The 49,218-nt window shown below is 45.2% G+C and carries 39 protein-coding genes; 14 read left to right on the top strand and 25 right to left on the bottom strand.

Annotated elements, in window-relative coordinates:
• Nucleotides 1-143 precede the first annotated feature (143 nt).
• Nucleotides 144-977 carry a helix-turn-helix domain-containing protein gene (locus tag RTV33_RS02860; RefSeq protein WP_312641345.1) on the top strand — a complete coding sequence of 278 codons (834 nt, stop codon included), beginning with the start codon at nucleotides 144-146 and terminating at the stop codon, nucleotides 975-977.
• 110 nt (nucleotides 978-1,087) lie between these two features.
• Nucleotides 1,088-2,125, top strand: a complete 1,038-nt coding sequence (locus RTV33_RS02855; protein ID WP_312641343.1) for a dihydrodipicolinate reductase — start codon at nucleotides 1,088-1,090, stop codon at nucleotides 2,123-2,125.
• 157 nt (nucleotides 2,126-2,282) lie between these two features.
• On the opposite strand, the gene RTV33_RS02850 is transcribed toward RTV33_RS02855, so the two are convergent.
• The 9 genes from RTV33_RS02850 to RTV33_RS02810 all read right to left on the bottom strand — a co-directional run bounded on the left by RTV33_RS02850 (nucleotide 2,283) and on the right by RTV33_RS02810 (nucleotide 10,744).
• Nucleotides 2,283-3,725 (bottom strand): four-carbon acid sugar kinase family protein, encoded by a 1,443-nt coding sequence (locus RTV33_RS02850; protein WP_312641341.1) that lies wholly within the window; start codon nucleotides 3,723-3,725, stop codon nucleotides 2,283-2,285.
• Nucleotides 3,726-3,737: 12 nt separating this feature from the next.
• Nucleotides 3,738-4,538: a 3-keto-5-aminohexanoate cleavage protein gene (locus RTV33_RS02845; protein WP_312641339.1), complete on the bottom strand. Its 801-nt coding sequence runs from the start codon at nucleotides 4,536-4,538 to the stop codon at nucleotides 3,738-3,740.
• Nucleotides 4,539-4,595: 57 nt separating this feature from the next.
• Complete coding sequence (locus RTV33_RS02840; protein WP_312641337.1) at nucleotides 4,596-4,949, bottom strand: cupin domain-containing protein; 354 nt, start codon at nucleotides 4,947-4,949, stop codon at nucleotides 4,596-4,598.
• 13 nt (nucleotides 4,950-4,962) lie between these two features.
• Nucleotides 4,963-5,706: a FadR/GntR family transcriptional regulator gene (locus tag RTV33_RS02835; protein ID WP_312641335.1), complete on the bottom strand. Its 744-nt coding sequence runs from the start codon at nucleotides 5,704-5,706 to the stop codon at nucleotides 4,963-4,965.
• A 105-nt stretch (nucleotides 5,707-5,811) separates the two neighbouring features.
• The gene (locus RTV33_RS02830; RefSeq protein ID WP_312641333.1) at nucleotides 5,812-7,083 is read right to left on the bottom strand and encodes a TRAP transporter large permease; all 1,272 of its coding nucleotides are present in this window, start codon (nucleotides 7,081-7,083) and stop codon (nucleotides 5,812-5,814) included.
• Nucleotides 7,083-7,565, bottom strand: coding sequence for a TRAP transporter small permease subunit (locus RTV33_RS02825; protein ID WP_312641331.1), 483 nt, complete (start codon nucleotides 7,563-7,565; stop codon nucleotides 7,083-7,085). Before RTV33_RS02825 ends, RTV33_RS02830 begins: the two co-directional genes overlap by 1 nt.
• 77 nt (nucleotides 7,566-7,642) lie before the next feature.
• The gene (locus tag RTV33_RS02820; protein WP_312641329.1) at nucleotides 7,643-8,683 is read right to left on the bottom strand and encodes a DctP family TRAP transporter solute-binding subunit; all 1,041 of its coding nucleotides are present in this window, start codon (nucleotides 8,681-8,683) and stop codon (nucleotides 7,643-7,645) included.
• A 39-nt stretch (nucleotides 8,684-8,722) separates the two neighbouring features.
• Nucleotides 8,723-9,394 carry an aspartate/glutamate racemase family protein gene (locus RTV33_RS02815; protein WP_312641327.1) on the bottom strand — a complete coding sequence of 224 codons (672 nt, stop codon included), beginning with the start codon at nucleotides 9,392-9,394 and terminating at the stop codon, nucleotides 8,723-8,725.
• A gap of 510 nt (nucleotides 9,395-9,904) precedes the next feature.
• Nucleotides 9,905-10,744 (bottom strand): PocR ligand-binding domain-containing protein, encoded by an 840-nt coding sequence (locus RTV33_RS02810; protein WP_312641325.1) that lies wholly within the window; start codon nucleotides 10,742-10,744, stop codon nucleotides 9,905-9,907.
• A gap of 139 nt (nucleotides 10,745-10,883) precedes the next feature.
• Between RTV33_RS02810 and RTV33_RS02805 the strand changes: the two genes are divergently transcribed.
• Entirely contained in the window at nucleotides 10,884-11,903 is a 1,020-nt protein-coding gene (locus RTV33_RS02805; protein WP_312641323.1) for a uroporphyrinogen decarboxylase family protein, read from the top strand.
• A 220-nt stretch (nucleotides 11,904-12,123) separates the two neighbouring features.
• On the opposite strand, the gene RTV33_RS02800 is transcribed toward RTV33_RS02805, so the two are convergent.
• From RTV33_RS02800 to RTV33_RS02790, 3 genes are all read right to left on the bottom strand, one after another.
• A complete protein-coding gene (locus RTV33_RS02800) occupies nucleotides 12,124-13,209 on the bottom strand; it encodes a substrate-binding domain-containing protein (protein ID WP_312641321.1) in 1,086 nt (361 codons plus the stop codon).
• A gap of 69 nt (nucleotides 13,210-13,278) precedes the next feature.
• Nucleotides 13,279-14,277: an ABC transporter permease gene (locus RTV33_RS02795; RefSeq protein ID WP_312641319.1), complete on the bottom strand. Its 999-nt coding sequence runs from the start codon at nucleotides 14,275-14,277 to the stop codon at nucleotides 13,279-13,281.
• A complete protein-coding gene (locus RTV33_RS02790; RefSeq protein WP_312641317.1) occupies nucleotides 14,274-15,782 on the bottom strand; it encodes a sugar ABC transporter ATP-binding protein in 1,509 nt (502 codons plus the stop codon). The genes RTV33_RS02795 and RTV33_RS02790 overlap by 4 nt, the downstream gene beginning before the upstream one ends.
• A gap of 413 nt (nucleotides 15,783-16,195) precedes the next feature.
• On the opposite strand from RTV33_RS02790, the gene RTV33_RS02785 reads away from it, so the two are divergent.
• The 3 genes from RTV33_RS02785 (at nucleotide 16,196) to RTV33_RS02775 (ending at nucleotide 20,500) form a co-directional block, all read left to right on the top strand.
• Nucleotides 16,196-18,001, top strand: coding sequence for a histidine kinase (locus RTV33_RS02785; protein WP_312641315.1), 1,806 nt, complete (start codon nucleotides 16,196-16,198; stop codon nucleotides 17,999-18,001).
• 112 nt (nucleotides 18,002-18,113) lie between these two features.
• Entirely contained in the window at nucleotides 18,114-18,902 is a 789-nt protein-coding gene (locus tag RTV33_RS02780; RefSeq protein ID WP_312641312.1) for an alpha/beta hydrolase family protein, read from the top strand.
• A gap of 23 nt (nucleotides 18,903-18,925) precedes the next feature.
• Nucleotides 18,926-20,500, top strand: a complete 1,575-nt coding sequence (locus RTV33_RS02775; protein ID WP_312641311.1) for a response regulator — start codon at nucleotides 18,926-18,928, stop codon at nucleotides 20,498-20,500.
• A gap of 88 nt (nucleotides 20,501-20,588) precedes the next feature.
• Here RTV33_RS02775 and RTV33_RS02770 read toward each other — a convergent pair whose 3' ends face one another.
• Entirely contained in the window at nucleotides 20,589-21,848 is a 1,260-nt protein-coding gene (locus tag RTV33_RS02770) for a uroporphyrinogen decarboxylase family protein (protein WP_312641309.1), read from the bottom strand.
• Nucleotides 21,849-22,382: 534 nt separating this feature from the next.
• The gene (glp, locus tag RTV33_RS02765; protein ID WP_312641307.1) at nucleotides 22,383-23,654 is read right to left on the bottom strand and encodes a gephyrin-like molybdotransferase Glp; all 1,272 of its coding nucleotides are present in this window, start codon (nucleotides 23,652-23,654) and stop codon (nucleotides 22,383-22,385) included.
• 301 nt (nucleotides 23,655-23,955) lie between these two features.
• Between glp and RTV33_RS02760 the strand changes: the two genes are divergently transcribed.
• Entirely contained in the window at nucleotides 23,956-25,698 is a 1,743-nt protein-coding gene (locus RTV33_RS02760; protein WP_312641304.1) for a phospho-sugar mutase, read from the top strand.
• Between the two features lie 14 nt (nucleotides 25,699-25,712).
• Here the strand turns inward: RTV33_RS02760 and RTV33_RS02755 are convergent, their stop codons facing one another.
• Complete coding sequence (locus tag RTV33_RS02755; RefSeq protein ID WP_312641302.1) at nucleotides 25,713-27,128, bottom strand: phosphoglucomutase/phosphomannomutase family protein; 1,416 nt, start codon at nucleotides 27,126-27,128, stop codon at nucleotides 25,713-25,715.
• Between the two features lie 255 nt (nucleotides 27,129-27,383).
• Here RTV33_RS02755 and RTV33_RS02750 point away from each other — a divergent pair, with 255 nt between their 5' ends.
• The 6 genes from RTV33_RS02750 (at nucleotide 27,384) to RTV33_RS02725 (ending at nucleotide 34,711) form a co-directional block, all read left to right on the top strand.
• Nucleotides 27,384-28,445 (top strand): ABC transporter substrate-binding protein, encoded by a 1,062-nt coding sequence (locus RTV33_RS02750; protein WP_312641300.1) that lies wholly within the window; start codon nucleotides 27,384-27,386, stop codon nucleotides 28,443-28,445.
• Nucleotides 28,446-28,614: 169 nt separating this feature from the next.
• Nucleotides 28,615-29,700, top strand: a complete 1,086-nt coding sequence (locus RTV33_RS02745; RefSeq protein ID WP_312641298.1) for an ABC transporter ATP-binding protein — start codon at nucleotides 28,615-28,617, stop codon at nucleotides 29,698-29,700.
• Nucleotides 29,697-31,367, top strand: coding sequence for an iron ABC transporter permease (locus RTV33_RS02740; RefSeq protein ID WP_312641296.1), 1,671 nt, complete (start codon nucleotides 29,697-29,699; stop codon nucleotides 31,365-31,367). Before RTV33_RS02745 ends, RTV33_RS02740 begins: the two co-directional genes overlap by 4 nt.
• Nucleotides 31,368-31,487: 120 nt before the next feature.
• Entirely contained in the window at nucleotides 31,488-33,293 is a 1,806-nt protein-coding gene (locus RTV33_RS02735; protein WP_312641294.1) for a sensor histidine kinase, read from the top strand.
• Nucleotides 33,271-34,062 (top strand): response regulator, encoded by a 792-nt coding sequence (locus tag RTV33_RS02730; protein ID WP_312641292.1) that lies wholly within the window; start codon nucleotides 33,271-33,273, stop codon nucleotides 34,060-34,062. Before RTV33_RS02735 ends, RTV33_RS02730 begins: the two co-directional genes overlap by 23 nt.
• Before the next feature lie 49 nt (nucleotides 34,063-34,111).
• The gene (locus tag RTV33_RS02725; protein WP_312641290.1) at nucleotides 34,112-34,711 is read left to right on the top strand and encodes an HAD family phosphatase; all 600 of its coding nucleotides are present in this window, start codon (nucleotides 34,112-34,114) and stop codon (nucleotides 34,709-34,711) included.
• 193 nt (nucleotides 34,712-34,904) lie between these two features.
• Here RTV33_RS02725 and rsmH read toward each other — a convergent pair whose 3' ends face one another.
• From rsmH to RTV33_RS02685, 8 genes are all read right to left on the bottom strand, one after another.
• On the bottom strand, nucleotides 34,905-35,954 hold the full coding sequence (gene rsmH / locus RTV33_RS02720; protein ID WP_312641288.1) for a 16S rRNA (cytosine(1402)-N(4))-methyltransferase RsmH: 1,050 nt from the start codon (nucleotides 35,952-35,954) through the stop codon (nucleotides 34,905-34,907).
• Nucleotides 35,955-36,107: 153 nt separating this feature from the next.
• On the bottom strand, nucleotides 36,108-36,938 hold the full coding sequence (locus RTV33_RS02715) for a prenyltransferase (RefSeq protein ID WP_312641286.1): 831 nt from the start codon (nucleotides 36,936-36,938) through the stop codon (nucleotides 36,108-36,110).
• A gap of 264 nt (nucleotides 36,939-37,202) precedes the next feature.
• Entirely contained in the window at nucleotides 37,203-41,288 is a 4,086-nt protein-coding gene (locus RTV33_RS02710; RefSeq protein ID WP_312641284.1) for a beta-L-arabinofuranosidase domain-containing protein, read from the bottom strand.
• On the bottom strand, nucleotides 41,222-42,181 hold the full coding sequence (locus RTV33_RS02705) for a TRAP transporter fused permease subunit (RefSeq protein ID WP_312641283.1): 960 nt from the start codon (nucleotides 42,179-42,181) through the stop codon (nucleotides 41,222-41,224). Before RTV33_RS02705 ends, RTV33_RS02710 begins: the two co-directional genes overlap by 67 nt.
• Nucleotides 42,182-42,208: 27 nt before the next feature.
• A complete protein-coding gene (locus tag RTV33_RS02700; protein WP_312641281.1) occupies nucleotides 42,209-43,237 on the bottom strand; it encodes a TAXI family TRAP transporter solute-binding subunit in 1,029 nt (342 codons plus the stop codon).
• Nucleotides 43,238-43,299: 62 nt separating this feature from the next.
• Nucleotides 43,300-43,701, bottom strand: coding sequence for a DNA-binding protein (locus RTV33_RS02695; RefSeq protein ID WP_312641279.1), 402 nt, complete (start codon nucleotides 43,699-43,701; stop codon nucleotides 43,300-43,302).
• Nucleotides 43,702-43,715: 14 nt separating this feature from the next.
• Complete coding sequence (locus tag RTV33_RS02690; RefSeq protein ID WP_312641277.1) at nucleotides 43,716-45,074, bottom strand: FAD-dependent oxidoreductase; 1,359 nt, start codon at nucleotides 45,072-45,074, stop codon at nucleotides 43,716-43,718.
• 33 nt (nucleotides 45,075-45,107) lie between these two features.
• On the bottom strand, nucleotides 45,108-46,019 hold the full coding sequence (locus tag RTV33_RS02685) for a dihydrodipicolinate synthase family protein (protein WP_312641275.1): 912 nt from the start codon (nucleotides 46,017-46,019) through the stop codon (nucleotides 45,108-45,110).
• A 397-nt stretch (nucleotides 46,020-46,416) separates the two neighbouring features.
• Between RTV33_RS02685 and RTV33_RS02680 the strand changes: the two genes are divergently transcribed.
• Nucleotides 46,417-47,109 (top strand): Crp/Fnr family transcriptional regulator, encoded by a 693-nt coding sequence (locus RTV33_RS02680; RefSeq protein ID WP_312641273.1) that lies wholly within the window; start codon nucleotides 46,417-46,419, stop codon nucleotides 47,107-47,109.
• 379 nt (nucleotides 47,110-47,488) lie between these two features.
• Here the strand turns inward: RTV33_RS02680 and RTV33_RS02675 are convergent, their stop codons facing one another.
• Together RTV33_RS02675 and RTV33_RS02670 are read right to left on the bottom strand one after the other, a co-directional pair.
• Nucleotides 47,489-48,757, bottom strand: coding sequence for a zinc-binding dehydrogenase (locus RTV33_RS02675; protein ID WP_312641271.1), 1,269 nt, complete (start codon nucleotides 48,755-48,757; stop codon nucleotides 47,489-47,491).
• A gap of 16 nt (nucleotides 48,758-48,773) precedes the next feature.
• On the bottom strand, nucleotides 48,774-49,218 hold a 445-nt coding region (locus RTV33_RS02670; protein WP_312641269.1), incomplete at its 5' end, for a PfkB family carbohydrate kinase.

Below are 49,218 nucleotides of genomic sequence, written 5' to 3'. Positions count from 1 at the left end.
TGATTTTATTGGGTGATGGCGTAGTAGCCAACGTTTGTTTGAACAAATCGGGCATACAAGTTAACCTCTAACGTAGATACTATAAACCTTATTGCAAGAGTAAGGTTCATCAGATATACTTGTACTTAAGAGGAGGCGGTGATTTGGAGTACTTAACGATTGGAAAAATGGCAAAGCTAAATCATATTTCTGAACAAACATTGCGGCTTTATGACAAAATGGGTCTGTTATCCCCCTGTGAAATAGGCGAGCAAAACGGTTATCGCTACTATAATATCAAACAAAGCGCTAGGCTGGATATGATTCAATATATGAAGTCGTTAGGTATGGGCTTAAAAGATATCAAAAAGCAAATCGACAGCAAAGAAATGCTTCTAATTGCAAGTATTCTACGCCAGAAAAGCGCTCAAATCGATGACCAAATCCGTGAACTGAAATATCAGAAGCGCGCGATTGAGCGCACCATCGAAAGCTTTGAACAGTATGAAAACGCACCTGCGGACGGGACCGTTTTGGTTGAATACATCGGTAAAAGAAGGATGTACTGCATTGACTCTAAGATAAACTTCTACGATTATGGAATTGAAGTATACGAAAAAATTTTACGTGATTTGAAAGAAAATTTAGTGGCACATTGTCTCCCGCAGATTTATTTTTGCAATGCCGGCTCTATCTTGCGGCAGCACAACCTTGAACAGCGCCGATTTATTTCTACAGAGGTTTTTGTTTTTGTAGATAAAGAATTTGTTGCAGAGAATCTTATTACGGTAATCCCAGCCAGCACCTATCTTTGCATTTACTGCGACCGTTTTGAAAAAGAAAAAGAGTATGCCCTGCGCTTGTTGGACGCGATTGATGAACGTGGATACACCATATGCGGTGACTATATTTGTGAGGCCATTTCGGATCTTCCGGTGCCCAGCGACAACGAACGCGGCATGTTTTTACGGTTACAAATACCAATAAAATTTCGTTAAATTTATATCAATTTGCTATTGACCTTATACTTGAAATAACCTTTATACTGATATTAACAATTGAATGCGCACATAATAAGCTTAAATTGAAACAGAAAGAGGTTGTTGGTATGTACAATGAAATAATCAGAGTAGTCCAGTATGGTTGCGGAAAAATGGCCAAGTACATTCTGCGCTATCTATATGAAAAGGGTGCAGAAATTGTTGGAGCAATTGATGTAAACCCCAGTGTGGTGGGCATGGATGTCGGTGATTTCGCAGAGCTGGGCGTTAAACTGGGGGTTAAAATCCGCAGCGACGCTGATGCAGTACTGGATGAATGCGATGCTAATATGGCAATTGTCACTTTGTTCAGCTTTATGGACGATGTTTATTCACATTTCGAAAAGTGTGTCAGCCGTGGAATCAATATAGTTACCACCTGTGAGGAAGCAATTTACCCTTGGACAACCGCATCATCCATCACCAATAAACTCGACAAGCTGGCGAAAGAAAACAACTGCACGATTGTCGGCGCCGGTATGCAGGATATTTACTGGATTAATATGATCGGCTGTGTAGCAGGCGGTGTTCACCGCATTGACAAAATTGAAGGAGCCGTCAGTTACAACGTTGAGGATTACGGCCTTGCTCTGGCACAGGCGCATGGCGCAGGCCTCACCCCTGAGGAATTCGAAGCTCAAATTGCACACCCTGAAACACTTGAACCCGCTTACGTGTGGAACTCCAATGAGGCTCTTTGCTCTAAAATGGGCTGGACGATTAAATCTCAGACACAGAAATGCGTGCCTTACTTTTACGATACCGACCTTTATTCCGAAACACTGGGCAAAACCATTCCTAAGGGAAATTGCATTGGTATGAGCGCAGTGGTTACAACCGAGACTTTCCAAGGGCCTGTGATTGAAACACAGTGCATTGGCAAAGTGTACGGACCGGATGACGGTGACATGTGCGATTGGAAAATTGTTGGAGAACCCGACACCACATTCTTTGTAAAAAAGCCTGCAACGGTTGAGCACACCTGCGCCACCGTTGTAAACAGAATCCCCACTATCCTCAATGCACCTGCCGGTTACATCACGGTTGAGAAGCTTGACAATGTGGAATACCTCTCTTACCCGATGCAAATGTATTTGATGGACTAACATCTCATATAAGCCTCTTTTAAGGTGCTTTTATGCAAGCACTGAGCAGAAAACCGCTAAAATATCAGCGAATTAAACAGCAAACAGGCGGCACATAAGTGCCGCCTGTTTGCTGTTTAAAATAATAATTGTTAAATCGATACATGTCCGGTATGCTTTATTCCATCAGAAGTTCTACTGCTTTGCGCAGCGTATCTGTTTCGCCTACATTGCCCGGAAAGATAATGTAGGGCATATTGGGGAACTTGCTTTCAGAGCCGGTCATCCAAACGGGAATTCCGGGCTGAATCTGCCCCATCACAATTGCGCGCTTTACCTGCAGAGCCTTGGTTCCCACATCACTTGATGTGATACCGCCCTTGGCAATGATAAAATTTGGGCGTACTGTCAGTTTCCCGACAATACTGGTTACCGCGTCTGATATTTCTACCGATACACGAAGTTGTGCGTCCTTATCACTCGTGGGCAGGTCAAATCGGTCTCTTCGGGTATAAACCGCAACGGTCTTCCCTGTTTTTATCTTTTCTTCTGCGAGGGCAACCACGCGTTTCACCTCTTGTGCAAGCCCGCCTTCCCCTAAAACAAGGTGCTGGTTAAACTCGATAAACTCAATTGGGTATTTGCTTTTATGCAGTTCTTCCATTTGCTGAGTCGTCTTGCTGACATGTGAACCGACAAGCACAATTCCACCGTTCTTATTGCCCGGCTCCACCAGCTCAGCCTTGGTGAGCAGCGGCTTATCCGGCACGCCGCCCAATACTTTTGTAACAGCAGCGGCACTGCGAAAAAGATATTCCTTACCGCCAAGCATGGCCTGAATAAACGCGATTGCAAATATCTCCACATCACAGTAATCTACCGCATTTACAACTACTTTATGGAACCCTGCTACAGATTTTAGCTGCGCGGCAATCTTATCAATCTCAAAATTCCGAATATCTTTGAGCGAAATGCACGTTACATCTTCTGCTTTATAAAAAGCCTGTGTCTTTTCCTCACACCACTCGGGGAGGCTCGATGATTTGTAGCCAAAGGACTTATCGCGCGCAAACTCGGTTTGCCCCGCAGGAATTAGGAAATCGCCTTCTTTAACATAGTGAATATTATCAATTGTAAAGCGGCCACCCTCTTGAAAGAAAGGAAAAATAATTTCACCATCATACCGCTTATCGGTTTGCGCTTCCAGCCCCTCACGCAGTATTTCGGTTTCGAGCGGATAATGTCCTCTTAACGTGGAATCACCACGGCTGATAACCAGGAAGTCCTTACCCGTTTTACTGGCTGCAGCGGCAATGTTTCGCGCAATTTCACGATGAGCAGCAGCAGTTTGATCGACTGTAAATCCACGTGAGTTGGTCAAGATAAAAAACATGGCGTTTTCTTCCCGAAATCCGGCTTCCACAGTCTCTTCCTTCCAGTCGGTATAGACTGACACTCCGTGAACTGTTTGAATTCCGGTTGGGTCATCATCCAATACAACAATCTTACGGTTTAGTTTAGATCGTTCCTCCGCAAGAAGGTTCTTGACCTTTTCTCTATCCGGTTTCGGAAATTGGGATAACACTGTAATCGGTAGTGCGTCAAGCTGATTATAATTCATAACGTCCTCCGTTCATCGTCCAATACGGAAAACATTTCGTGCCTCATCCGCTGTCATTGGCGCTTTGCCCATGCTTTCTAACAATTTGGTAACGTGCGCTACGATTGGTGCATTTGTATCAGACTGACGGGTTTCATCAATATAGTTACTGTCTTCAAAGCCGACACGCACAGTTCGCGCACCCATACCAATAGCGGCACTGAAAATATCGTTTTTGGTGCGGCGCGAATGGGTAATTCCCCACAGCATATTGTCTGGTATAAAGCTCCGCAGCGCAATGAGCGCTTCGACTGTGGCCGGTGCTGCACCCTCATGCCCAAGCACAATACTGAAAAGCAAAGGATCTTGAAACTTAAATTCATGATAGAGCTGCAAAGTAGTGTGGATCATACCGATCTCAAAGACCTCGACCTCTGGCGTCTTTCCGCTTTTTAGAATTTCCTGCACGCAATAGCGAACGTCATCGATTGGGTTTTGATAAACAGCTTTACCCAAGTTAACCGAGCCAACGTTGAGCGAAGCGCACTCAACTTTGTCATAATAGAGCGGAGCACAGCGCTCCTGAATGGTAAGATTGGACACGCCGCCCGTCGATGCTTCTATAACAATATTTGATTTTTCACGAATCCGCTCGACTGTCTCCTTAAAAACATCAAGATTTGGGGTGAGCTTTCCACTCAGGTCGCGCACATGCAGGTGCACCATTCCCGCACCTGCTTTTTCACATTCCAATACATCTTCTGCAATCTTCTTAGGGTCAATATGGGTATCTGTCGCCGCAACCGGGGCAACAGATATCAAAACTTTTTCCATTGAGCAGAGCTCCTTCCTATAAAACCTATGTTATACATCCTATCTAATAGGGTAAAATTATTGATAGAGCACCTGCGCAATCAGCACCAAAGGCTCTTTTCCCTCACAGGCGATGCCGTGGACATCACCCGGCATTGCGGCGATGATATCTCCCGCGGTAAGGTGCTGAACTTCGCCGTTAATGGTATGGACGGCTGCTCCGGATAGAATCACCATTGATTCCATCTCACCCTCATGCTTATGCTGCCCAATGCTGACGCCCGGATTTAAGGTGTGCCGCACATAGGCCCTTCCCTTTCCAAGCATCTCATCGGGTGCCAAAAGCAGCTTTTCCATCATGACCGTACCCACACCGCCCATAACATTTTGCAGAGGGGTGGGTACAATCTCATTAAACTTTCTATAAATCATATTGCAAGTCTCCTTACGTTTCCAGCTGTTGCTCGGGGATATTTTCTACCTTCCAGAATTGGTAATGGTCCTTTACCGTTTGCGCAATGTGGTCTGTCCGGCCGTTTTCAATAACATCTACGATTCGCTTGTGCAGTTCAATAAAATCTGCCTGCTTACCGTTTGTAAGAATCTTATCCATTGTACGGACACGCGACGGGATGGTTATTCGGTCGATATATCCGGCAATATTCGCAATCAGCACGTTATTTGCAGCTTCAATCACAGCATTGTGAAACATAATATCAGCGTCAAGTGTTTGCTGGGGCGAAGCATCACTGCGCAGAATCTCCTTTTCCAAAACTGTAAAGGCAGCCTTAATTTGTTTAAGCGCAGCGGGAGTGACTTTTTCAGCAACTACCTGAATAATTCCGGTGTCAAACACCTGCCTAAGCTCCATGATTTCAGTAGCGGAATCCTTTTGCAAAATCAACCCATAGAGCATAGGTTCCAGCATACGGTGATTAAATTTTTCGCTTACATAAGTTCCTTCTGACCGCTTAATATATACCACACCGAACGAGGCCAAAACTTTGATTGCCTCTCGCACAGAATTCCGTCCCACTTGAAAAGATTCACACAGCTCCACTTCTGTCGGAATTTTATCTCCCGGCTTCAGTTCGCCGCTGATGATTGCCGCCGTAATTTGATCCACTACGCGGTCCACCACCGATTTGTTCGCCAGTGAGGCGGTTAAGAGGCTATTACTTTGTGCCACATTCATCCATCCTTTGATTACAATCTATTGGGATTTACCCTTCTATCGCTAAGTATACAGCACCCTGTAACTCTTTTACAAGGTCTCTTACACACTATGTCATAATTATTTAATCAGTGCCAGAGAGAACCAAGGTACATAAGTGATAATGAACAGAGCGATTAAGGACATAACCAGAAGCGGTACCATCTTACGGCAGATATTCTCAAATTTCACGCGCCCGATATCTGCGGCGACATAAAGGTTGGGACCAACAGGTGGCGTTACTTGGCCAATTGAAAGGTTAAGTACAATAATGGTTCCGAGGTGAATCATATTAATTCCCAGCGCCTGTGCAATTGGCATAATAATAGGTACAAGAATATACATTGCACTGGTGTTGTCCATCAGACAGCCTGCGATCAGGAAGATGATGTTAATGACCAGAAGCATTACATATTTGTTTGTGGTTAGCGAAAGAGCCATTTCGGTGAGCTGTGCCGCGATACCCTGCTGTGTCAGCAACCATGAGAATACACCCGCATTCATGATGATCAGCAAGATAATACCGGTTGTTTTTCCGGTTTCGAACAGGGTTTCCAGCAGTCTCTTAAAACTAAGCTCTTTATAGATGAATACACCTACAATAAAGCTGTAAATTACCGCAACAGCGGCAGCCTCGGTGGGAGTAAAAATACCTGAATAGATACCGCCCAAAACAATGACCGGGCTCATCAATCCCCAAATAGCATCTTTGATCGTTACCAAAAATTCTTTCAACGTGGCACGTGGCTCGGAGCTTTTCCAACCATTTTGGCGTGCCTTAATGAATACAGATACACAGAGGCATGCGGCAAATACAAACCCGGGAATGATTCCTGAAAGGAACAAATCACTGATTGATTCTCCGGTAATCATGCCATAAATCAAGAACGTGATAGACGGAGGGATAACGGTACCCAGCGAGCCGGAAATTGCAGAAAGTGCGCTGGTATAACCGGGGTCGTAACCCTGCTTAATCATCGAAGGAATTAGAATAGAGCCAATAGCCGCAACCGTCGCAGTACCTGAACCAGAGATTGCTGCAAAGAACATAGCAGTAATAACCGATACATAGCCCAGGCCGCCATGAATAGGCCCAATCATACTGTTTGCCATGTTGATGAGACGTTTGGAAATACCGCCTTTATCCATAATAACACCCGCCAGCACAAACAGCGGAATCGTCAGCAGCGAGAACTTTTGTACCGTCGCCTGTAGAATAGAAGGCAAGGCAGTAACAGGCATCCCGACATACAGCAGGGTTATCGCACTAGAAAGGCCCAAAGAAACGGAAATAGGAATATTGATCAGGATAAAAACTGCAAGAGATGCAAATAGAACAACTGTTGGATTCATTATTGAAGCTCCTCCTTTTCTTTCTGCCCGAAGCGGTATCCCAGCTCATATTGTAGAATACGTACCACAGTAAGGATAGCGGAGAAAGGAACAGCAAGACCGATAAGCCAGCCGGGGGTTGCCATAACCGGCGTAACCAAGCCGCTGCTGATTTGACCTATCACCATTCTCGAACCATAAACAATCCAAAGTGCATAATTTGCGAAAATAATAACTACGCGTAGCCATTTGTAAATAAGCTGCGGTACTCCTTTGAGTTTGTCGGTAAGAAAAGAAAAACCCATATGCGAATTGCTTTTGAATGCAGCTGACGAAGCCAGTGCGCAAACCCACACGAACATGGTTGTTACCAGCTCCATAGTCCAAGACAGGTTCACCTGTGGCAGCTTACGGGAAATAACACCCAAAAAGGTGAAGATAGTCATAATGACAAGCCCGATTGCGCACATATATTCTTCGAAATTATCTATAAATTTCTTCATTTTTCTACCCTTTCCTAAAGTGCGGGTAACAGAGCCGCCTTGAAACACAGCAAGGCGGCTCGCTTCCACGCAGTTGATCAGCCGTTCGCTACTTTCTGGAACAGATCAATAACATCTTTGCCAATGATATCAGCGTATTTTTCATAGAGCGGTGCGCAAACATCAGAAAATGCTTTCTGCTCATCGGCAGTCAGCTTGGTAATGATTACGCCTTCACCCTCAAGCTTTTTAACAATTTCGGTTTCATTGTCGGTTACGTAAGTATTCGCCCAGCTCAGTGCTTCTTTCGAGCATTCAGTAACCATGGTCTGCTGCTCGGCAGAAAGCTTCTGCATTGTTTTGTTACTCATAAACCATGCAGTGGTGTCGCGAACATAGTCCCACTGGGTGATGTACTGCTGAACCTCATTAAATTTAGAGGAATCAAACACGCTAACTGGGTTTTCCTGTCCATCAATCGTTTTCTGCTGCAAAGCGGTATAAACCTCGGAAAAATCCATCGCTGTTGGGTTTGCACCAAAGCTGTCGCGATAGCAGTCGATGAATAGCTGTGCACCGGGAACGCGGACATTCATACCTTTGAGATCTTCAGGGGTACGGATTTCTTTTTTGCTGTTGGAAAGCTGGCGGGCACCTGCATTGTGGAACCCAAGCATCTTCATATCCATCTCAGCACACCAGCTGTCAACCTCTTTGTAAATCTCTTCACTGTCGCAAACTTTAAGCAGCGAATCTATTGTGGGGAACAAAAAGGGCATCCAGAAGATGTAAAAGCGTGCATCAAAGTTCGCTGCATTCGTCGGAGCACAAGCATGAATATCGATATCTCCCGCAGTGGTCATTTCAAGTGCCTTGGTCAAGTCGCCACCGGAAAGCCCGCAGTTGGTAACGATGTTTACTTTAATGCTGCCACCGCTCTTTTCCTCTATTAATTCTTTAAACTTTTTAGCCGCCATATCGCTTACAGAGTTTGGTGCCTGTGTGTGGCTAAAATTAAGAGAGACAGCCTTACCGCCGGATGCGCCGGGCGCCTTCTCCCCGCCGGGTGCACTACCACAGGCCGCCAAAGAAAGTGTCATAGATGCTGCCAGAACAAGCGCGATTAGTTTCTTAAACATTTTTACTCCTCCAAAAAATTATTTTATTTTTTAGTTTTATCAGAGCAAACCCTTTGCTTCAAGTGCTTTTTTCACCTCGCAAGCTCCAAAACGCGGGCTGGAAACAACCAGTTTACCGCAGCAATCGTGAATGTATTCTTCACAATATGCCATCGAACCCTGAGCAAACAGAATAACATCTACATTATCCGCTATTTCTTGCGCTTTCACAAGCATTCTTGCTTTAAAATCATCCTGAGATAGTCCAAACGCACCGTCTAGCAGAGCATCCACCAAAACTACCTGCTTGTTCATTTCACGTGCAACACGCAGAATAGTGTTCTTGGTTGGGTTTAGCGTGGAGGTCAATGTAGCCATAACGCCGATGCGTGTACCCTGCCGAACTGCTTCGCGGCACATCTCCTCATCAATGCGCACAATGGGAATTCCGGTGAATTTCCCCATATCTTGTACACTATCCGCAACCTCGCCCACCGAAGAGCAGCAGTTAAGGACAATGTCCGCTCCCGCGTTGATAGCATCGGTGTAAAGACCAACCAGCCTTGCCGTAGCCGTGGCGGTAACATAACCACTGTCCCGTACTTCAGCGAGAATCGAGGGATCCTGAAAGCTAATAAATTGCGCCTCATCACCAACGTTATTTTTTAGTTCCCTTTCGACAAGCTCGATCAGTTCAGGTGTGGTGCTTGTGTAAACAACTCCGACTTTCATTGTATTCGCTCCTTTACTTTCTGTAAGTTTGAATGACACGCTATGAATATTGGGCATACGTTCAACGTAGGATGTATGCTGTTTGTATTTATTCTATCACATTTATAAATATTGTATATCCGCTTTTACAACAAACTTTATTGCAAAAACATGTCATAATGTCTAATTATTTTACTATTTGCGACAAAGCTTAGAAGCATTTTAAAATAAGTTTAACAAATATATTGCTTACGATATAACAATCACCTCGAAACCTCTGGTGCAAACCCAGCCCAATTTAATATCAGAATCATGCGGTTCCATTCACAACAGCTACCAAACAATATGCTCCGTTTAAGGGTTTGCTTTTATGATACCGCTGCTATTTCTGCTGATGCAAAAAACATCATGGCAGGTGTATTGGCGGGCGCAGTAAAGGCGTAACAAAAAATTGATCGGTGAAAAAAGAAATAATCTCATACAAGCGGTAACGACAATTTCAGCTAAGCCAAAATATAAAGATCTTCTTTGCTATGTAGCTTTGGGGTTTCTACGGTAAGCACTGGGCGAAAAACCTGTTTTCGCTCGAAACAGCTTAGAAAAATAATTGTAATCGCTAATTCCCACCTGCTCTGCAACCGATGCGATACTATTGCTGGTGGTGCGCAGCAATTCTTTTGCGCGCGCAATCCGTTTTTCGCACAAAAGTGCGCCCACAGTGGAATTAAACTCTTCCCGCGTACAGCGGCACAAGGTCGTTTTACTAATACCAAGTGCCTCCGCAATGGCTGGTAGTGTCAGCGGCATGGAAAGATTGCGGTTCAGGTATTGCTCCAACTTTTTTGGCAGCTCTTCCTGCTGAATCCGTATGTAACCATCCATCCAGATATAAGCAGCACATGCCTGTAAGATACTGGCATAGGCGCTGACATCCTCGTAGCTGACCCCTTTGAGATTATAAAAAGCATTCTCTAGAAAACCGATTTCAATACCCAATTTTGCAAAAGCTTCTTCCAGTATGCTCCATTGAAACGGGTCGGAGGCTGTACGCATCTGCCCAATCATTACATAGCCAATGGGCCTGCCCTGATCCAGAATGGGTGCTGTAGCCTCGGTAAGCCCGGCATGGCAGCAATAAATATATACCTCTTTCATTTGGGCCGATCTGGTAAAGGCTTTTTTATCGCACTCTACGCAGCGCTCCAGCCCCTCGGGCCGGGAACGAATTATTTTACAAAATCCACTGTGCCGCACCGGATAAGCGCATATTTCGCGAAAATCCAAATCGTATACACCTACCCGTAAGTTGGTGACCGTGTGGTAATCTTTTAACAGACGAAACAGTTCTTTTTTATCGAATACAATGTCCATAGTCACCTCAAAAATATAAATATAATACCATTTGGAACGATATTGCTAATTATAGCACTTTTTTCTCTATCCATCAATTTCCGAACTTTGTATAATGAAAGTATGAATCAGATAAAATAGAACCGGGAGGAACTGCGTTATGACAAAAAGAGAAGCGGTTATAGAAACTCTTAACCACCGCGGGCACGAATTGATTCCTTATCATCTGGATTTTACTCAGCAGGCATTAGAGCAATTAATTGCCCATACGGGAGACCCAAAAATTGAAGAAAAACTAGGTGCATACCTTAACTACATACAGTATTGGGGCTGGCCTACCGAGCAGCCCGATAACCCCGGCCATTTTAAAGATGAATTTGGCGTGGTATGGAACCGCACCGGTGCCGACCGAGATATCGGAGTCGTCGATCAGCCTCAAATCGAGGATCTGGAGGATTATCACTACGAATTTCCGCAGTTTGACGAGAAGCGTCTGCGCGCGGAATACGAGGCACTTGTAGCCAACAAGGGCGACCGGTTTACCATGGCTGGCTTTGGTTTTTGTATGTTCGAGCGTTCGTGGAGCTTAATGGGCATGGAAAATGTGCTGATGAGCATGGTGGCATGCCCGGATGAGTTGGATGACTTGTTTGACCGTATCTGCGATTACTACATGCCCATGCTTGATATTGCACTGGAATACGACATTGACGGTGTGTACTTTGGAGACGACTGGGGACAGCAGCACGGTCTAATCATGGGGCCTGAGCACTGGCGCCATTTCATCAAGCCGCGTATGGCACGCCTCTATGATAAAGTAAAATCCAAAGGCAAATTTGTTATGCAGCATTCCTGCGGCGATTGCCATGAAATTTTCCCCGACCTAATTGAGATAGGCCTCGACTGCTACCAGACCTTTCAGCCTGAGGTATACGATATTGCAAAGATGAAGGAAATGTATGGCGACAAGCTTTCGTTCTGGGGCGGCGTTTCAACCCAACAGTGCCTGCCTTACGCCACTCCTGAGGCAGTCAAGGCTGAGACCATACGCGTTATGAAAACCCTGCGTAAAGACGGCGGACTTATTATTGCCCCTACCCATGCGCTCGCATTCGATGTTCCCCCTGAAAACATTTTAGCGATGGTAGATGTGTTCCAACACCAAGAAAAATATTTGTAACAGCTTATCCCCGAGGCAAAAAGCTTCGGGGATATCTATATTTGGAAACAAAATCGAATTTGGGCGAATTAAAATTAAGTAATATTGCTGTACCATTGGTTTCAAATCTCTTTTTCGGCGGTATTGCATATGGAATAACGATACGTTAAAACAGTCCCGGAGATAAATTCTCCGGGACTGTTTGCCTGATTTTCTGTACGCTTAGAATGTTGATGCTGCCTTAATCAGCGTCACCACGCATTACTTCTTTGTAGTTTGTGGCATCTACCATAGTTGCACTGAAGGGATATACACCAAACTCACTGCCGTCCTTCTTGAACTCGTCGTAGGGTACCTTACCCTCTTCGATCCAGTCCATAGCTGCATTCGCTGCCAGCTTGCCATCCAACTTGGGGTCAATGTAAGCTGTTGCTTTAAAGCAGGAGTATTCTTTTTTGAACTCATCTTTTGCCAGGTAGCCGCCAACACCAATGACAATAGCATCTTTGTCCAACCCTGCCTGCTCAAGAGCACGGGTAGCACCTTGTGCTCCTTCATCGTTCGGGGCAGTTACCAGCCAGGTTTTGATGTCGGGGTTTGCGGTAATGGTTGCCGCCGCTACGTTAAAGCCCTTATCGGTTGTGCCGTCGTAGTCAGCTTTAATAATCTTGTTTTCGGGGAAGTCGGGAGTCAGTGCTTTAAACTTATCCAGAGCGCCCTCAGAACGGGGAACACAAGAGGAAACTTCAGACATGGTCATGCAGATATATCCAACCTTGGAGTAGTCATCATTGATTTTGTTATCCATAACATATTTTGCCAAATATTCACCAATGCCCTCGCCTACTTTATACGCATCAAGCTCCAGCGCCGGGGCAATGTGTACGCCATCCTCGTTGATCAGGCCATCGTCATCTGCCATAACCTTAATTCCCGCTTCTTTGCAGCGGTCAACGGTAATCTGCGAGAGCTTTTGATCGGGCGGGCAGACGATCAGAACATCTACCTTTTGAGAAATTGCGGTATCCAGAGCGTTCATGTATTTATCGGGGCTCATTGCACAGTCAAGCATAATAACATCTTTTGCACCACGCTCTTTTGCGGTTTCCAGCATTGCGGTGGATGTTCCGACAAACCACTCCTGAGACAGGTCTTTGCAAATAAATGCCAGTGTAGGGCCTTCGCCGCTTGCAGCGGGTGTAGATTCTGCAGAGGATGCGGCAGAGGAGCTCCCGGCCGGTGCAGATGCTGAAGAAGGTGCAGAACCACAAGCTGTCGCAGAGAGAAGTATTGCAGCCGCCATTAATATGGATACTACTTTTTTCATGTTGTATACCTCCATTGTTTTATGTATAGCCCGCAGCCGCGGACCAAGGATACGATTGAAAAACAAAACTTACCTGCGTTTGCGATTGCGAATAAAATCAAACGACAACGCCGCAATCAGCAGCAGGCCACGCGATACTGTCTGCCAAAAGGAAGGAACATTCAGCATCATAAGGCCGTTATTAAAGCCCTGCATAATAAACAGGCCAATCAGTGCTCCGCCTAATGTGCCAACACCGCCGGACATAGCTACACCGCCCAAAACAACCGCAGTTACAGCATCAAACTCAAGGCCTTCGCTCGAAGTGGGCTGTCCGGAACTCATGCGTCCGGCTTGGATGCATCCACCCAGAGCAGCGAACGCGGAAGTAAGCATATACAGCTTGGTGCGAACCTTCTGAGCATTGATACCGGCTAAACGAGCTGCTACAGCGTTTCCACCAACCATATAGACGCTGCGCCCAAAACGAGTGCGAGAGAGCAGCACCATAAAGATAACAAAAGTAATGATAAAGATGATAACCGGGATAGGTACCCCCAGAATACGACCGGCACCCAGTTTCAGGAAGGTCTTGTCGGTAACAAACACCGATTTTCCGCCACAGATAATGTAGGCCAGTCCACGAAAAATGGACATAGATGCCAATGTCGCAATAAAGGCCTCCAGCTTGAGTTTGTTGACCAACAGCGCATTCAAAAGGCCGATCAGCAAACCGCCTGCCACAACAATGGGAATTGCCAAAAACATTGGTACCCCTTTGTTCAGCAGCAAGCATACCAGCACACCCGAAAATGCTGCTACAGAACCCGGAGAAAGGTCGACATGCCCGGTGATCACCAGGTAACATTCGCCGATAACCACCAATCCGACAATGGAAGAAGAGATTAAAATATTAATGATGTTACTTGGTGTAAAATATTTGTTTCCTGTTAAAACAGAAAAAATAATGATGATGAGAATTAGGGCCACAATCAGGCCAATTTTATCCGATTTAATGATTCTTTTAAAAAGACTCGGTTTTGCTGAGGGTGAAACCCCTCCGGCCTTTTTTTTAACTGCTATACTCATTCCGCTTTACCTCCCAACATATCTGCCATTGCAAGCATCAGAACCTTTTTGTCGGTTGCTTCTTCCCGCATTAGCTCACCGGTTATACGCCCCTGGCACATTACAATCAGCCGGTCGCATATGCCCATTACCTCGGGCAGTTCGCTGGATATTACAATAATACCGATACCCTGTTTTGCCAAGTTGCAAATAATTTGATAAATTTCAGATTTTGAACCAACATCAATGCCCTTGGTGGGTTCATCTAAAATGAGCACCTTGGGGTGGGCTGCCAGCCAGCGGGCTAAAATAACCTTTTGCTGGTTCCCGCCCGAGAGCTCGCCAATAGGCTTTTCGATGGATGGGGTTTTTACATTGAGATCTTTCACTCCATCATGCGCCAGTTGTTTTTCCTGCTGAAAATCGAGGAATCCGTTTTTTACAAGTGATGGCAGCACCGCAATGCTGATGTTATCCTTAATCGAGCGCCTAGCTACAATCCCTTGGTCTTTTCTATCTTCAGGGCAGAGTGCTATACCGTGTTGAATCGCATCTTCGGGGAAAGCAATCTCCAGCGGTTTTCCCTCCATCAGAATTTCTCCGCTTTTGCGTTTGTCCGCGCCGAAGATGGCGCGCATAGTTTCGGTACGGCCGGCACCAACCAAACCCGCAAAGCCGAGCACTTCACCCGCGTGAAGCTTAAAGCTGACGTTCTTGACGTTATCTGCCACCAAATTTTTTACCTCGAGTACTGTTTCACCAATGTGGTCGTTGCGGTCAAGCGAAAGAAAGATGTCCCCTAGGTTGCGGCCAACCATTTTTTTGACGATTTCCAGCTCATCCGTTTCCTTGGTCGCAATCTGCTCGACAAACTTTCCGTCTTTCAAAATCACTACCTGATCTGTAATTTGAAAAATTTCTTTCATGCGGTGGGATACATACAAAATAATAATGCCTTTTTGCTTTAAGCTATCGATAATTTGAAACAGTGTCTCTATTTCAGCATCGGAAAGGCTGGCTGTCGGTTCGTCAAAAGCAATAATCTTTGGATTGCGACGATACGCCTTCATTATTTCAACCATCTGCTGGTATGCCACCGAGAGATCTTTAACCCGCTCAGTAGCATGAATCGGCAGTTTAAATTCGTCAATTACCGCCTGTGCTTTGGCATTGAGCGTTTTATAATCAATGAGGCGAGCATTCCCCACCGGTATTTCCTCCATGAAAATATTCTCCGCTACACTCAAATACGGAATAATCTGGCGTTCCTGATAGATGATTGAGACTCCGGCGGCAATTGCCTCCTGCGGCACCTTAAAGTGTCGCTCCTCTCCATCAATCAGATATTGACCCTCGTCCGGCTGATAGTCGCCGTTGAGCACCTTAAGAAGTGTACTTTTTCCCGCGCCGTTTTCGCCTACCAACGCAACAACCTCGCCGCCATTTGCCTTAAAACTGACATGGTCCAGCGCCAATACGCCCGGGAACGCTTTTGTTATTCCTCTGAACTCCAATGAACTGCTCACATTATCCACCCCCAGGATTCATTTTGTGAAAGGGCCACTTCATTGGCCGCTTCCCAACGTTTCCCAGATTAACATAGTCAGCAGCGAAAAACTATCAAACTTATTAACTTTTATCAAAATTATTATCCCAAAACAAAAAAAACTATATATTTTTGGTTATTTTGCCTATTTGGCTTCTTCAACCCGCTTTGCAAGCGAATTTTAAGCCTTTGTTTTAAAAATTCGCCCATTTGTTTCCTGATATACTTTGTGCTATCATAAAAACAATTAGGCGGATAACGTGATTTGTTCACTACACCTATCCCCGCCCTAAATTTATAAAAAAGCCCTTACCAATTTTTTCACTGTGCTGTTAAGGGCTTATTTCTTAAACTTTTTGTGCCCTCAGCATAGTGAAAGGAATCGGACTTTCTATGAAAAAGCTATCCATCCGCCGCCTAAGTGTACGTATCACATTCTATTTCTCCGTTGTATTCATTGCAGCTTTTGCAGTTCTGATACTCGTAATCACCCATCTGTTTTCAAATAAGCTATCTGCTGAAATGAACATGGTTGTGGGGCAAAAGCTCGGTCTTGCCTCTACTACATTGGATCATACCCTGTCGGAAATACGTTCCCTGCATTTTTCGTTAATCAACAACCAAACATTGCAGGCTTATATGCGTGGACAGCACAATGGAGCGGAAGAAGATAACCTTACCGATCTAATCTCTTTCAAAAACGAACTGAATCGCACTGGACAGCGCACTGCCAATGTGCGTTCTATTGTGGCGATTTCATCCGACAGACGCATTCTTGACCCAATTTATGCTGCTCCCCCCTACAACCAGATTATTGATAACAACCCCGAGTTTGAACGCTTCCTTTTATCCCAGTTAACCGGGCGTTTTTCTGCGCCCTGCACCTTTCCCATGCAGATCAAAAATGCACAGTACAGCGACCGCAATACCATCACCTATTTTGGGCGCTATTACGACGGAGAGAGCTACGAAGATCTTGGCTATATCGCGATTAATCTCACCAAATACAGTATCTTCAATGAACTCGAAACGCTGTTTTCCAATACGTTTGCGCATACTTATGTACTGGATGAAAACAACAGTATTATCTTACAAACCCAGCCCCCATTGGTAGAAGACCTGGACGTTCTCCGCACGGAGTACGTTCAAGGTGAGGTCGTTTATCTGGAGGGACGCCCCTATGCCATTTACGGCTGCAGCCTTACAAACTATCCCAATTGGCGCATCGTGGGATTGATGGATTATCACTCCATTTTGTCCCCTATCGCGGGGCTCTACACGATTATTTTCATTGTCGCGGTACTGGTGTTGGTGCTGGTGGTTTGTGTCAGCTTCTCTATTTCTCATCATATCACGAACCCCATCCGCACACTTGACTTTGCAATGGAGGAGGTAGGGCACGGATTGCTGCCCGAGGTGGCACCGCTGCGTACCATAGACGAAATCAGCGGCCTGATAAACGGCTTTAACTCGATGGTACGTTCTTTGCGCCATCTTACCGAAGTTGTAGCTACCGAACAGGAGGAAAAGAAAAAGATTGAGGTGGCTATGGTGCAATCTCAGCTTGATCTTCTGCAATCTCAAATCAACCCTCATTTTATTCACAACACTCTCAACACAATGAAGTACATGGCAAAACGCGAGGGGGCGGAAGAACTCGCCGAATTGATCGTTTCGTTTAACTCACTGCTGCGTACCAGCATGTCCACTGACCATATGCTGATTACCATGCTTGAAGAGATTGAAAATCTCAACCACTATATCCGTATCCAGTTGGAACGCTATGACGTGGATTTGGATTTTAGCTGCGATATATCCGAAAGCGCACGGGGCGTTATGATTCCCAAGCTAATTCTGCAGCCTCTGGTAGAAAACTCTTTGTTTCATGGTATTGTGCCTGTAGGCGGCGGAAAAATTGTGGTGAGCGCGCGCACCGGAGAAAACCGCCTGTGGATTACCATATGGGACGATGGGGCCGGTATCCCGCCGGATAAGCTGTGCCTTATTCTGGATGGCATCTTACCCAATGCCCGTGGCTACAACCAAATTGGTCTGGCAAATGTGAGCGAAAGGCTTGTACTCAATTATGGTGACAGCAGCAGGCTTGTGGTACAGAGCATGGTGGGGCGCGGTACCAGCATTGGTTTTTCCATTCCGGTCAAAATTAACGGGCCAGATGATATCTGCTCACCCGATTAATAATGATCTGTGCAGAAGTGTTTTTATCTTTTCTTCTAAAACAGCAAAAAGTTGTACACACCCTCATCGATCAATATTAAGGCAATTAAATTACATATTTGGAGGATCTTTTATGGCTCTGTTTCAAGGCTCTGTACGTTCCGAATGCCTCGGCATGCAAACCAACCTCGCTGTTTTTCTACCCGATGGGTATAATACCCTTACCCAAGCCCCCAAACGGGTGCTCTACCTGCTGCACGGTTTAACCGACGGTTATACCGGATGGCTTTTAGGCACCTCGGTTTGCCGATACGCCCAAGCTCATAACCTTGCGGTTATTATGCCGGAGGGGCACCGCAGTTTTTATTGTGATGTTCCTCATGGATCGCGTTATTTTTCCTATGTCTCGCAGGAGCTTCCCAAAATTATTGCCGGGCTGTTTCGTCTGGAAAACGACCCTTCCCACACTTATATTGCCGGTAACTCTATGGGCGGGTATGGCGCGTTAAAGTGCTATTATGCAAATCCGAGCCGCTACGCTGGCTGCGCCGCCTTTTCCCCCGTAATTTCGGTAGATGAAACCGCGGCAGTATTGGGCGAAGGCGGCATGTATTTCGATCTTGCCGGGCTGGCCCCCGACGGTACCCCTTATCCCGCAGAGTTTGACCTGCGCACCTTTGCCGCTCATTTCCCCGATAGTCTGCCCGCCCCGCATATTATCATTGGAACAGAAGATTTTCTCTATCCGCAAAATATAGAATTTCAGCTGTGGCTGAATGCACGGCAAATCCCCTGCTGTTTTGAAACTTCTCCTGGTGCACACGACTGGGACTTTTGGGATACACAGCTGAACCGCGTTTTAAACCTATGGTTTTCTCCAGACTCCACCCCTAAAAAACAATTCAGCGAGAAATATCTATAATAAAACAAAAAGGAGGCTTTGCTATGAAAACCGTGTTGATTGTAGACGACGAGCGCCCCGCTCGGGAGCTGCTGAAAATGACATTGGATTGGACCGAAGCAGGCTTTCTTGCACCCCTAGAAGCCCGCAACGGTGCGGAAGCGTTCTCTATTTATGAGCAACACCGCCCTGACCTCATTATCACCGACATACAAATGCCGGTAATGGATGGGCTTGAGTTAATTCGAAAAATCCGCCTTATTTCCCCAACGCAGGACATCGTCATTCTCAGTTGTCACGAAAGCTTTTTCTATGCCCGTGAGGCAATTCAGCTTGGTGTGTTGGATTATCTGATCAAGGATGCCCTCACCTCGTCCGACCTGCTGGACATTCTGCTGCGCATTCCCTCTTCCGGGGCAAAACCAAAGCCTACATCTCAGCTGCCGGTTTTGCCCATAACACAGCCCAGCCTTTTAAGCCGCGCTCTAAGGGAGAACCTTTCACCTTCGCAAATTACCGCTTTGTTGCAGCCATTGCTACAACAGGGGCAGTCGTTTTTCTGCTGTGCGATTAAACCGGAAGACCCAGCCCACCTTGTCACCGATGTTTCCGGAAGCATTGAAGCCGAAATACGGCAGATTTTGCAGGGCTTCGACGGCGGCGAAGTCTGTCAAATTCAGAATAGCGTTTTTTTAGTACTGGCTTTTGTAGCAAAGGACTTTAGCCGGATGAGCCTCTTTAATCGCCGCTGTAATATTATTCAAGACATTCGAGTTGCTCTGGAACAGTTTTCTTTTCACCATGTAACGGTTGGCGTCAGCTGCCCCAGCAAGGAGCCGATCGCCTTGTGTCAGGCCATTGATGAGGCACAGCAAGCGCTGAGCAGTCGCGCCTTCTTCGGTAAGGGGCGTACCATTTATTTCGATCCTGCGCAAAGCGGATCCCGTGCCGCACAGCTTGAAATACTGGAGTTGCGCATAGAACAAGTAAAAAACGCTCTAGAAAACAGCGACATTGAGCTGCTTTCCCGTGAAGTTTCTGCTCTTTACAAAAAAGACTTGCAAGGCATGCAGCAGTACAACTATCTTCAGCATATCAACACCGTGCTGCTTGGCATGCTCACTCAAGGCTGCTCGGCAAACGAAATCTCTTATCGCGACGTATTTTGTACCGATACCGTCTCGATGGACATTGTGGAGCAGCTGGAAACCGTGGATAAGATGTGCACCTGGTACTTAGAGCGTTTTGCCATGTTAATTACTGCCGTACAAAAACAAGAGCAGCTAATGCACAGCCCTCGTACACAGCGAATAAAAAGTTACATTAGCGAGAATTATTGTAAAGACATCAGCCTGGATACGATTGCGGATACATTTAATATTCACAAGGTGTATTTGGCTAAGATCTTCAAAAAGGAGACAGGGCAAAGCGTTAACGAGCACATCCGCATGCTGCGCATTGAACGTGCCAAGGAGCTGCTCTGCCGCGATGACACTCGTATTTCCGATTTAGTGGGGATGCTTGGCTTTAATAACCCTCAAACCTTTTACAATATTTTCAAGCGCAGCGTAGGGGTTAGCCCCAAAGAATATCGCGATCTTTATACAATACTGAAATAGCGTGCAATCATAATCCATTGTTCTGATGTAAGCATTCTTATTAGAAAACCCTCAGCCACGGTTATAATACCTTGGCTGAGGGTTTCAATCATGCATTAAAATGATGAACAGCATCGAACATTGCGATTAAATTTTCTATCGGGGTTTTTGCCACAATATTATGAATGGCACTAAACACATAGCCACCGTTTTTTGAGAGAATATCCAACCGTTCCAGTACTTGTTTATAAACTTGATCCGGCGTACCGAATGGAAGGGTTGCTTGTGTATCAACGCCGCCGCCCCAGAAGGTAAGTTTGTCTCCATATTTTTCTTTCAGCATGCAAGCATCCATGTCTTTTGCTGAAAGCTGAACAGGGTTTAAAATGTCCATACCCATGTCAACAAAGTCATCGAGATAATCGACAACGCTGCCGCATGTATGATAAAAGGTTTTCCACTCGGTGTTTTTGTGCACCCAGTCATTAATTCGTTTGTAGTAGGGCTTATATAACTCACGAAATGTTTCGTTCGAGTAAAATGCACCGTTTTGAGTACCAAAGTCAGTACCGCTAATCCAAATTATTTGAATGCGGTTGCCTACTGCTTGCCTGTAGATTTCTAAGTTCTTGAGCATAACTTGTGTCTGCATCTCGTAAACTTCTTTAATATAATCAGGAAAAATCAAATGTGCCATCAGCCAATCGTCAAAGCGCCGAATACCCTTTGGGTGTTTTTCATAAGGCCCCGGCACCAAAGCGGAATCGCCGAATCCGGCACCACCTAAATTACCAATAATGCCATATTCGGTGTTTTCAAACAGGTGAATCGATCTTTGTTCTATAAACTTAGCGTCTTCCTCCGTCATGATGCTGAAGGAATCTTTGAAATCCTCTGTCGGGGTTAAATTATCTTCATCAAATTCAGTTACACGGTCGATATTATCAAAGAAAAAACCACCTGCTGGCATTTTAGCCGAAGGTGGAACGGTTCTGTCACCCTGTGGATACATATGTATAGAACCATCCTTACAGATTTCATACTCCAACTTATCACCAATCAGAACGGGAGTTCCATCACTCATAAAAAACGGCTTTTTCCCTGTGCTTTTACAGCCCAATAAATCGACAGGGGAATTGATGCCTATTACATCCGCGCCAATCTTTTGCAGCAAGTCCTCCTCAACTTCACCCAGCATCTGATAAATCTCGCTGACATGTACCGGATGCTGCTCTAGCCCAAGCGCCACACGCAATTTGTACAATGTGCTTGCACTGATACCTGTTTGCCCGGTTGCACCTAAATCAATTGGTACTCTATCCGGTTGCTGATGATTAATCGTAGCCAAAACACGCTCTCTCGAATTCATAAACAGTCCCTCTTTCTGCCAAGCCTTAGGCAAAATTATAATATTTAAGCTAATTTTAATATTATAATTATAGTATAGGAAAAAACATCAAGAAAAGCATTAACAATAGCAACCATAAAATGTCGAAATCCTGCTTTTTATTTAAGCACACTTTCTTTTGATTTATGCGCCCCTAACTTTATGGCACGCCTCTAAAAGTTTTACTCATAATAATGAAATTAACAAAAATCCCCACGCTTCGCGTGGGGATTTGATGATGGCTTATACCTAGCTCCGAACAGTACCCTGAAAATGCAGTACAAAGTATGTACCTGTTCCCGCACTTAATTCAGCCACTGGCAGTTGCAGACAATCTTCCAGCTGCCGATGCGCGTATCCAACTTTTTTGAATGCACTCGGTCATCCAACCCCACTACAGGAATGCCCTTGAAAAGTGGCGGTAAGAATCGGTACTTCGAAACATCTGCATCAGACTTGTGGCCGTCTTGCTTGATGCCGCCTATGCGGTGCCCCTGTACACGCAGGCAAAGTGGATTACAGGAGCAAAACGTTCAGCTTTTCTCCTCCTTGAAGCGGGGCATGCCCACCCGGAATATCAAGCATACAGTTGCATTCCACCAGAGAGGCCAGTGAGCCCGAAGAGTGGTTGTTACTGCTTAACCAAACCTTGCCTTCACGGTAGCAAGCGCGCACGAAGCGCCTTGTGTTGCTGGTTTTGTTAAAGCTACCCTGAAATACCGCCTCACGTTTTTGGCTGAGGTAGGTATTGTCACCCATTAACTTTGCAAAGACAGGACGTGCAAACAGCTCAAAGGTGGCAAATGCCGCAAACGGATTACCGGAAAGGCAGATGAGCGGCTTACCGTCGTATTCCGAACAAAGCAGCGGGCTGCCCGGCTTCGCCTTGATGCGCCAGAACAGACGCTTTGCGCCCAGTAAATCCACTACTTGGTGGAGCATATCACGCGAGCCAACCGAAACCCCGCCGGTGGTGAGAATCACGTCCGCACCATGCCCCACCTCCCGGATTACATCTGCGATCTGATGGGTGGAATCACCGCAAGTGACACAAGTTACTGCCTCGATGCCCAGCTCATGTAGACGAGCCTGCAAAAGCCAACGATTGCTATTGTAAATTTTACCGGGGCCAAGTGGCAGACCGGGTTCACATAGCTCATCCCCAGTACAGACCAACGCCACACGCAACGGCTCGATAATCTCCACTTGGGTAATTCCCATCCCCACCAGCATACCAATGTGCGCGGCGCACAGCCTTTCGCCTTTACGAATCATCAACGTGCCCCGAGCAACGTCCTCCCCCTGAAAGCAATAGTTTTGGTGGCGCGGTACTCCAATGTAAATCTGCACGTTCTCCTCACCGTAATCAGTGTCCTCTTGGCGAATCACACAGTCGCTTCCCTGCGGCATTACCGCCCCAGTCATAATGCGCACTGCCTGCCCACGCTCAAATTTGCTTTCATACGGTACACCTGCGAAGGCACTGCCCACAACCGGCAGGTTGATAGGACATTCGAAGCTAGCATCTGCTACATCTTCCGCACATACCGCATAACCGTCCAGCGGAGAACGGTCAAATGGGGGGTTATCTAACGGGGCATAAATGTCTTGCGCCACGCAGCTACCCAACGCCTGCATCAGGGGTACCACACATTTTTCTCTTTTAGGACGCACATCCTTTAAAAGTACCTCCAGCGCCTGCTCAATTTCAATTTTCACCGGCCATTCCCGACCTTCTGCCATGGTATGGTTCATCTGTTTGTAATCCTCTCTTCCCTCTTTGCACATCTCTATTGTATCCTTCTAATTTGTATTGTTCTAGTATAGCTTTATTGATACAATTTTGTCAACATTTCTGGCCGTCGCACCTCCGCTGCGGTAATAAGATTATTTGCTAATGCAGTTGTTGCCTTCGAGCACTCACACCGGCGATATCACTGTAAAAATGGTGTCTATGTTCTATCCGGTTCTTCGCATGTACCATTTACAAAATGTTGAAGGACGTGGTATCATGACGCCAAAACAATTTTGTTTTCTCAAACTTAATGGAGTCACAGGCAATTGGGAACAACTTTTTGGAGGAATGAGAATGAGCGATGTCATCCGTGAATACAACCGATGGTCTTCCTGCAACTTAGAGGACAGTGACCTTTCTTTCGAACTGCAGCGTATTGCAAACAATGAAACCGATATTCAGGATCGCTTCTACCGTAACCTTGACTTTGGAACAGGCGGACTGCGCGGCAAGCTTGGTGCCGGTACCAACAGAATGAATCTCTATACCGTACGCCAAGCAACACAGGGACTGGCACTTTATCTGCTGCAACGCTCTTGTACGCCAAGTGTTGCCATTGCCTATGACAGCCGTATAAAATCCCAGCTTTTTGCGCAAGAAGCGGCAAGAGTGCTCGCCTTTAACGGAATTAAGGTGCATATCTATCGCGAGCTGATGCCAACGCCAGCTCTTTCTTTTGCCGTACGGAAACTGGGGTGTACCGCCGGGATTGTCATCACTGCCAGTCATAATCCGGCCCAGTACAACGGCTATAAAATTTACAATAAGGATGGCTGCCAAATTACTTTGGAGGCTGCTGAAGCTATTCGAATCGAAATCGAGAAAACTGATGTACTCTGCCCCCTCGTCTGTGATTCTTTTGAACAGCTTATGGTCAGCGGGGTTATCTCCTATATTTCTGAGGATGTTATCGACTCGTATCTGGACGCCGTCCGGCAACAGCAGATCCACACCATACCATCTGACTGTAGCCTGAAGGTTGTATATTCACCGCTCAACGGAACCGGTTTGCGCTGCGTTACACAAATTCTCTCCCGCATTGGGGTAAAAGATGTTACCGTAGTACCAAGCCAAGAAAAACCCGACGGTAATTTCCCCACCTGCCCCTTTCCCAACCCCGAGGTTGAGTCCGCATTGGCAGAAGGTATCGCCATCTGCCAAAAAACGAATGCAGACCTGCTGCTTGCCACCGATCCTGATTGTGACCGTGTGGGCGCTGCAGTAAAAGCTACCGACGGCAGCTATGAACTGATATCCGGCAACGAAATGGGTGCTTTGTTGCTGGAGTATGTCTGCAGCCAACGCTTTAAAAGTGGCACTCTTCCAAAGAATCCGATTGCTGTCAAAACTGTGGTTACCACCGATATGGTATACCCTATTGCCAAAAAACATGGGGTATCTGTCATCGATGTGCTCACCGGGTTCAAATTTATTGGTGAGCAAATTGGATATTTGGAGCGCACATCCTCCGCTGACCGGTTTGTATTGGGCTTTGAGGAAAGCTATGGTTATTTATCCGGTAGCTATGTTAGAGACAAAGATGGCGTGCTGGGCTCTATGCTCATCTGTGAAATGGCCGCTTTCTACCAATCTCACGGACTTTCGCTTTTGGAACTGCGTGAGCGTCTGTATGAGGAATACGGGTACTATCTCCACAGTTTGGACAGCTTCACCTTTGATGGGCCATCCGGCGATCAGTATATATCCGATTTGATGGAGCTGTTCCGTTCACATCCGCCTGAGATGATTGGCAGCATTGCCGTATGCAGTGTCACAGATTATTCCCGCCAGCCGAGCGGTTCAAATCTACCGGCAACCAACATGCTGTGTCTGCACCTCAATGGCAATTGCAAAGTTATACTGCGCCCCTCGGGAACAGAACCCAAGATAAAAATCTACACAACTGCGGTGGGGGCCTCACGAACCGAAGCCGAAGCACAGGGCAATATTATTCGGGGCTACATACACTCAGTTATCCATGAAACAAATCCCAACCAATACGAAAAACAGGTTAACAAAAAAGTGGGGCAGCTTTAAAGCTGCCCCACTTTTTAGATTAAATGCAGATAATTTTGAAAGACACGGTTAATTCGGTCGGCTTCCTGCTGAGTATCCATCTCACAGAAAATACGCAGCATAGGTTCCGTACCGGAGAAGCGGCAGATAATCCAGCCGCCGTTTTTAAAATACACCTTACACCCGTCCATGTACGAAATCTTCTCAATCTCCATACCAAAGTCGGGACAATGCTTTTCCTCAAAGAGGAGGTGCTGCAGCTCATCTTTGCGTTCTTGCTTCATATGGCAGTCAAATTCACTCATAATAAAGCTTCCATATTTCTGATGGATATCCGCCAGTATTTCGGAGAGGGGCTTACCAATAACGCTGACCATCTCGGTCAATAAGGCACCGGCATAAACGCCGTCTTTACCCAGAATATGCCCGCGCACCGTCAATCCGCCTGAGGATTCACCGCCTATGAGCGCGCCTGTTTCTTCCATTTTAGAGGAGATATGCTTAAAGCCCACAGGGACCTCATAACAGGCTTCGCCAAAGCTTTCCGCCATCTTGTCCAGACAGTGGGTAGTGGCAATATTGCGCACCACTGCACCCTGCCACCCCTTAAATTCGTGCAGATAGTAGTAGAGAAGCACTAATATGTCATTGGGATGGATAAATTCTCCGCTGGCATCGATTAGCCCGATGCGGTCGGCGTCGCCGTCTGTGGCGATGCCCATGTCGTACCCGCCCTGCACCACCAATTGTGAAAGATGGCGCAGGGTTTCGCTGTTGGGTGCGGGCAAACGACCACCAAACAACGTATCGTGACGGTCGTGAATAACCTCCACATTGCAGCGGCAGGTGAGCAGGATGGTTTGCAGCGTGGTTTTGCTCACACCGTACATTGGGTCAAGTAAAATGTTCAGCCCTTTTTCTTTGATGGCATCGATGTTGATGAGATTAAGGATGCTGTCTATGTAGTTGTTCTGCGGGTTGATCCTGCAGATTTTTCCGCCTGCAACCGCCTCTGCAAAATCCACAATGCGAATGTCCGCTTTGGAAAGCGTTGCTATTTCCGCTTCAATTTGGTCGGTGATTTCCTCCGTAGCATCGCGCCCGCCGGAGGTAAAAATTTTTACTCCGTTGTATTCCGCGGGGTTATGGCTTGCGGTAATCGCCATACCGTAATGCGCACCCTCGTCTTTTACTTGATACATAATCAGCGGAGTGGGCGCATTATAATCAATAAGGTGAACAGGAATATGTTCCGCTGCAAATACGCAGGACATCCACTGTGATGCGAGGTTCGACAAAAAGCGGCGGTCATAACCGATGATAACAGGCTTATCCTGAACACCCTTCTTGCGAATGATTCGAGACAGCGCAAGCGAAATCAGCTCTAAGTTTTCTCTGGTAAAGTCTTCCCCGATAATTGCACGGAACCCTCCGGTACCAAATTTTATCATAACAATTCCTCCTGTGTAGTCGGATGCTTGTGTTATTTTAGCATCCAATTGCAAATAACACAAGCAGCATTGCAGTAGAATGCACAGTTTTTTTGATATAATTTAATTTTTTTATGCAACATGATGGTATTTTAAACAAAAGTACATATTTGTCACATTGTATTTACAATTAGAAAATGTAATAATGAAATTACGATAAGCGCAAACCCAGTACTGTTTTTATATGCAACAAAAACTAATTAGGAGGATTTTATTATGAAAAGGCTTCTCAGTGCATTGTTGGCAACCGCTATGATCGCTGGAACTATGGCAGGCTGTGCCGGTAGCTCAAACACACCCGCTCCATCCGGGCAGGATCCATCCGCATCTACTCCGGCCCCGGCAGCAGATACAAGCAAGCACGTCACAGTTTATTCTCCTCATCCGGCTGATCCCCTAAACGCCGGCATCAAAGAATTCCAGGAAAAAACCGGAATTACAGTTGACCTGGTTGCGGCCGGAACCGGCGAGCTCTTAAAAAGAGTGGAGGCCGAGAGCGCAAACCCGCTTTGTGATGTGTTCTGGGGTGGCGGCGCCGACTCTTTGGCAGCATATACCGATTACTTTGATTCCTTTACCCCTACCGATATGGCAAATATTGACCAGAACTATGTCAGCAAAGACGGTATGTGGACAGGTGAATCTCCACTGCCGATGATACTGATGTACAACAAAAAGCTTGTTGGCGAAAACGATGTTCCCAAGGGCTGGGCAGATCTCACCAATGAGAAATGGAAAGGCCAGATCGCTTATGCCGATCCTGCAAAATCGGGATCTTCCTATACCATTCTCTGCACAATGCTCACCGCATTTGGCAAGGATGACGGCAAGGGCTGGGAGTTCATCAAACAGTTTGTTGCAAATCTGGATGGTAAAATTTTGGGTTCGTCCGGTGACGTATACAAAAAAGTATCAGACGGTGAGTATGCCATTGGTTTAACTTTGGAAAAAGAGGCAATCAAATACGTGAACGCCGGTGCAGATGTTGGCATTATTTATCCTTCTGAAGGCACTTCTGCTGTTCCCGACGGTATTGCAATTGTGAAAGGCAGCGCAAATAGAGCCAATGCCGAAATCTTTGCAAACTTTGTACTCGGCAAAGAGTGCCAAAGCATGATGGCAGCGGATTTTGGCAGAAGACCCGTTAGAACCGATACAGACGCCCCCAAAGGTTTGCCCGCTATGCAGGATGTCAAACTCGTCGATTACGATTTTGACTGGGCTTCTTCACAGAAGGAAGAAATTATGAACATGTGGAAAGATGTTATTGTTGGTTAAACAAAAGCCCGCATTGATAATATTACGGATCTTATAATAACGTGCGAAGTGCCGCGCAGGCAGAAGGGCTTTTCTCTTTTGTCCGCGCGGCATTCTTAAAAAAGTCTGAAACAATTCGTTTTTGTCTTTACCAAGTCGGCGTACAGCGCCGTTTAAAGGAGCTGAGTTAATGAGCCATTCAGTAATAATTGATCAAGTAGTGAAAAAATATGGTGATTTTCTTGCAGTGGACCATATTTCCTGCGAAATTAAGCAGGGCGAGTTTTTTACCCTTTTGGGGCCTTCCGGATGTGGCAAAACCACATTGTTGCGCATGATTGCAGGGTTTAACTCTATTGACGATGGACAAATTTCTTTTGACGATAAAATCATTAATCATATAGAAGCGCATAAAAGGGATATTGGTATGGTGTTCCAAAACTATGCTATTTTCCCTCACCTTTCGGTATTTGATAACGTCGCATATGGTCTGAAGGCACGCAAAATACCAAAAAACGAGATAGCACCCAAGGTGCTGGAAGCCCTAAGGCTGGTGCAGATTGAAAACCTCAAAGACAGAAAGCCCTCTGAGCTTTCCGGCGGGCAACAGCAGCGCGTAGCACTTGCACGTGCCATTGTTATACGGCCGGGTGTTTTATTGATGGATGAACCTCTCTCAAATCTCGACGCCAAGCTGCGGGTGCAGATGAGAACCATTATTAAAAAACTGCAAAAAGAACTGAACATCACCACTGTTTATGTCACCCACGATCAGGAGGAGGCACTTGCCATCTCCGACCGAATCGCAATCATTAAATCGGGTGAGATCATGCAGATTGATACACCGGAAGTCATCTACAAAAAGCCGCAGAATCAATTCGTGGCGGGCTTTATCGGAACCTCTAACTTTATGGACGGCGAGGTCATTAAGATAGACGACAACCTCACCGCGCTTGTCAGGCTGGATGCAGGTATGGAGTTTACGATCGAGCTGAAAAAGAAGATTACAGGGCGAATTAAGATTTCGGTGCGCCCCGAGCAGTTTATTTTAGAAGAAGATTCAGATCAGGGGTTATCGGGTGAGGTGACCATGCACACCTTCCTCGGTGACTTTGCAAACTATGAAATTGAACTTGCAAACGGTCAGGTCGTGGAGGCCAACGAGTACACCAAGGATATCGACTTTGTACGCAGTAAGGGGAACAAAATTCATCTGACGTTTAATCCCAAGCAGATCAGCCTGTTTAACGAGGATGGAACGGAGGTATTTTCATGATCTTTGAACACACTGCGAAAAGGGATTTGAAATCGTATTTCAACTTTTGGAATGTGGTCAAATGGCTTTCCATCCTGTTGTTATTCGTATTTCTGGTTTATCCTTTTTTCTCAATCATCTACCGCAGCTTTTTAACCAAGGATAACAGCTTTACGCTGCAAAATTATAAAATCTTTTTTACAAAAGCATATTATTTCCGTACATTAAAAAACAGCTTTTTTGTTTCGCTCAGTGCAACCTTTTTCTCGGTGCTTGTTGGCGTACCAATGGCTTACATAACCACACGTTTCAATATTTACTGGAAAAAGCTAATCAATATGATGATTATTATGTCTTTGATGTCTCCCCCGTTCATTGGGGCATATTCGTGGATCATGCTGCTGGGACGAAACGGTTTTCTTACCAAGCTGTTTGAAAGAATCGGCATTAACACGCCGCCTATCTATGGTTTTGGGGGAATTGTGCTTGTTTTTACGCTCAAGTTTTTCCCCTACGTTTACCTCTATGTTTCCGGTGCGATGTCAAGCATCGACCGTTCGTTGGAGGAGGCCGCCGAAAATCTGGGCTCCAGCAAGCTGAGAAGAACCTTAACCGTAACCATGCCGGTTATTATGCCAACACTGGCAGCAGGTGCGATTATGGTGTTTATGTCTTCTCTGGCAGACTTTGGTACACCCATGCTCATTGGCGAAGGCTACAAGGTGTTGCCTGTGCTGGTGTACGAGGAATATATGAGTGAGATGGGCGGCAACGCCAATATGGCAGGGGCACTGAGCGTGATTATTGTTTTGTGCTCTACCACGGTGCTGCTGATACAAAAATATGCAGTGTCTCGCAAAAATTATGTAATGACCGCAATGCGCCCTCCCATCATCGAGGAACTTTCCACATGGAAGAGGTTGCTGCTCACCGCAGTGTGCATGGTCGTCTCCGTCATTGCATTTTTGCCGCAAATCGTCGTTGTTATCACCTCTTTCATCAAAACCAACGGGCCTATCTTTGTGGATGGCTTTAGTTTGGAAAGCTACCAGAAAATTTTCTATAAGCTTTCTAAAAACATCACCAATACTTTTACGTACTCGATTATTGCCATTGCCATTATTGTGGTGCTCGGCATGCTGCTCTCTTACCTTGTAGTTAAGAAGAAGAGCAAGCTCACCAGCGTTCTCGATTTACTGATTATGTTCCCGTATGTCATTCCCGGCGCGGTGCTCGGTATCAGCCTGCTGGTGGCTTTCAATAAGCCGCCGCTGATTCTTTCCGGCACGGCTTCTATCATGGTCATTGCATATGTCGTGCGCAAAATGCCCTATACCATTCGCTCAAGCAGCGCCATGCTGTATCAGATTGACCCCAGCATTGAAGAAGCATCCATCAATCTTGGGGTTTCACCAATGAAGACCTTCTTTAAGGTTACTGCAAGAATGATGGCCCCCGGTGTATTGTCAGGCGCAATTTTGAGCTGGATTACCACCATCAACGAGCTGAGCTCAAGCATTATGCTTTACAGCGGTAAAACAGCAACCATATCGGTGGCAATCTATACAGAAGTAGTTCGTTCCAGCTTTGGTACCGCCGCCGCTCTGGCATCTATCTTAACCGTTGCAACAATTTTATCTCTGCTGCTGTTTAACGTTATCAGCAAAGGCAAGGTATCGGTTGTTTAAACCAAATAAAAGAGCAGGCATCGCTGTCTGCTCTTTTGCTGTTTGTTTGGTGGACAGGTGCTGGAAGAAGATAGTATAATTAGGGTAGATGGATTTGTGTGAAAGAAAGGAGGCTCTCCTATGCCGCTGCATCAAAATAACGGGCAAAAGGTGTACATCAGTTTTTTCACAAAATTGATTATCTGCTTTGTCGTCATCAGTATTGTTCCTGTTTTGGCGCTTGGTCTTCTCGCCTACAGTTTTTCATTGCGCAGTTCTATGCGCGATTTAGAACGCCAAACAAATACTATGGTTGAAACTGCTGTAACAAATTTGACGCATACCATAGAAGAATATCAAAATGCACTTTCTTATTTTTGCACGGATGATGAGATTATCAATATCCTTGATTCCGGCAATATTTCTGAAACCAGCCAAACTGCGGTTTATCAGAAGATGTACATCCTTTTAGCCGGAAAGCCGGCTTCCGTTGCCATGCATGTCATTAAGGCAGATGGAACCATGAATGTAAGTACAGGTATCTTTCCGGAAATCTACAATATCACCAACCACAAGGAATGGGGTATCTTCCGCAAGTTGAGCGAAAACGACGGTTCTGTGGTGTACTCCAACCGGTTTACCTCCGCAACCGGAAAGACCTACTGTATGACCATTGCACACAGTATTATAAAAAATGGCAATGTCATCGGCTACAGCATAATTGATGTGCCACAAGTTGTGTTTCAAACAATTTTTGATGCCTCCGGCCCGATGCTTCCCGCCTCTTATACAATCATCGATCAAAACTACTATGTGCTTTACAATGGCACCGCTACCGGTTCGATCTTTTTGGAGCAACCACTGCGGGACAAGATGAAGGCCTCAGCGGCAAGCAAGCGGCTTTACTTGGAAGAACCCGGACGGCTTATCACGTGGAGGACGACAGCAGGAGATTTTCCGTTAACCGTAATTTCTTCCGTGCCTGTAGAGCTGGTTGTCATGAGCAGCAATTACATTGTGCTCACCACCGTGGCTGTTGCAGTGGTTGCTATTCTGTTCTGCCTTGTTCTGTCACCTGTTTTAGTACATAGCCTTACCCGCCCGCTGAATGGAATTGTGGATGTAATGAAGCGTGTGCAAAAAGGCGACACCAGTGCCCGCGTTCTGGTGCTCAAACAAGATGAATTCGGCTTTATCGGTTCCAACTTCAACAAAACGCTGGACAAACTGAATGTACTGTATCAAACCAATCTTGAAAAACAGAATCGCCTGCGGTTATCCGAGTTAAAAGCCCTGCAGGCTCAAATCAATCCGCATTTTCTTTACAACACACTCGATTCGATTAAGTGGCTTGCCAAGCTCAGTGGCGTCAACGACATTGTAGTAATGGTATCACAATTGGGACGGCTGCTCAAAAACAGCATCCACAATCAGAATGATTCGATTCAGATTTGTGAAGAAATTACACTGGTGGAAAGTTACCTTTCTATTCAAAAAATTCGCTATGGCGAAAAATTTACAGCTCAAATTCAGGTGGATGACAGCATTTTACAATGTGTTGTACCCAAGTTTATCATTCAGCCCCTGGTAGAAAACGCTATCATCCACGGCATTGAAAACAAAATAGGCAATGCAAATTTAATGATTAAAGGATGCAAAAAGAAGGATACCATTGTATTTGAAATTATTGATGACGGGGTTGGAATCAGCGAAGAACAGCTTGCCCAGCTTCATCAAACCAACTTTGAAAAAGACAGCAGCAGAGATAGCATCGGTATTGCCAATGTGGACAAGCGCATCAAGCTGTATTACGGCGAAGAGTACGGACTGGACATTAAGAGCTGTGAAAATGTAGGCACAATTACGCGAATTACGATGCCGTTTCAATGCACAAATACCGAAAAACAAGAGGAGGCTTGCCGCGATGTTGAAAATAGTGGTGGTTGAGGATGAAATGCTCGTTAAAAAAGGGCTGATCTTAACCACAGACTGGCAAAAATTCAGTTGCGAAGTAGTTGGCGATGCCTCCAATGGTTTGGATGGAATTGAGATCATAAAGCGCATAAAGCCAGACATTGTAATAACCGATGTACGGATGCCCGGCTTGGACGGTATTAAAATGATTGAAGCCCTGAAGGCAGACGGCTGCTCATGCGAATTCATTATTATTACCGGCTACAGTGAATTTGAGTATGCACAAAAAGCGGTAAAACTGGGTGTGCAGGATTTTTTGGTAAAACCAATTGATGACGAAGATTTGGAAAATGCCCTGCGCAATACCTGCAAAGAGGTGCAAAACAAGCAGATGTTGAGCAAAATCCAAACTAAAATGGAGGATATCACCGACAGCCGCATTATGCTGTTTCAGGAGTACATCCTTCCGGCGCAAGAAAACCACGAGGATTATACCGCGAGGGCAGTCAAATACATCAACCAAAATTATCAGAAGGATATCACTTTAAAATCGGTGGCAGACAGCCTGTTCATCAGCGAAAGCTACCTAAGCCGTTTGTTTAAAGCGAATGCCGGCCAAACCTTTGTGGATTATCTGACCTACTACCGTATTAAGATGGCATGTAGGCTTTTAAAAGACCCCGACGTTAAAATACAGGAGATTGCAAATATCATCGGCTACAAAGACCAGCGCTACTTCAGTGTTATTTTTAAAAAGCTGGTGGGACTTACGCCCAAAGAATTTAGGGATAAATTGAACTAGACGAAATAAATGAACTGCATTTTATTTATTTTTAGACGGAGGAACTTTTATGATAAAAAACATTGTATTCGATATGGGAAATGTGTTGTTGTCTTATACGCCGCAAGATTACATAAAAACGATTACAAGCGACGAAACGATTTCCGGTACAATACTTAGGGAGCTTTTTAGGGGTGAAGAATGGGTGATGCTGGATGCCGGAATGATCACCGAGGAAGAAGCAATTGCCCGTGTGCAAGCCAGAATTCCGCAGCATGCTGCATTCGTACAAAAGGCAATGGATGACTGGCACTGCGATCTCACCCCTATCGAAGGTATGCCCGAGCTCGTAACGCGGCTGAAAGAAAAGGGGTATCGTATCTATCTGCTCTCCAACACCAGCTTGCGGTTCTACCGCTACCAGCATAAGGTAAAGATGTTTGAGCTGTTTGATGGTTTTTTGATTTCGGCAAAAGAGCAGCTGATGAAACCGGATAAAGCAATTTTTGAGCATTTTCTCTTAAAATTTAATTTAATTGGCGAAGAATGCCTGTTTATCGATGACCTTAGTGTAAATGTTCAAGGAGCACAGGCTTCAGGAATCAGTGCCTATCAGTTTTGTGGCGCTAACGCTTTAAAAGAACATTTAAAGCGGAGTGGAATCCTTTAAACATCTCAGCACACAAAGCCTGGTTATATTTTCAATCTCAGCGCCGGCAGCTAAGAAAGCTGTTGGCGCTCTTTATTGCTTTACATAATAAAAACGCCAAAGGTTATGGCAAGAGCACAGGTAGCCGGCGAAAGCGAAACAACATTTTTACGTGCGGGGTGAACTTATGAATAACAACACCTCCGCTTTCTCGTTACGCTTTTATAGCCCATCTCAATTTTGCTGAACGAGCACGATTGTTCATATTGCATTCTTCTACTGACGGCCGAATGACCTCGGTTGAAATTTCGCTGTAAACTCCTTCGCGCAGCAAATATTTAAACGACTTTTTGACAAGTCTATCTTCTCCTGAATGAAAAGTTAGTATGGCAACACGTCCGCCTTTTGCAAGGACATTAGGAAGTTTTTCTAAAAATGTATACAACACTTCAAATTCACTATTAACATCAATCCGTAATGCTTGAAAGGTTCTTTGACAGGATTTCTTTATCGCTTCTTTCCGTTTATCTGCCGGAATAAATTTAAGAACATCTCCAATGATTTGTTGGAGCTTAGTAGTCGTAGAAACATCAGTTCCATTTTCGATTTCCGAAACAATGGCTTTCGCGATTTCTTCCGCAAACGGTTCATCTGCATTTTCAATGAGCATGCCTTGCAATTCTTCTTGTGTAACATTTCTTAAACGTTCCGCAGCAGATATGCCTTTTTCAGGATTCAATCGTAAATCCAATGGTCCCTCTTTTTTATATGAAAATCCTCTGTCCGGATTATCTATTTGCATGGAGGATATCCCTAAATCTGCTAATACAAAATCAAACAAGCCAGCCTCAGCAGCAACTTGATCGATATTGGCAAAGTTCAGGTGCTTGGTCGTTAATATATCTGTACCATAGCCTAAACGCTCTAAGCGTTCTCTCGTTTTGGATAATTCAATGGGGTCTGCATCAAGGGCATACATATGGCCCCTTGATTCTAAGCATTTTAGCATTTCTAACGTGTGGCCGCCATATCCTAGGGTTGCATCTAAACCAGTTTGCCCCGGTTTAATTTGCAAGAATTCTAATATTTCTTTGACACATATGGAAATATGCATGCCGGCAGGTGTATTACCCTTCTGGATTATCTTCGCTACTGTATCCGCATATTTTTCCGGTTGAAGTTCCTTGTATTTTTCTTTATAGTTTCTTGGATGAGTTCCCTTGTATCGTACACGTCGTTCGTGCTTTTGCTCTTGATTATCCATTGATTCTCTATCACCTTTTCTTATATTGTTTTTACTGATTTTTAATTGCTATAAATTAGGCCTCTAACCGTCTCATAGGTGTGTTCTCGAAATGTAAAATTCAAACTATGGCAATATGCATCTTATCGCTTGATTGTGTCATTTGAATATTGGCTATCCAAGATTCTTTATTATTTCATGATAGCGCAGGGTTGCCAACGCACTGGGTTTTCCCTTTTGGCAGAAAGAAAGCCTTGCCAACTTGGGAACAATGCGCTCAACTACAATCTGCCCATCCACCATTTTGGCTTCCAGCTCTTGTAATGCTTCCAAAAAACGCTTGTCCCTTTTTGCCCTGTTATAAAATGACAAAACGTAGACGTAAACAAAAAGGTTGTAGTTTCGGAAGGGATATTCCACTTGCATAAACAATGTACCCATTCCATAGTGGCATGGGCCAATTGGCTTTCTGATCGTCCAATGCTCCAGCAGAAATTCCACAGCCTTGTCAAGCATCGGTTCTGTGTTGTTATAATCGCTAAAGCGAAAGGCATTTAAGGCCGTAAGCGTTGGGAAGGGGTTGGAATATTCTGTTTCCGGTCCTTTGCCAAAGCTGAACTTATTGCAACGCCAGCCGCCATCGGCATACTGAATGCTCAGAAGGTGCTGAAAGGTTTTTTGCAGTCTTGCATCGGAGGCATACCCCATGTAGCACAGCGCCTCGGCAGCGTGGACAGTATGGCATGGGTAAATAGCGCCTTGGGGGGACAGCTTGAAACGTCCATCCTCCCGCCATGTGCTGAAGATAGACTCAGCAGCCTCTTTCAGTACAGGTTCAGTTGGCTCCACACCCAATTCCAACAGGTAAAGTACGCTCTCCAAAGTAGAGAATGGGGCTCCTTTTTGCAAACGTCTGTCCGATGTCGCCCAATAGTCCCCTCCGTTGTCATATCGATGGGACAATATCTCTTCCACATCCGCTAAATATTGCTTCTCCACAGCCATTTATTTCACCTCTATCTATATTGCATGGTTACGCTTTTATTCATTTTACCATAAATGAGATGAAAACCATAATGCAAATGTAAATTTTAGGCAGGGACTCTACAATACGGACCAGACAGCAAGCCACTACCCTTATACAAGCATTACTAGGGTATACTGGGGTTGTAAGGGAAAAAGAAAATCAGGCACCATAAAAAGTGACCGACTACCCATTGTAACTTGGGCAGTCGGTCATTTGTTCAGGTGTGTAATTGCGCAAAGGGGTTAGTGCTTGGTATGCTTTTTCTTCCAGAACCAAACACCGCTACCCACAAGAATTATTAGCATTGCCGTGGCTACCGCAAAAGAGATGTTATTGCGGTAAGCTGTATCTGTTGCATCTGCAGGGGCAGTCGGTATAACCGCATCATCCTCAAGTTTCTTATCTGCGGGAGCAGCCTCTTTAATCAGGGGATCTGCAACCGCAGAAGCTTCGATACTCTGGATGGCTCCTGTAACAGGAACGGTCTTGCCGGAGTTGTATTCGATATAGCCGGGGCCTCCCGTTTCGGGATTGGCCATTTCATTGACAGCTGTTTCCACAAACTTGACGTCCTTGTATCGTTCCGCCAGCTCGGAGAGCTGCCAGTAGACACGTCCTGCATCAACTTTTTGCCCCATACCAGCAGGAATTGTAATCGTATTACCTCCATTCCAGTAGATGACCATGCTTATGTTGTGTTTATTCAGTGCTTCCATTACAAAATAAGGCATTCTGTCATAGGCTTTCGCACTTACTTTCACAATATCGCCGCTCTTGGATGCCTCAATTCTTCCTTTTACATTCTGCCAGAAATTATAACTGTCATCGCTTGAAGCACCATCGGATTTTCCATTTCCACTATTGCCAGACGTTGTTGCTTTTCCGTAAGCAATTGCATAAGTAGAGAATTGGTCACCATAGAAAGTAAGGGTATGCGCTTTTTGGTCATAAGCTGCAGGAAGAATCGCAGCGGTATTTTGATGAGCTTTTACTACAAAATATGTAGCTTTATTCCACAGCTCTTGCGGCAACTCAATTACAAACTTAAGTTTCTTGCCCGCAGGTGGCTGTATTTCTTGGTCTGCAACATTATCCTGTGAATTCGCTGCACCTGTTATTGTTTTCAGCATTTTTATATCCAGGTACATTGCAATCGTCTGCCCTTGTTGGATCGCTTGTTGTACCACAGCTTGATCGGTAGGTGCATCGACCTTTTCTACAGCCACCTTAATCTGAACCTTTGCTCCGGGCTGCGAGGCAATTTCTTTGTCTTCCAGTGAGAACATATCGTCCATGCCCTCTACCTTTAACGCAGGCGTGCCAGGCTTCAAATCCAGAACAGCTTCCATATCAGCAGTTTGTCCCAATAAAGCGTCAAAAATATCTCTTGTGGGTTCTTTCGTCTGCACATCAAACTCCCACACACTTGCCCATACGCCACCGGTGGCTCCGCTGATTGTTAGGCGTACGTAACGCCCTGTCGCTTCTTTTTCTATAACTTTTTCTTCATCATCTTCAGACATGTTCCAAGTTTCACTGATGTATGGCGTCCATTTATTTCCGTCTTCGGAGAGTTCAATCTGATAGGTCCACGCTGTGGGTTTCTCAAAAAGAATCTTCATTCCAGTAATCTGTGTAAGCTCACCCATATCCATTGTGAGAGATTGCGGTTTTGCTTCACCTGGCGGACAATAGCGTGTCTGCTTGTCTCCATCAATCATGGCGAATACCGAATCCCCTACATTGGCAACGGAGGATGCTGCACACATCTTATTTTTAGCAATATTCTGGCTAGAGCCCTGCTCCATTACTGCTATTTCCTGTACAGAAATATAACCAACACCTGCAGATTCTACAAACTTGACTGCTATGTAGCGAGCCTCTTGAAGCCCTGTATCGGTATATACCTGCTGATTAACCGCATTGCTTGCATTATCTGCAAACAGGTTCCAGTTTTCTCCGTCGGCAGAATAAAGCACTTGATATTTCCATGCCTGTGCGCTCGTAAAGGTCGTCTTGACTTGTTCAACCTGCTTTAACTCACCAAGGTCAACGATCAGCGCCTGCGGTATATCCGGGCCGCCTGCTGCCCAGTAGGTGTCCGTATTTCCATCAAATGCGGCTGCTGCAGTATTTGCATTATCCCGTGTACTGCTTGCGGAAGAAAGCCAGCGTTTCATCTTACCGCCGCTTTGCTTTACATCTTCGTCTATCCACACAAAAGTGGAGGCGCTGCCCCTGTTTGATCGGGCGAAGAAAGGAATTGCTTTTGCCGACATACTGCGCAGTTCGCCGTTGGAATCATAGTACTGTCCCTCAAAGCCGATTGTCACCACGCCACCTAGCAGATCAGGCTCAAGTTTCGTGCTCAACACAGCATCCGCCGGTATACCAATGTTTCCGTCGCCTTTATTGAAGCCCGGCACATAAAGCGGAATGTCTTTGCTCTCAACGCAGTAGACCAGCGGTCCATAAGCAAGTGCTACCTTGCCACGGTTGTAAACTACATTTTCATCGGAATATTCCCGACGCGCTTCCATAGGGAATTCGACTTCAACCGTTTCTCCATCTTTGGCTGAAACCACTGCATAGCCATTTTTGGTGGTATATGCATAGGGTTTGCCATTTACAGAAATGGCAATACGCTCCGACTCCGCCCACTCGGGCAAACGGATGTGGAATGCGGAAACGCCTTTTCCGGTCAGAGTTGTTTTTCCACCCCAAGGCATTTGCGATTTCTGTTCTACAGTGACTCCGTCTAGTTCAAGCTTACTGGAAATAAACTGATTGACATAAACTTCGCTTCCGTCATAAGCGTAAATATAAGAGGGCAGCTCACCATAAAACTTTAAGAACATCGGGGGGCAGCAAGGGGTATGGTCAATCCAGCTCCAGCGTCCTCTGTTCTTGTCTGTCAGCGGCTGCTGGTAATAGAACGTATCTCCTTTTTCGCCTACGCTACCCAGAACACCATCATAGATATATTTTTCTACAAGATCGGCATATTGAGAATCTGCAAACGCCAATGCCATATGTTCACTGAAAAAGCCCATTGCTACCTGTGCGCAGGTTTCACAATAACCGTTGTTGGGCAGATCATAGTTAGGTCCATAGGCTTCATCAGCGCCCTGTGCACCTACGCCGCCAGTAATGTACATCTGCTTGTCAACGATATTTCTCCAAAGCTTCTGCGCCGTATCCAAATAAGTATAATCACCAAATTCACGTCCCGCAGCTGCCATACCAGTGTAAAAAAGATTTGCTCGCACGGCATGCCCGGCAGCAACATCCTGGTCAAAATACCTGGCATGATCCTGCGCGTATTCACCATAGTTCGTACCATTGACGCGGTTGTCATAATTTCCATGATTCTCAATCCAGAATTTCACCAGATCTGCATACTCATTTTCGTCAATGCTCATTGTCCTGCTTGCATCATATTGGGCAACCGTTGATTTTAACTCCGGCTCATCTCGATAAAGCTCATACAGCTTGAGCAGCATCTCCTCCGGCCCCTCATGAGAAGGAATCATATTGATTTTCTGTGTGCCATCGGCTTTCAGCCCATAGCCGTAGTTGTCCACCAGAAATTCAGCGAAGCGTGTTGCGACATAGAGCAGCTTGGTATTCCCCGTCGCTTTGTAATAGTGAACCGCTGCTTCGGCCAAACAGCCAAAATTGTACGCGTCATGATACCATCTTGCATTTCCGGTTTCATCGAAATATTTTCCCGCACGCTCCATCATTGCCCAACTGCTCAAATAGCCATTTGCGCTTTCCATGGACGCATCATAGATAATATCCACATAGCCATCAATCCGTTTTTTCAGCTGTCTATATTGCTCCGAATTCGGATTTGCACGCATAAAATCGCTGGCGCCGCGAATGGTCTCATAAAGCAGACCGTCGTTCCAAGGGTCGGTACTGCCGGAGGGGCGTGCCCCGGGCTGCCCTATTTTTTTAAAATTCTCTAAGGTACCTGTACGTTCAAAATTATCAAATACATGTTCTATCGTGACATCTTCAAAAAGAGTAAGCTTCTCTTTCCAAAAACCATCACTAACCTTTACTTGCTCAATTTCAGGCATTTTTAAATTGGCCAAATCACCATTGAACAAGCTGAACTCAATGGTATAATCGGTTGTGGTTGCTCCGCTTTTCACCGAAACAATCGCTGTTCCGGGAACCGTCGCCGCCTGTGTTACCGTTACACTGTCCGCTTCCGCAAACTCCGCGGTAACCGTTGGTGCTGTCGCGCTGTTTAAAACATGCTTATACTTTTTGCAGTTACATAATACATCAAGGCGGGCAACAGTGCGGCAATACAAACTTGTCCGTATCCTACACCGGCGATATCGGCCAATACAAATGCCGCAGCGCCCATAATAGGGGGCATAATCTGGCCACCGGTAGAAGCCACTGCGGTTACAGCGCCAGCAAAACGGTTTGAATACCCTTGCCTTTTCATAAGGGGAATCGTAAAAGAGCCGGTACTCACTACGTTTGCAACAGCACTGCCAGAAATCATACCAAACAAAGCACTGGCTACAACAGCCATTTTTGCCGGTCCGCCACGATTGCGTCCGGTAAGAGCAATGGCAATATCTTGGAAAATTTTATCGGCGCCTGAAACAGCAAGATAGGCGCCAAACAACAAGAACAAGAATACGTTGGAAGCAGAAACACCAATGGGTGTGCCAAGAAGACCCTGATCACTAAAAATAGTGGCAATTACGCGAGAAAAATTGTAGCCTCTATGTCCCAAAATGCCGGGCAGATTACCACCGAAAAGTGCATAGATAATAGTAAAAATTGCGATAATGGGCAGCACCATTCCCAGTACTCGACGCGATGCTTCTAGGACAATCAGCGTAATGATTATACCAAACACGATTATAATAGTGCTGAGCGCGTTCGTCTGCATGGTAACAATAAATGTATCAAAAGTAACTATTACATACAAGCCTACCACAGCGGTTAGTATTATAAAGGTCCAGTCCAACCAGAGAAAACGCTTGGGGTTTTTCTTATCTGTAGGCACATACAAAAATACAAATATTAGGCCCAAGGTGAGGTGCCATGCGTAAAACCGGATACTTTCCATTGGCCAAAATGTGAAATTTCCAATATGGAGCAAACCGGTGAATACGGAAAGCGTAATTACAAAATATTTTTTAAAAAAATCGTACTTACTGGATACAAGCTTTTGTTCAGCAGCCATAATGTCCTCCTCTAAAATCTCGCTGAATTATTCGGTATATTCAGGCGGGATCAGCTCATTCGGAACCTCAATACCAACCTCTTTCAAATAACGGACAGTGCCTGCATGTAACGGAATATTAGAATTCAAAGTATTTTCAGCTGTCATGTAGGAACAACTGCTGTGAACGGCAATCATATCGTCCTGATTTTCGCAAAGTGTTTTAACCATAAGGTAAACATCATCGGCAGAAACACTACTGCTGCTTGCCAGCATATTCCATTCCGACACACTGCGGATATCTTCGGGGGCTGCTTTGTAAGAGCCACCAGGCATATCATCTGCTTTATAAAAGCTATAAGTATCTACCAGAGCAGCTTGCTCTTCTTCAGATAGAGGTACAAAACACAAAGCCTTCGTGCTTTCCAGCTCACTAATTGCAGCAAAAGGAGGATATGAAAATAGAATAGCTGCATCAATAACACCGTTGTCGAGTGCGCTGGCAGTAGCGCTGTGTCCATCGTTGTGTATCTGTTTCGGTGTAATGCCTCGGCTTTCCAAGAACTGACGGAAAACAGAATCCATTGCCATACCTTTTGAACCCAGACCTACAATTTTTCCATTCAAATCAGACAACGATTTGATGCCTGAGCTATCTAAAGTGTAGATAGTCAGCCATGAGGGGTAAAGTGCAAGTGCACTGCGAAGGTTATCTAAGGGTTTACCGTTTGTCCAGTCAGCCTTACCTTCAGCAGCTTCACTTAATGACGAAGTCATAGCGATACCCAATTCTGCGTCGCTATTTTGCAGCATAGTAAGGTTAGCTGTACTGCCGCCGGTAGTTTCGGATGTAAACATGAATTTGTCAGGAGCATGTCCATTTATAGCTGTAGCAACACCACCACCGATCAGATAGAAGTTGCCACCAACAGAACCACTGGCTACAGAGTATTTTTTAACACCGTTTTTACCGCTACCGGTGTTTTCGCCGTTATTATTTGAATTACCCGAACCACTACATGCAAATAAAGATAGACTTAGAGTACATGCCATAAGTAAAGCAAATATCTTTTTCATAATAATCCTCCAATACTTTTATGTGAATCGTGCACTTCTATTGTACTACAGAGTATACAGGGTCAGTCAATAGGCTGAATGTATACCTTTAAGCTGCGAAAGGCGCACCCTTCATGAAATCCTCCACCATATACATGGCCGCCGGCAACCGCTACTGACGCATGGATATGAATAAACAGCGGGGAGGAAGTATCATGATACACCGCTTTAAGAGACGAGTCTATCTTATTCATGGGCATAATTTCTCCTGTAAAGGCAAGGACTTCGCCGGGACCGCGACAAATTACTTTTCCTACTTTGGGAGGAAGTTCGTTGTTTTCCGGTGCAGTTAACACCAATTCTTTGACTGAACCTATAGCCCCGCTTATATAGGCACTTTCCCAACCTTTACTTAGAACATATTCCTGTATTTTTGTCTTGATGTGCTCGTCTTTATCGATGATAATCTTATACACTTTATCCATTAAGGGCCTCCTTCTTAGGGTGTCACTTTTTTCAATGCTTGGCTCGCAGCAATGAGAATAGGATCATACACAGGTGCTACCGAGGGGGAATATACCAAATCCAGGTCGTTCAACTGTTCTACAGTCATTCCGGCGGTAATAGCTGCAACAAATACATTCATTCTGCCAGCTACCGAGAAACTTCCTACACCCTGAGCACCTAGCAAACGGCCACCTTTTCTTTCAAAAACAAGAGTGATATAGTTATCAGCACTGCCGGGATAGTAGGAAGCACGATCCCCTTTCATAATACTGGAGGATACTGCATCATAGCCTGCATCCAGAGCTTCGTTTAGCGACAAACCGGTGGCAGCGACATATAAATCAAAAATCTTTGTAACCTGAGACCCAAGAACACCCGGGAAAGAAGCTTTCTCGCCTGCGATTGCAGCACCTGCTACACGTCCTTGTTTGTTGGCGGTAGTACCCAGCGGTACATAACAGGTTTTTCCTGTTATGATATTTCGCATCTGTACACAGTCACCGCATGCAAAAATATTCGGATCTGATGTGTGCATAGCGTCATCTACCACAATTGCACCTTTTAACCCAAGTTCCAAGCCGCAATCGGCAGCAAGTTTCGAGTTTGGCGCCGCACCGGTTGAAAGCAATACAATTTCTGCCTCAAACCTGCGTCCGTCGCTTAGGCACACACCTTTTACCCTGCCTTCTTCAGATTCGATTGCCGCAACCCGCTCATTTAATATAACTTCGACACCATTGCCTTCCAGTTCTTTTTGAATTATAGAAGCATAGGTTTCTGGCAATACAGGAAGAAGGCGAGGCATGGCTTCTACCAGAACTACTTTTACACCTGCGTTGGTTAGCTGTTCGGCCATCTCTAGCCCAATAAACCCGCCGCCCACTACAACAACTCTTTTGGCTCCTTTTGCTATAGCTTCTTTGATGTCGATTCCATGTTCTACCGTACGAAGAATGTGCACTCCTTGAGCCTCTATGCCCGTTATGGGGGGGCGAATAGGCACTGCGCCTGTAGCAATAACGAGCTTATCATATGGAGTTTCAAAGGTGGCTCCTGTATTAAGGTTTATGCCTTTAACAAGGCGTTGCTGCCGATCAATCTCAGTAACTTCGTGATTGATGTGAGCATGAATACCTCGTTTGTCACGAAGGTTTTCCACTGTAAGCGAAACCAGATCTTCTGGCTTAGGAATCATGTCTCCCACAAAATAAGGCAATCCGCAGGAGCCGTAACTTACAAATCCGGTCTTTTCATACACAGTGATATCCATATCTGAGCAGGTGCGTTTTGCTTTTGAAGCGGCGCTTAATCCTGCGGCAGTGCCACCGATTACGACAAGCCGTTCCCCCATTGTTGTTCACATCCTTACATCATTTATCTGATTTTATACACTGTACTTTTTAATAACGCCCATTTCATCCATCATATTGCGCAGCTCGTCAAAATGAGGCCCTGCATAATCAAGATAAGGTTTACGCAGAGATCCGCCGGGAAGACCCAAAATATTAAGAGCAGCTTTTATAACAATTGGATTGGACAAACGATATAACTCTGTAAGCAGAGGGAACCATTTAAAGTATTCTTCACGGCACTCCTCCATAATTTCTACGCTTGTCCAAGGGCGAGAGTATTTTGCGGCCTCTTCCGGAATGATATTACCGCCAATGTTTGCGGTACCATGGCCACCAACTGCCAATGTAGGAATAACAATGGAGTATTTGGGAAAATCACAGCAAAGAATATTAATTTTATCTCCGCATAGACGTTTTACCTGCACCAGTTGACTTACATTTGCCATAGCTTCTTTATCACATACGAAGTTATCGTGCCGATCGGACAATTTTTTGATTGTTTCCGGCTCTAAGTTTACGCCCAAACGAGATGGATTATTGTAAATTCCGCAGGGTAGCTTCGTGGCGCTCATACAGGTATCCATGTGTACAAAAGCAGCGTTTTGAGGAATCAGCACATAAGGAGGAACGGTAAAGATCAGTCCGTCAGCACCCTCTGCTTCACAGAATTTTGCAAGTTCTACACTTCCTTCGGTGCTTGCTGCGGCACAGCCGAAAAATACAGGAATACGACCTTTTGTCATTTTAATGACATTGCGGATGATATCCTTTTTTTCGTCTATGCTCAGTAAAGTAGTTTCGCCCGCAGAACCCAATACAAACAGTTCCGAAGTACCGTACTGAATTTGACGATCAATCAGCACCTTAAATGCACCAAAATCAACTTTTCCGTCTTTACCAAATGGGGTAGGCATTGCTACCCAAGAACCTGTAGGCCTCACCATAATAGAATTCTCCCTTCATGTTGCACAGTGTTAATACAAATACTAAGCAGAAGTTTGCTTTGATTTCATTATAGTTGCCGAATTGCGGTAGTTCAGTAACATAGCTCATGTTGTATCAATTGATACAAAGCACACATTGTTTCATTTATATAGTTATTTCAATATTTTTCATCTCATTCATGTAAGTTATATACATGATTTTTTTGCAGACTTGTTAACTATACACAGTTAGGTGTTGGCCTTTTGAACAAAAATATTGTCAAAAATTCTACAAGCAAATAGGATGGATTCTTCTAAGCTCTTGCACTTAAGCTGCTTTCGTATTATAATATTAATAAAAATATGTCGTTTGTTTCTAGACTGTATTGGTCAAATTGAATAAAAGGTGGAACGTTTTTTGGAACAGCATGGTCGCAGCACATTAACTACTCCTAATTTGTTTGATAAAAAATTGGATGACATTTTAACGCCGATTTCGAAACACATACATGTACCTGCCAAGGAAATTTTCTGTGCTCCCGGGCAAGAACTAAGCTATATCTATTACATCCATCAGGGTCGCTCTAAGCATTATATGACCAGTGAAGATGGTAGCTGTAAGATGCTGTATAATCTTACAAGCGGCTGGTTTTTTGGAGAAACTCCTTTTTTTCTTAATACACCTTCTGGATTGTACTCACAAGCAGAGACAGATTCGATTTTCTACCAGATTCCAGGAAATGAATGTGATCGTCTGATGAAGGAAAACGAACTGTTTCGTAGAACGATTACTCATAGCTTCTGCCATAAGCTGCTCATGTTGCGATATGAAATTGAAAATCTTTCATTTAATTCGTGTAAAAATCGCTTACTACGCTTGTTCTATGCCACTGTAAATACCAAAGATGCTACTGATCCGGGATGGCTTAATTTGAAAGTGCAGTATACTCATGCAGAACTGGGTGAAATAGTAGGAGGTTCGCGGGTTACCATTAGCCGCCAAATGAATATTTTATATCAAGAAGGCTTTTTACGTTTGGTTAATCGAAAGGTGCAGGTTAATTCTGAACTTTACTCCCGTTACATCTCGCGACATAAAACAGGGTTATAGGTCTATTTAGTAAAGCCGCTTTCCATATTGTTGCCGCTAAATTGACAAGAAACGATTTCTATCAATCTTGATGTTCGTTATGTACCTATATTATTTGGAACACTAAAGGGCATCTCGTTTCAGAAAAAGCACCATAGAATACAGGCTAAAATCTGCATGCAATATAAAAAAGACCAAGAAACTGTTCCGTAAATCAGTTTCTTGGTCTTTTCTATTGTGGAGGGTAATTATCAAGTTTGAATCCAACAACCTCAAAGCAAATTTCACTTGTTTTAATTTGAATAGTGCATTTTTCTACGCTTTGGTCAGCCCGCATATAGAAATGCAGCCTACCTACCGTTTTATCTGTGTTATGCCCTTGCCCTCTAGCTTTCTGCCTTTAGCTTCGCTCTACTCCGAAATAATCTAACAGAATGCACTCTGCCTCTGTATTCCAAAGGCCGCTGTGTTTCTGGCAGCTGGTGTGCAGGCTGGCGAACAACGGATTGGTTTTGCCAAGCTCCTCAAAATCGTCCAACGCAGTAAGGGGTAAATCGATTTGAGTATAACCTAAAATTTTACCGGCGCGGATATTGGGCAGGTTGGCGGTTGTATCCGCAATTGCGTTTATGCCACAAATGTGTGACACCATTACGGCCGGGCGCAGCTTCTTTTGCGCTGAGAGCCGCAAAGCCTCTTTTAGATCATTGGTGTTACCACCCGTACTGCCAAGAATATGGGTGGAGGTATAGTGGCAGTTATACAGGTTCACGAGCGCAGTAAAGTTGGGATCGGATGGGCCCGCAAAAAAATTCAGGCAGCCGTCAAAAGCAATCAGTTTGTCGCCCAGTTCAGCCAATTCCCGGATGGGAGCATACACAAACACATCGTCATAGCCTTTGCCATTGCTGAGCTCCAGCAATTCTTTGTATTGATCATTGGATTCCTGTGGGTTGAAATAGGTGAGCTGTACCCCATGCTGCTGTGCAAACTCAGACGAAATCAGCTCTTTGGCACGACTAATTCGCGCGTTATCCACATCCGTAACCACGATCTGAGCCGGTTTTCTATCCGTAACCAGCGGGTATTCAATAGCACCAAGGCCCATTGGTCCGCATCCGCCTAAAATCAAAACGTTTCCGCCTTCTTTAATATCCATGGCATGGTCGTAGTTTGTCTTGTTAGTATGGTACATAATGTGATATCCGCCAATAATACAGCTCATTGGCTCTCCCAGTGAGGCATCAAAGTAAGCGTCGCCATCATAGTGCAGAAGACAGCCCAATTCCATTACTTCTTGAGGAATAATGCAGTATGTAGCCGCTCCGCCGAAAAATTCATACGAATAGCCCGGTGAAGCCAGGCTCCCTTTGTAATTAAGCGCGGGCTGCTGCGCAAACTTTTCACCCGGCTTAAACTCGTTTTTCCACTTTTCCCCTACTTGCACAATTTCCCCTGCAAACTCATGTCCGATGATGATTGGGTTTGTGTCTATGTTTTGGGGTGCACGTTTATGCGCCTTTCCCTGAGTGAGCAACTTGTTGGTTGACATGCAGATGCTGTCGCTGATGATTCGGACAAGAATTTCATCTTCTTTGATTTCAGGCAGTTCAAACTCTTCGAGACGTAAATCATTTGCGCCATACATGCGCACCGCTTTTGTTTTCATTTATTGCACCCATCCTTCATTTAATCTTGTTAAGCACCACCTGGCTTTGTAACTTGTGCACGGTCTGTAAGTCGGGCGGGTTTGTTCCTGTGGTTGTGACTGCACCCGCAGAGGCAGCAACAGACAAAGCTGCAGCTTGTTCAAAAGGCAAGCCTTGCTGCATCGCATAGGCGAGCGCGCCTACCATGCTGTCACCGGCACCTACCGTTGAATGCACCTTTACCTTCAGGCCCGGGGCATGAAAGGCTTGATCGCAATTTACAAACAAGGCACCGTCTGCACCCATAGAGAGCACTACGAGCTCTACGCCGGTGGATAGCAGCTGCCCACACATTTCAAGCAATTGTTCAAGACCTGTACCGACTGGTGCGCCGAAATATTCAATCAGTTCATCTCGATTGGGCTTAATATAATTTGGCGGAGCCAAAAGTGCCTCGCGCAAAGCTTCGCCGTCCGCATCT

It is taken from the genome of Hydrogenoanaerobacterium sp. (genome assembly GCF_032017025.1).
In the GTDB taxonomy this organism is placed as follows: Bacteria; Bacillota; Clostridia; order Oscillospirales; family Ruminococcaceae; genus Hydrogenoanaerobacterium.
This window is presented reverse-complemented; position numbering and strand designations above follow the sequence as displayed.

Coding starts and splice junctions, on each gene's coding strand:
- RTV33_RS02855 (WP_312641343.1), top strand. CDS start 1,088: ATGTACAATGAAATAATCAGAGTAGTCCAGTATGGTTGCGGAAAAATG.
- RTV33_RS02850 (WP_312641341.1), bottom strand. CDS start 3,725: ATGAATTATAATCAGCTTGACGCACTACCGATTACAGTGTTATCCCAA.
- RTV33_RS02845 (WP_312641339.1), bottom strand. CDS start 4,538: ATGGAAAAAGTTTTGATATCTGTTGCCCCGGTTGCGGCGACAGATACC.
- RTV33_RS02840 (WP_312641337.1), bottom strand. CDS start 4,949: ATGATTTATAGAAAGTTTAATGAGATTGTACCCACCCCTCTGCAAAAT.
- RTV33_RS02830 (WP_312641333.1), bottom strand. CDS start 7,083: ATGAATCCAACAGTTGTTCTATTTGCATCTCTTGCAGTTTTTATCCTG.
- RTV33_RS02825 (WP_312641331.1), bottom strand. CDS start 7,565: ATGAAGAAATTTATAGATAATTTCGAAGAATATATGTGCGCAATCGGG.
- RTV33_RS02820 (WP_312641329.1), bottom strand. CDS start 8,683: ATGTTTAAGAAACTAATCGCGCTTGTTCTGGCAGCATCTATGACACTT.
- RTV33_RS02815 (WP_312641327.1), bottom strand. CDS start 9,394: ATGAAAGTCGGAGTTGTTTACACAAGCACCACACCTGAACTGATCGAG.
- RTV33_RS02810 (WP_312641325.1), bottom strand. CDS start 10,744: ATGGACATTGTATTCGATAAAAAAGAACTGTTTCGTCTGTTAAAAGAT.
- RTV33_RS02805 (WP_312641323.1), top strand. CDS start 10,884: ATGACAAAAAGAGAAGCGGTTATAGAAACTCTTAACCACCGCGGGCAC.
- RTV33_RS02800 (WP_312641321.1), bottom strand. CDS start 13,209: ATGAAAAAAGTAGTATCCATATTAATGGCGGCTGCAATACTTCTCTCT.
- RTV33_RS02795 (WP_312641319.1), bottom strand. CDS start 14,277: ATGAGTATAGCAGTTAAAAAAAAGGCCGGAGGGGTTTCACCCTCAGCA.
- RTV33_RS02785 (WP_312641315.1), top strand. CDS start 16,196: ATGAAAAAGCTATCCATCCGCCGCCTAAGTGTACGTATCACATTCTAT.
- RTV33_RS02780 (WP_312641312.1), top strand. CDS start 18,114: ATGGCTCTGTTTCAAGGCTCTGTACGTTCCGAATGCCTCGGCATGCAA.
- RTV33_RS02775 (WP_312641311.1), top strand. CDS start 18,926: ATGAAAACCGTGTTGATTGTAGACGACGAGCGCCCCGCTCGGGAGCTG.
- RTV33_RS02770 (WP_312641309.1), bottom strand. CDS start 21,848: ATGAATTCGAGAGAGCGTGTTTTGGCTACGATTAATCATCAGCAACCG.
- glp (WP_312641307.1), bottom strand. CDS start 23,654: ATGTGCAAAGAGGGAAGAGAGGATTACAAACAGATGAACCATACCATG.
- RTV33_RS02760 (WP_312641304.1), top strand. CDS start 23,956: ATGAGCGATGTCATCCGTGAATACAACCGATGGTCTTCCTGCAACTTA.
- RTV33_RS02755 (WP_312641302.1), bottom strand. CDS start 27,128: ATGATAAAATTTGGTACCGGAGGGTTCCGTGCAATTATCGGGGAAGAC.
- RTV33_RS02750 (WP_312641300.1), top strand. CDS start 27,384: ATGAAAAGGCTTCTCAGTGCATTGTTGGCAACCGCTATGATCGCTGGA.
- RTV33_RS02745 (WP_312641298.1), top strand. CDS start 28,615: ATGAGCCATTCAGTAATAATTGATCAAGTAGTGAAAAAATATGGTGAT.
- RTV33_RS02740 (WP_312641296.1), top strand. CDS start 29,697: ATGATCTTTGAACACACTGCGAAAAGGGATTTGAAATCGTATTTCAAC.
- RTV33_RS02735 (WP_312641294.1), top strand. CDS start 31,488: ATGCCGCTGCATCAAAATAACGGGCAAAAGGTGTACATCAGTTTTTTC.
- RTV33_RS02730 (WP_312641292.1), top strand. CDS start 33,271: ATGTTGAAAATAGTGGTGGTTGAGGATGAAATGCTCGTTAAAAAAGGG.
- RTV33_RS02725 (WP_312641290.1), top strand. CDS start 34,112: ATGATAAAAAACATTGTATTCGATATGGGAAATGTGTTGTTGTCTTAT.
- rsmH (WP_312641288.1), bottom strand. CDS start 35,954: ATGGATAATCAAGAGCAAAAGCACGAACGACGTGTACGATACAAGGGA.
- RTV33_RS02715 (WP_312641286.1), bottom strand. CDS start 36,938: ATGGCTGTGGAGAAGCAATATTTAGCGGATGTGGAAGAGATATTGTCC.
- RTV33_RS02705 (WP_312641283.1), bottom strand. CDS start 42,181: ATGGCTGCTGAACAAAAGCTTGTATCCAGTAAGTACGATTTTTTTAAA.
- RTV33_RS02700 (WP_312641281.1), bottom strand. CDS start 43,237: ATGAAAAAGATATTTGCTTTACTTATGGCATGTACTCTAAGTCTATCT.
- RTV33_RS02695 (WP_312641279.1), bottom strand. CDS start 43,701: ATGGATAAAGTGTATAAGATTATCATCGATAAAGACGAGCACATCAAG.
- RTV33_RS02690 (WP_312641277.1), bottom strand. CDS start 45,074: ATGGGGGAACGGCTTGTCGTAATCGGTGGCACTGCCGCAGGATTAAGC.
- RTV33_RS02685 (WP_312641275.1), bottom strand. CDS start 46,019: ATGGTGAGGCCTACAGGTTCTTGGGTAGCAATGCCTACCCCATTTGGT.
- RTV33_RS02675 (WP_312641271.1), bottom strand. CDS start 48,757: ATGAAAACAAAAGCGGTGCGCATGTATGGCGCAAATGATTTACGTCTC.